This window comes from Alicyclobacillus acidocaldarius subsp. acidocaldarius Tc-4-1 (genome assembly GCF_000219875.1).
Lineage (GTDB): Bacteria > Bacillota > Bacilli > Alicyclobacillales > Alicyclobacillaceae > Alicyclobacillus > Alicyclobacillus acidocaldarius_A.
The window spans coordinates 2,635,575-2,693,245 of record NC_017167.1; the positions used below are offsets into that span (position 1 = coordinate 2,635,575).

A 57,671-nucleotide genomic window follows, 5' to 3' on the forward strand; every position below is an offset into this window, starting at 1 on the left:
TGCGCGCGCGGAACCAGGGAATACCGCGCCCGGTTCCCGCTACATTCAGTTGACGCTGCCGCTTTAGGCATCACATGCCGATGTACTGCGCGTAAAGCGAACGGGCGCGGGCGGGATCGTCCGTGCCGTGCACCAGCGCCCGGCCGTTGGGAAACACGGTGAGCGCGATGCCTTCTGTCTCAAATCGGAGCAGAGCGTCATTCGCGCGCACAGTGCCAAGCGGCCGCAGGCGCTCGGCGAGCGCTGACAGCGAAAGCGCCACGTTCTCCTGAGGCCGCACCTGAATCGTCTGGCGGCCGCAGAAGGTGATGGAAAGCGCCCGGCGGCCAGCGCGGAGGGCCACAAAGTCGCGTCGCCCGCAACACGGGCAGTCTCGCTTCGGCCCGCCCATGCGGATGAGGCGCACGTCGGTATGCCAGACGTCGGCCTGGAGGATGGCGTTCGACAGGGCGTCCTCGCGGCCCGAAAGGTACTTCAGCACCTCCGCTACCTGGTACGACGCCATCCACTGCACAATGGGCGAGATGACGCCGACCGTGTCGCACGTGTCGTGTCCCACGCGGGCGCCGTAGCCCAGCAGACACACGAGGCACGGCGTCCGGCCGGGGCGCAGAAACGCGCTCGTGCCGTGCGCCTCCACCGCGCCCGCGTAGGCCCACGGGATGTTGTGCTTGACCGCGACTTCGTTCACCAGATACCGGACCTCGAAGTTGTCGCTTCCGTCGATCACGACGTCCACGTCGGCGAGCAGGTGCTCCGCGTTCGAGGCGTCGAGATCGTCCACCACGGCTTCGATGGCGATGCCGCTGTTGGCGGCCGCAAGCGCGTTGCGCGCCGCAATGGCCTTCGGCGTGGCGTTCCGGGCGTCCTCCTCGGTGTACAGCAACTGGCGCTGCAGATTCGACGGCTCGACGACGTCCCGGTCGATGAGGCGCAGATAGCCCACGCCGGCGCGCGCGAGCTGCGCGGCACTCGCGGTCCCGAGTGCGCCGAGCCCCACCACGGCCACGCGAGCTTGCGAGATGCGCGCCTGTCCCGCCTCGCCGATGGGCCGAAAGCGAATCTGGCGCGAATATCGGTCCTTGAAGTCGAAATCCGTCATGGCGCGGCCTTCCTTTCAACTCCGGCCAACGACGCCCGCCTCTGGGCTCGAAGGCGATGGCACGCTCGATTTCGGGATCCGACCGGCGCGCCGCGCGAGATAGCCAGCCTCGACCGCCAGCCGCATCGCCCGTGCCATCGCGACCGGATCGCCCGCCCGGGCGATGGCGGTGTTGACGAGCACGGCGTCCGCACCGGTCTCCATCGCGAGCGCGGCGTCGGACGGCGCGCCGATGCCCGCGTCCACCACCACGGGCACGCGCCCGCGGATCTCGTCGACGATGCGCGCAATCCGCTCCACCGCTTCGAGACCGCGCCCCGTGCCGATGGCGGACCCGTACGGCATCACGGCCGCGCAGCCGACCTCCAAAAGCCTCCGGGCCACGACGTGATCGTCCGTGGTGTAGGGAAGCACAACGAATCCCTCTTTGACGAGGGTCTCGGCGGCCTCCACGGTCGCAATGGGATCCGGAAGCAGCGTGCCGTCGTCCGGGATGACCTCGAGCTTCACCCAATTCGACAACCCCGCGGCGCGCGCCAACCGCGCCGTGCGAACGGCCTCTTCCGCCGTGTGGCACCCCGCCGTGTTCGGCAACAGGGTGTAGCGCTCGAGATCGATGTAGGACAGGATGGAGGTTTCGCGCGCGTCGAGATTCACCCGGCGGACCGCGACCGTGACGATCTCGGCGCCCGAAGCGTCCAGCGCCTCGCGCATGACCTCGAGAGATTCGTACTTGCCCGTGCCCACCATGAGCCGGGAATGGAACGAGCGACCTGCAATCACCAAAGGTTCCACGGGAAACACGCTCCTCCCATCGTATGGATGTCCGCGATAGGGCGACCTGCCGGCCCGGCGGCCCAAATCCTCTCAACCGCCGCCGACAAATCGCACCATCTCGATCACGTCGCCCTCCTGAATCACTTCGGCTTCGAACGCCTGCCGGTCCACAATCTGCCCGTTCCGCTCGATGGCAACCGGCTCGCCGTCGAGATCGTAGTGGCGGACGAGATCGAGCACCGTCATGCCATCCGGAAGGGAGACGTCCTTACCGTTCAAGCGTATCCGCACGCACCTCACCTCCCCAGGCCGAGAAGCGCGTTGGCGGCCAAAACGGCAACCACAGATCCTCGGGCGCACGGCCGAGCGCAGCGCTCGCCACGATGCGGCCCGTGATGGGCGCGAGCAACACGCCGTTGCGAAAGTGGCCCACGGCGAGAATGAGCCCCTCCGCGCCGGGCCACGGCCCGATGACCGGATCGGCCGATTCCCCCGCGAGGCGCGGGCGAAGCCCGCTCCAGGCGCGCAGCCACTCGCCGCCGCGAAGGCCGGGCACCGCGTCGAGCGCCCTTGCCGCGAGTGTAGCGAGGCCATCCACGGTGTTGCGCTTGTCGTAACCGGCGTCCGGCTCTTCCGTCGCGCCGATCACGACTGTGCCATCCCGTTTGGGCACCAGGTACGTTCCGGCGTCGTAGACGGTGCGGCGCAGCCCAGCGCCGCGCGGAGGGCGGACGGCGAGCATCTGCCCCTTCACCGGGCGCACCTCGAGCGGAACCCCGAGCGCGCGAAGCAGAGGAGAGGCCCACGCGCCCGCCGCAACGACGACACAATCCGCCGCGTACACCTCTCGCGCGCCCCGGACGCGCCAGCGCTCACCATCGCGCTCGACGCGCAGCACCTCCTCGCCCTCGTAGACGTCGCACACACTCGCCACACACGCCCGCAGCGCCGCGCTGAGCCTCGGCGCGTGCACGTTCCCGTCGCGCGGCAGGTAGAGGGCGCCGAGCACATCGCCCGCCACGCCTCGCTCGAGCTCGCGCACCTCCCCGGGGTCCAGCCAAACGGCCTCATCGCCAGCCGCGCGTTGCCAGTTCATCCGCTCCTTCAGTTGCGTGGCCGCACCCTCGGAACGCGCGAGCTGCACAATTCCATTCTCCACCCACTCGACGTCAATGCCGGCCTCCTCAAGGAGCGCCGCTCTAAACTCCGGGTACATCGCGCGGCTCTCGCGGCACAGCGCGTAAAACGCGTCTGGCGCGTGCGCCTCGAGCTGCGCGCCGAGCATCCCCGCCGCCGCGCTCGAGGCCTCGCCCCCCAGCCGGCCGCGATCGACCACGGCCACGGACAGCCCCTCGCGCGCCAGCGCCCGCGCCGACGCCATGCCAATCGCGCCGCCGCCCACCACCACGGCGTCATACGCGCGCACGCCGCATCCCCCCTTCCAGCGTTGGAAACGGGACCTTGGGCGTCACGGGCGATCTCGCCATGGCCTCTTTGAGCCTCGCCGCGGCCGCGCGCGGATCCGCGGCCTCCACCACCGCGCCGATCACGGCCACGCCGCTCGCGCCGGTCGCCAACACCTCGCCCACGTTTCCCGCGTCAATGCCGCCAATCGCCACCACCGGGATGGACAGCACCTCGACCACCCGAGCGAGCTCACGCACGCCCTTTGGCGGCAGTCCCGGGTGAGACGCGGTCGGGAAGATGTGGCCGAACGTGACGTAGTCTGCGCCCGCGGCCTCGGCGGCCTTCGCTTCCTCGATCGAATGCACGGAACAGCCGACGACAAGCCCGCCGCCCGCCCGCTTGACCACCTCGCGCGCGACCGCCACCGGCAGCGACTTGGCCGCCAGATGCACGCCGTCCGCGCCTGCCGCCATTGCCACGTCCAGGCGGTCGTTCACCAACACGCGCGCGCTCGCTCCCGCCTCGCGGATCCGCGCCAAAAGCGCACACGCGAATTCGAACACGGCGAGAGCCGGCGCCTTCTTCTCCCGGACCTGAATCACGTCGGCCCCGCCTAACGCCGCAAGCCACAGCGCGTCTTCGAGCGGAACCTTTGCGCCGCGGGCGCGATCACTCAACACATGGAGCACATGGGTCATGCTGTCATCTCCAAAAGAAAAGCCGCACCCCATCGGGCACGGCAGGTTTCCAGTCTGAACCTCGCAAACGCGCCGCCGCATCGGCAGCTATCCGTTTTTTCGGACTTACTTCGAGAGCGCCTCCGTCAGCACCGGCACAATCTGCTTCTTGCGCGAGACGACGCCCTTCAACAAGGCCTGATGCTCCTCGAGCTTCACGCCGTACGCCTCTTCGACTGCGTGCGCCGCGCTTCCAAGCGCCAGGCCGACCGAGTCGTTGTTCAAGATGTCCGTCACGACGAAGAAGAACAGATCCAGGCCCTTTTCGGCGATCTTCTTCTCGATGGCCTGCAGGATCTCGGCCTTCTTGGCGAGCACGTCGTTCACGTCGACCGCGTTGACCTGCGCGATCTCGACCTTGTGGTTCCCCATCTGGAACTCCTTTGCGTCGAGCGTCAGCAATTCGTCGACCGTCTTCTGGCTGAGGTCCGCGCCCGCCTTGAGCATCTGAAGGCCGTACTCCTCGAGCTTCACGCCAGCCAGCTCGGCGAGCTCGCGCGCGGCCTTCACGTCCTCCTCCGTGCACGTGGGCGATTTGAGGAGCAGCGTGTCCGAGATGATGGCCGAGAGCATGATGCCGGCCACATGGCGCGGGATCGACACGTTCTTCTCTTTGTACAGCTTGTTGAGAATGGTGGCCGTGCACCCGACCGGCTCCGCGCGGTAGTAGAGCGGATCCGCCGTCTCGAAGTTCGCGATGCGGTGGTGATCGATGACCTCCACCACCTTCACCTGGTCGACGTCCGGCGCGCTCTGCTGCCGCTCGTTGTGATCCACCAGGATGACCTCGTCCACTTCTCCCGCCACGCTTTCGACCACGCGCGGCGCGGCCACGCCGAAATGGCTCAGGACGAACTGCGTCTCAGGGTTGGGCTCGCCGAGCGCAACGGGCTCCACGTCCTCCCCCAGTTCGCGCTTCAGGTGAGCGTATGCGATCGCGGACGTGATCGCGTCGGTATCCGGATTTCGATGGCCGAAAATCAAGCGCTTCGCCATGCAGCCGACTCCTCCAAGCGATTTTGTAAACATTCGAATCCAGTATATCAGGTCGGAGGGCCTGTTTGCACCAATCGCGGGGCATCATGCGTTCGAAGCCACATCTGCCGAGGGACCACCGGCGGTGCCTTTCGGCGCGACGCGCCACCAGCCTATGGTGAGCGCGGCGCAGGCGGCGGAACAGAGCCACATCCACGCCGCGACGGGGACCACGTGCAACGAAGCGCCGGCGAGCGCGGACGCAAGCGGGACGGCCACGCCCGCGAACGAGTAGATCAGGCCGAACGCGCGGCCCCGCACCTCCCCGGGAATCGCGCGCTGCATCAAGGCAAAGCCGATGGCGTTGATGATGGCGACCGACACGCCCAGCACAACATTCATCGCGAGCGAGAGCCACACGGAACGAGAGAAGCTGAAGATGAGCATTGCAAAGGACGTCAGGGCGCCGAAGGTGAGAAGTCCGGTGCGCGCGCTCATCCGCGCGGCGAGTCCCGCGAACAGGCTCCCGAGCAACTGTCCGAGCGACAGCGCCGCGTTGATGGCGCCGAATTGGAGGGCGCCTCCGTGGAGCACGCGGTGCGTCCACACCGACAACAGCACGTCCACGCCTGCAAAGAAGAAGTTCAGGAGCACGATGAGGGGCAGGACGGCAACGAACCAGCGAATTCGCGCGACGGCGCGCCAACCTTCCACCATCTGCGAGACCACAGAAGCCTTCGGCCTCGGTTCCGCCGCGCCATCCCGCCAGATCCGGCCCTCGCGCCGCCACAGGCGAATGACGTTCGCCACGGCGGCGGCACTCGCGAGAAAGCTCAGGCCGTCGATGGCCGCGATCCAAGGGATGCCGATGGCGGCGAGCGATGCGCCGCCGATGGCCGAGCCGACGGTCAGTGCCAATCGCGACGTCGTCATGACCAGACCATTGGCCGCCGTCAGATCCTCGTCGGGCACCAGGCGCGGAAGAATGACGCTCTCCGCCGGCCCAAACAGACTCCCTCCGAGGCCGTGCGCGGCCAGGATGACAAGCGTGACCACCACAAACGCGTGGGGCCAAAGGGCGTACACGAGAGCGCCGAACAGCGAGACCGAGGCGCGAGCGAGATCAGTCCAAAGCATCACGTAGCGGGCGTCCCAGCGATCAACGAAGCTGCCGCCCACCGCAGACAGGAGGTTGGGAAGTGTCAGGGCCAGGCCCGCGGCGGACAACAGATACGGCGAGCGGAGCTGAACTTCCCAGTACGCCATGATGAAAAACAGCTGCGTGCCGAGCTGTGACAAGACCTGCCCCAGCCAGACCGAGGTGAACGCCGGCCATCGGAATACCCGTAACATCGCGCTCTCTCCTCACTGGGTTTGACGTCACTCCACCGTCTCGCCGCTCGGAGCGTTGGACCAGGCCGGCGCCCGAAAGCGAGATGTCCCAAACATCCACACCGCCACCACGGTCAGCACACATGGAACGAGATCCCAAAGGAACGCAGAGTGAATGGACTGATTCAGCGCGTCTGTGAGCTTCTGCAGCACAAAGCCGGGCATGTGCTCGCGCGTCTCAGGCGACATGATGGCGCGAGGATCCATGTGGCTGAACGCGCTCGCCTGAGGAACGCCTTGAAACGCCTCGGCCACTTGATGGGCGAACGCGTGCTTCTGAATCGCGCCGTAGATCACAATCCCGACCGTCATACCGAGTTCGCGGACGAAGCTGTTCGTGGAACTGCCCGCGCCGCGGTTTTGCGCGTCGAGATCGCCCATCGCGGCCATGCCGGTGACGGAGAAGAATGGCCCGATGCCAAGCCCCACCACGGCCATGTCGAGGATCACGCGCCACGTCGGCGTATCGGCCCGGAGCCCGAGAAGCAGCGCGATGCCGGCGCAGAAGACGATGGCGAACGGCAAGAGCACGGTGCGATAAGGCGCGCGGCTCGCGAAGCGCCCCGCCATCGGCGCGGTCACGGACGATCCGACCATCATCGGCAGGAGAAACAGCCCCGCATCGATGGGCGATCCGCCGCGCACGCCCTGCACGTAAATCGGCACCCACACCACCGCGACGATGTACGCGCTGCCGCTCAAGATCCCTGCCACGTTCGAGACAGCGAAGGATCGCTTTCGAAAGAGGTGAAGCGAGACCACGGGCTCCTTGGCGCGCAGCTCCACGGCGAAAAAGAGCGCGAGGAGCGCCGCGGAAACGGCGAAACCGGCCAGGATGGGCGCGGAGTTCCACGGATACGTCTGTCCGCCGAATTCCAGCGCGAACGTGAGCGCCGTCACGCCGGGCACCAGCGTGAAGATGCCGAGCCAGTCAATGGCCTGCCGGCCGTGCCGCGCCGACTCGCGGTACGCGCACAGGATGAGCAGAAACGCGACAACACCAATCGGCACGTTGATGTAGAAGACGATCCGCCACGACCAGTGCTGGGTGATGTACGCGCCGAGAAGCGGGCCGAAGATGCTCGCCATGCCGAAGACCGCGCCAAAGAGCCCCGAGAACTTGCCCTGCTCCTTCGGCGGCACTACGTCAAAGATGATCGTGAACGCAATGGGCATCAGCGCACCGCCGCCAATCCCCTGAATCGCGCGGTAGATGGCGAGTTCAGTCATGTTCTGCGCCGTCCCACACAGGATGGAGCCGATGAGAAACGCCGCGATGCCAAACATGAAAAACCGCTTGCGCCCGTACATGTCGGACAACTTGCCGAAGATGGGCATGCCGGCCATCTCCGTCAGCATGTACGCCGCCGTGATCCACACAATCTGCTCGAGGCCGCCCAGGTGCGCCACGATGTTGCCCGTCGCGGTGGCCACAATCGTGTTGTCCATGGCCGCGACAAAGATGCCCAAGAGCAGGGCCAGCACCACGAGCCCTTGGTTCGAAGTCCGATCTACCTGCACACAAACCCTCCTCGCGTTATTCAGGCCTACCCGCGTCGATGACCCGCCCCACCTTGGCGTCCGGGTGCGCCTCGTACGACTGACCATATTCCACGCGTTCAATCTCGCATCCTGGGCCAAGCCGCACCACCTGCGCCCGCACCACGCGGGCGCGGGTGTGAACGAGGTGGACCTCGTCCGCCTCAATGACGTCCGCCTCGAGCGTCCCGTGCCTGCGCATCGACGATTTCCAGAGATACCGCGGCAGCTCGACGGTGAGCCGACCCATCCCCATCTCGCGCACCCGGCACGGGCCGTGCAGCCGAAACCGGGCCTCGTCCGCGGAGAACAGCCCCTCAACGGTCAGCGCACCGCGAATGAGGGCGCGATCGGCGCCGCAGTTTCCACGGACGACGACCTCGCCCGCCGTCTTGAATACTCCCGCAGACAAGTGCCCGTCGCATTCGAGCGCCCCCATCACCTGCAGCTTGGCGGCGGTCACATCACCGCGACAGCTCGCCTGTCCCATAATGGTCGCCGCCTCCGCCGACACGTCCGCTCTCGCTTCCAGCTCGCCCATCACGCGGAGGCGCTCACAGGTGAGTGGCCCCTTGACGACCGCCTGCCCCATGATCCGCACGCGCCCGAAGTCGCCACCCGCCGCGGTGGACTGGCCCATGACCGTCAGCTTCGGCTTCGCCCCGTCTCCCATCTCCGTCGCCCCCTCAGATCTGCACCGCTTCGCCAATCACGGCCGAACCACGCCGCTCGAACGACGTGCGGTATTCGACGCGATCGACCCGGCAATCGTCGCCGATGACCACCACGTCTCCCCGGATCCGGCGCGCCAGCACCGCCTCCACCTCGATACGGTCCCCTTCAATCATCTCCACCTCGAGCCTCGGCTTCGAGAACCATCCCCCGCTTCCAACCGCAGCTGTGAGCGACGAGCAGCCAATCTCCCGCACTTTGGACTTGCCCATCAACTCAAACTCGATCACGTCCGCGTTCATCAGCGCCCCGCATTGCACATTGCCCGTCACGCGGACGCGCTCCGCCTCGATGGGCCCCTCCACCTTGACACGCCCGCCAATCTTCAGGACGCCCGCGCGCAGGGCACCCTGGATGCGCGCCATGCCTGAGACTTCGGCCTGCTCCGCCACCTCGCAGTTGCCGTCCACGTCGCACAGCCCGTTGATCTCGAATGCCCCCGCCCAAATGGCGCCGTCCACGGACATGCGGCCGTTTACCTCGAGTCGGCCCTCGACCCGCAGGCTGCCATCCACCTGCGCGCTCCCATTCACTTCACACGTCTCGCAAGCGATATCTCCCTGCATCTTCGCCATACCGTTGACCTCGACCCGCCCGTACGTCCCGCCGCCCATCGACGTGCGGCCGGACACCTCTAGATCCTCAGGCATACGCGATCTCCTCCCCGATTTGACCATGGTTACCTTCACATCAGCTTCAGCTTCAGCTGTTCCACAGCGCTCGCCACATCGACGGAGAACGCGACGTTGGCCTGCGGGTCAAGCGCGATCTCGGCGTTTGGCGCGCGCGCCAGCCAGGTCCCGACGCCGAGCTTGCGGACGAGATCGACACGCATCTGCATGTCACGAAACACTGTTACGAAACGAGGGTACGCGGCGGTGAGCTGCCGCGCCTCGTCCACGCTGACCTGGCCGCTCTCCAGCGCCTCGTGCACGAGGTATACGCAGACGATGTCCGGAAATGCCAAGATGCGGGCGTTCGGAACCGCGTCGGCGTAGAGGCGCCAGGCGAGATCGCCCACAATCCCGAGGCGCACGAGGTCATCTCCTGCGCGCTCAATCTCGACGCCCGCCGGCGAGAGGCGCTTCGCCAGTTCATCGAGCGGAACGTCTTCCTTCCACTGTTTAATCTGCTCGATGCGACTGAGAATCTTGTCGCGGGGAAAGAAGGTCTCCTGGCCGGTGAACGTAGCCTTGCGGATGAACCACTCCTCCGGGATGAGCTTCTTTCGCTTCCAGCGGTACAATTGGCCGTAGGAAATCCCGGCGAGATCGAGTAACTCCTTTTTCGAGATCAGTTCCTCGTCCATTGAACATCATCTCCGACGACGCCATCGTAACATAACAATGTTACATTTCGCAAGTGCCACTTCACCGGGGCCTGAGAAGTGAGTCGCCGGCCGCGCCAACGCGCGCCGCTGATTCAAAAAGCGCCTGCCACGAGGGCAGGCGCCTTGCATTCTTCGTTCACTTCGTCACATACCAGTACTGCATCTCGGGCAGGCCGTCTGCCGCGTTCAGGTGCTGCAACACGCCCTGCACGTGCGGAGCCACCACGACGAGCGTGGCCGGATTGACCGTCCACAAAAACGGCAGAACCTTTGCCGTGTACATCTCGTACTCGTCGAACACCTTCATGGTCTGCGCTTCGGTCGGATACGGCTGGTGCGTGGCGTTGATCAGCTGGTCTTCCTTCGGATCGCTGAAGCCCGTGCCGCTCGACGCGCCGGTGTTGAACAGTCCCTCGCCGGTCGGGTAGTAACCAGGACCGTTGTACACCCAGCCGGAGCCAAGTGCGAGATCCCAGGAGTGGTTGCTCGAGTCCGACGTGATGGAGATGAACTGCGAGAACGGCTCGCCCTTGAGCTGCACCTTCACGCCGATCTGCGCCAGGTCCTGCTGAACGAGCTCCGCCTCCTGCTGCGTCGACTCGCTGCCGGTGACGTACATCATCGTGAACTCCATCTTCTTGCCTTGCGCGTTGGTCATGACACCGTTCTTCAGGTGCCAGCCGGCGTTCTCCAGTGTCTGCTTCGCCTTCGCGAGGTTGAAGCTGTAGAGGCCGTTCACGGCCGGATCATAGAACTTCGTCGCAGGCTGCGGCGGAATCGGCCCGTACAGGGGCACCGCGAAGCCCTTGTAGATGTCCTTCACGATGGTCTGGCGGTCAATCGCCATCTGCAGCGCCTGGCGAACCGGCAGCTGATCAAAGATGCTGGCATTCGGCGAGCCCTTGTACATGTTCATCTCAATCCAGAAGATGCCGAATGCATATTCCGGTGTCACCGTGTCGCCCATCGAGGTGAGCGCGGACTCGGAGCCGAGCTGCGACTGATCCAGGTAACCCACATTGATCTGACCGCTGCGCAGCGCGGCGAATTCTGCCTCGTTCGAGCCCTCGTACTGGAAGACAATCTTGCTCACCTGAGGCTTGTGGCCCGCGTAGCTCGGGTTCGGGACAATCACCCACTCCTGCTTATCCTTGGCTAAGAGCGGCTTGAACGGGCCGTCGACGACCTTGTCGAACATCATGTTGGTCGCATTGGCACCCAGGTACTTGATCTCGTCGACGATGTTCGACTTCACGTCCATGTAGGAAGCAGGAAGCGGCGTGAGCTGGATGATGCCGTTGTAGATGAACCACTGCTGGTTCGCCGGCTGCTTCAGGGTGATGGTGACCTCGTACGGGCCATTCGCCACCACGCTCTTCACGCCGTTCGGAATGTCGCCGGTGCCCACACCCACAAACGGCCACGGGCTCGGCGCGTTCGGCGCAGACGCCGCCTTAATCACGTTCCACGTGAAAAGCACGTCCTTGGAAGTCACCGGTTGGCCGTTGGACCACTTCCACTTTGGATTCAAGAAAATGTGATAGACCGTACCTTGCTTGTTGTAGGTGATGTTCTTCGCGATGGAATCCTGCCAGTTGATGCTGTAATCGTTGTTCAGCACCAGCATCGGGATGTACATCTGATCCACAATCTGAGCGTTATAAAGCGAATCGTTCGCCGCGTTAAAGATGGGAAGGAACCAGTTGAGGTCCGTCTGCGGAGGCAGCGCGTAATCAATGACGCCCGCGGGATTGACACTGGCCGCGCCAGCCGATGCACTGGTCGCACTCCCTACATTCGAAGGAGATGTGCTGTACGAAGTGTTATTGGCGGCCGTGCCGCACCCTGTGACCCCCAGCACAATGGCTGCTGCAGCTGCGCCAGAAACAAGCGCTCGTTTTCTCATTTTTCGCACCATTTGTACCTCCCTATGAACGCCTAGAGAATGCCCGCATCGAACGGTGTCGATCGATGCGGGCCAGTAGCAGGTGTAGAACCAAGGACACCCCTAGTATAGCAAGTCCAATTGCGCATTGCACGCATTTTTTAAAGAGATCTTCAATACAACTCCACACTTGCGTGCACAGCCTCACTGACCCGACACTGTCCAGTACTGCATCTCCGGAATCCCCACCGCGCCGTTGTAGTACGGCAGCACGTTGTGGACGTTCGGCGCGATGACCGCGACCGTCGCGTTGTTCACATTCCAGAGCATCGGCAACTGCTCTGCCGTGTAGAACTCGTATTGATAGAAGTGCTTCATCGTCTCGGCTGTGGAGCTGTACGGTTCGTGCGTCGCATTGATGAGCGCGTCCTCGGTCGGATTGCTGTAGCCCGTACCACTCGGCGCACCCGTGTTAAACAGGCCATCGCCGGACGGATAATAGCCGGGGCCGCTGTAGATCCACCCGGAGCCGAGCGCGAGATCCCAGTTGGTGTCCTTCGGATTGCTCGTCAGCGAAATTAACTGATCAAACGGCATCCCCTTTAGCGACACCTTGACACCAATCTGGGCAAGCTCCTGCTGAATCAGTTCGGCCTCTTGCACCGTCGTCTCGACGCCCGTGGCATAGATCATGGTGAAATTCATCTTCTCGTTGCCTTTGGTCATGACGCCGTTTTTCAGCTGCCATCCGTGGGCCTCAAGCAACTTCTTCGCGGCGGAAGGATTGTAAGGATACAGCTTGGCCACGGCCGGATCGTAGAACTGCGTCTTGGGTTCGGGCGGAATGGGCCCGTGAAGCGGTACCGCGTACCCCTTATAAATGTCCTGCGCAATTTCGTCGTTGTTGATGGCCTGCATCAGGGCCTGGCGGACGTAGAGCTGATTGAAGATCTTCGAGTTGGGCGAGGCCGGGTACATGTTCATCTCCGTCCAAAAGACCGCAAACATGTATTCGGGCGCGACCGTGAAGCCGGATGACTTTAACTGCGGGATGGCTGCGGATTCGGACGGATCGATGTATCCGACATTGACCTGGCCACTGCGCAGCGCTGCGAGCTCCGATTCGTTGGAACCCTCGTACAAGAAAATCAACTTCGACACTGTGCTCTTGTGGCCGGCGTACATCGGGTTCGGCTTGAGCACCCACTCCTGGCGATCCTTCGCATACACCGGTTCAAACGGCCCGTCGACGACCTTGTCAAACATCATGTTCGGCCCATTCGCCCCGAGATACTTCAGCTCGTCCGTCATGTTCTTCTTGACATCCATGTACTTCGCCGGCATCGGCGTCATCTGCATGAGACCGTTGTAAATGAACCACTGTTGGTTGGTCGGCTGTTTCAGCGTGACCGTCACTTCGTACGGGCCATTCGCCACGACGCTCTTGATCCCGTTCGGAATGTCTCCCGTGCCCACGCCGACGTAAGGCCATGGGGAGGGCGCGTTTGGAGCGCAGGCCGCTTTCATGACGTTCCACGTGAAGAGCAAATCCGAGGACGTCACTGGTTGACCGTTGGACCATTTCCACTTCGGGTTCAGGTAGATGTGGTAGACCGTTCCGGAGGAATTGTAGGTGACCTTTTCGGCAATGGAATTCTTCCAGTCAATTTGATAGTTGTTGTTCAGTTGGAGCAGCGGCACGAACATCTGGTACACGAGCTGCGCATTGGCCAGCGTGTCCGTGGGCCCGGTGAAGAGCGGCAGGAACCAGTTCAGGTCTGTGGCCGGCTGGACGGCGTACTCAATCACGCCCCCGTTTGCACTGGCGGACGCTGCACCCGCGTTTCCGCCGACCGCGTGAGAAGAGCTCTGCACCCGGGAAGAGGCACCACACCCCGTGGCCCCCAGCACGATGGCTGCCGCCATTCCTGCAGCGGCGATTCCTTTTCCGCGACGTTTCACAGTCTCTCGAACCCCCTCAATGTTCTGGAAATCTCTCATTTGAACCGAGATTTCAGAGAAACGAACTCATTGTACGACTCGCAGATGCCCGTGTAAAGGGGAAGATGTGTAACAACTGGACATCTTGCGTCCGAAAATGTTTTCCGCAAGTCAAGAAAATGGACACACCGGCCGTTCGCCGATGTGCCCGCGCATCTCTCCGTCAAATGCCTAGCAGCTTCTTCACGAGCGGAATCTGCCCGCGGTGGTGCGCCGTGTGCGCGATGGCGTAAGCGGCGAGTTGCCGCTTGTTCACCTCGCCGACACCGAGCTTGGCGCCCGGCTGATCCAACTCCTCAGCCGTGAGGTGATCAAACGCCTCCTTGGCCAGCCGCTCGTTTTCCGACCACATCGCCTTGATCTTCGCGACATCCCAACTCGTCGCCAAAAACGGCGCCCGCGCGTCGATGTCTGTCGGTTCTCCCTTCAACTGCGCGAAGAAGCGGCGTTCCACGAGCAGCGTGTGTTCCAAAATGGACGCGATGTTGTTGAAGTTGTCCGCCGGCTTCTTGACCCACTGATCGTCCGTCAGCCCATCGACCATCTGATGAATCGTCGCGTGGACCTTCACGTACAAATCGTGGAGATCCTGCATCTCTTTCAACATGAGCTCATCCCTCCCTCAGATTCGCCGAAACGTTGCGCGTTCCATCGGCGCGCCCTCCTCCATTGTAGCGCGATCCCGTCCGCCAGAACGATTTGCTACAATTCAAAATAGACCTTCCATGTACAGGGGGATATTCTCGTGCGCATCTACCTGCTAGGCGGATCCGGGTTCATCGGCCACCACCTCGCGCAACAACTCGAGCGCCAGGGCCACGTCCTGGACGTCGTGCGACGGCCTTACACCTCGCACGCCCTTCGCGAGCACTTCGCCAGGAGCATCCAGGGCGGCGAGCCGTACGCCATCTGCAACCTTGCCGGCGCCTCGCTCAACCAAAAACGATGGAGTGCGGCCTATCGGCGCGAGATCGTCCAGTCGCGCGTCGACACGGTCCGGGCCGTGATCGCAGCGGTTGAAGGTTTGCCTGCGGCACCGACCGCGTACGTGCAGGCGTCCGCCGTCGGCTACTACGGCCCGTCCCTCACGGAGACGTTCACCGAGGCGTCTCCGCCTGGAAACGACTTTCTGGCGCGCGTCTGCGTAAGCTGGGAGCAAGCCGCCGAGCCCCTCCGCGCCCTCACGCGCGTGGCCTTTGTTCGATTTGGCATGGTGCTGGGGCAAGACGGAGGCGCGCTGCCGCTCATGTGGCCGGTGTTTCAACTGGGGCTCGGAGGAACACTCGGGCGAGGAAATCAGTGGATTTCCTGGATCCACGTCGACGACGCCGCCCGACTCGCCGCATGGATTGTCGCAGACAACCGCCTCGACGGCGCGTTCAACGCCACCGCGCCTCACCCTGTCCGGATGCGCGACTTCACGCGCGCGCTCGCTGAGGTGCTCCACCGCCCGCACCTCGCCCATGTCCCTGGTCCTGTGCTGCGACTTGCACTAGGACGGCGCGCCACGCTCGTCCTTGACGGCCAGCGCGTCCTACCTCAGCGCGCGCTTGATCTCGGCTTTTCCTTCGCCTTCCCCACGCTCGAGGAGGCCCTCCGGGACTTCCTGTAAGCGAGACTTGTGCCCCACCCCGTCCTGCCCTTAGAATGAAATCGATTTCCCCATCAATCTTTTGCAGGGAAAGACAAGAAAGGAGGCTGTCGAGCCATGGCCACGCGCTTTCGCTGGGTCATCATAGGTCTTTTGTTTTTCATCACAGTGGTCAACTACATCGACCGATCCGCCATTTCGTACGCCATCGGCGACATCGCGCAGGTTCTGCACCTGAACGACAGCCAGGTGGGCATGATCCTCGGCGCCTTTGGCATCGGCTACATGATCACCACGTTCTTCGGCGGCATCTGGGTTGATCACGTCGGCGCCCGATGGGCCCTGTTCTTTGCTTCGCTCTTGTGGAGCCTGTCCATCGGACTGACGGGCGTCGCTGCGTCGTTCACCGTCATCTACCTCATGCGCATCCTTCTCGGTGTGGCGGAAGGGCCGAACTTTCCAGCCGTCAACCGGGCGGTCGGCGACTGGCTGTCGCCTCGCGAACGAGCTATCGCGCTGTCCAACTCGCTCGTGGCCGTCCCACTCGCGCTCGCCATCGGCGCCCCGATTGTGACGTCCTTGATTCTCGGTGTCGGCTGGCGAGGGATGTTTATCATTCTCGGCATTGTGGGGCTTCTCTGGGTGCCCGTCTGGTTCTTCTTGTTCCGCGACTTTCCGGAGCATAGCCGCCACGTCAATGACGAGGAGTTGCGCCACATTCGCGCGTCCGAACACGTGGATCGCACGCGACCGGCGAAGGAAATGCGCTTTCGCCAGGCGCATCACGTGTCATCAGGGCGGCTGTGGAAGTACCTTTTGGTCAACCGCACCTTAATGGCGAACAACTGGTCGTTCTTCGTCTTCGGCTATTATCTCTTCTTCTTCATGACGTGGTTGCCATCCTATCTGAAGAGCGAATACCACCTAAACCTGAAGTCGGTCGGTGCTTTCTCCATCTTGCCGTGGGCGCTTGCCACCGTGCTGTTGTGGCTCGTGGGTTACCTCTCGGACTGGATCTTGCGCCGGACTGGCAGCCTGCGGCTGGCGAGATCGTATCCCATCTGGATCTCGCAACTGCTTTCCGCGCTGTGTGTCGTGCCGCTCACCTTTACGCACGACCTCACGACGGCCATCGTGTTCATCACGCTCGCAGTGGGTTTTGGAATGAGCGCCAACTCGACCTTCTACGCCATGAATGTGGATCTCATGCGAGAGCGAACGGGCACCGCGCTTGGCGTGATGGACACGTTCTTCGCAGCCGCTGGCTTCCTTGCGCCAGTCATTACCGGATGGATTGTGAACGCGACGGGAAGCTTCAAGAGCGCCTTCTGGCTCATGGCCGTGCTCGCCGCGACCTCTGTCCTCGCCGTGCTCATCTTCCATCAGCCGGATAAACAGCGGCGGATTGATACCTCTGCCAACTCTTCTCCGACGCTGACGCAATGACGCCTGAGGCCCCGCGGATCGTTCCCCGCGGGGCCCTTTATTGCGTTCGTCGTCAACGCGGCCTGACTCTACGCCGCTACTCCGCAAAGCTAGATTGGATCGCGCGAAAGGTTCGAAAGGCGCAAGGCGGAGAGGCGAAACTATGGGTTTTTAAGCACTCGGTAGAGTTTCCACATGCCGAACCTCTTCTGCAGGCGTACCCACGGCGCCCCATGGGTGTAGAGGGTCGGGTATGTCCGATTTACGACGTCAAATTGATATCCATTTACCGGATCTGGAACAAGTATATATTGGACGTGATGCGTCCACGGGTAGCGCAGCGCACTGGCAAAGTCGTAGTCGCTCGTAATCACGAGATGTCGCGGTTGTCGCACATGGAGAATGGCATCGAAGGCAGAGTACGAATCCATAAGGACAGTCGCGCTGGGAAGATCCTGATTGATATACTGCGCAACTTGCTGTTGAATTCGGAGCTGTTGAATCACCTCATTTTGTCCATGTGAATGAGACTGTATTCCTCCGGCGCGACCGTGGCATTTCGTTCCATGATTCGACCCGTGAACCCGCCAGAGATCACAATCGACAGGGCCATCGCGACTTGCGCGAGCCCTCGCCACCATCGCCCCAATTGTATGGCATCCAAGCGCATTTCGTACGTCCACCAGGCAACCGCAATCGGAAGCGGATAGAAGAAGAATCGCAACCAGCCATATGATGCTCCATGAAGGAGCAAAAAGAACTGTAGCGATGGAATGGATGCAGCGAGCACGAGCAGTTGTAACGTTTCCCACCGAACCAGTCGACCGCGAGTGAGCCGGTAGACAAGCACCATACCCACAGGAATCACAAATATCCAGATTCGTTGCCACATGAACAGGAGAACGCGAACCGGATGATGCTCAATTGAGCGATACTTGGAGGCGGAGGAGAGCATGCTCGTCAGCGACAAGTTGGAATACGCGGAGTGGAGGAAGTAGAACGGATCGTGCATGATCTCGGCGTTGAGCACCATCCACACAATACCTGAATATACGGCAGGCAAGAGCAATACGATCGCTGTGGCGGCGGCGTACCACAAACGCTCCTGGCTGCGGAACCGACGGTATGCTCGGCGAGACATGAGCAAGCGCACCTGTGCATCTGCCGGGGCACGGCGCAGCGCGTCCGACAGCACGACTGCAAACAGCCCCACTCCGAACGCAACCGCCTCATAGCGAGCCCAAAACGCCATGGCAAGCGCACACCCTGCAATGACCAGCCTTGAAACGGCATAGTCATCCTTCCATGACAGGTAGTTTAATAGACAGATCACCAGAAAGCAGGCAAAGATCATCTCACTCATGCCGTTGGCGCCGTAGAGGAACATGAAGGGGTGCAGCGCAAGACACAAAACGACCACAAAGGAAGTGACCTTCGAAACCTCAGCCCAAAGGAGAGCCCGGTGCAGTGCGAACGCCATCGCCGCAGATGCAACGGATGTTACGAACACGCCAGCCAACGCGTCTGAAGCGATGGGCGGAAACCAACGCCACAATGCGACTGGCGGCAACTCAAACATGCTCGGCAGTGGATTCCACACAAAGCCAATCGCACCCAGATGCGGATCCCGGCTAAACAACACGTAAAATGCATTGGCCACGCGGCTGAGGGCATCCTCCTGTAAGTCACCCTGGACTGCGTACAGATAGCAACCGAAGACGAACTCAGCCGCAAACACGATAGCAGACAGAACCCAGCCACTCCGGTGTTTTCTCGGAACGGATGCGTTCGTCATTGAAAGTTCAACCCATTTTGTCACTCAGGAACGCTCCTTGTGATGGGAGATGCACCTTGCCGGTCGTCAAACCATGCGGCGTCTTGTTCCAATGAAACGGCCTGCGAATGAGTTCCCACAACGCACGATACGTGGCAACAGACATAAGGAGCCAATACAGCGGCGATAAAATCGCCGAAAGGACCAATCTGAAAGACAACAACGCAGATCCACGCCGCTGACTCTTCTCAACCTCGAGGTACATTCCGACCATGTTGCTGTATACAAACACAAAATTGCCGATGAACAATAAAACAGAGGCTAAGTAGTAAATGAAGCCCGGGAATAGTGTCGGAATCCATGACGCATGACACATGAACCAGAGTATCAACAGCAGCCAAAAGAACGGATTCACAAGAGGTAAAAACGGTGTTCCGAGGATCATAGCCTGAAACCCCAAGAAGCCTTTCGCGCCGAGATCGCGCCACAGTTGCACCGGGTGCCTCATGTTCACCAGCCATGTGATGAGATAGCCCTTCACCCATCGGGCTCGCTGCCGAATCCAGGAACGAACCCGACTATTGGCTTCTTCCCACGTGGTGGAGTCCACCAAGGCCGTCTGGTATCCATGTTTGTACAGCCGCACGCCGAGGTCGGCATCCTCCGTCACATTGAACGGGTCCCACGCACCAACTTTCCTCAAGACCTCAGTTCGAAAGTGATTGGAGGTGCCACCAAGCGGAATGGGGACATTCATAGCCATGACACCAGGGAGCAAGATGCCGAACCAGTTGCTGTATTCCTGAGAAAACCCCTGAATCCGTGACGAGTAGGTGCGAAAATTGCTGAAGCGCTCGTGGTTGGTCCTGTAGAATTGAGATAGTTCGGATATCGGCTGTATTCAATCCCTCTTCACCATCGGGGTGAACCACTTGCGTTTCATCATTGAAGAATCCGATGAAGTCATCGTCACGCATTCGGGAATGACCCTTGTCGGCGTGTTGCTTGATAAAACCAGAATCGGCGAGCGGTTGAATCAGACCCGCCTGCCTGGTATGGGCAAACCGGATATTTCAAACCGGGACGTGGCATACTCATACATCGGGCTGCTTTGCCAAGGCAAGACCGACTTCGACCACATCGAAGCGTTTCGAGATGACGAGTTTTTCATGATCGCACTGCAAGTAGACAACGTGCCTTCGAGCCCGACGCTGCGCCAGCGTTTGGACATGGTTGCCGGAAAATCCGGCTGGGAGTCCATTCTCCGGGAAGAGTCCGCAAGGCTCCTGAGAGCCCTCGATGTAACTCTGCATCCGATTGAACTGGGCGTGCCTGCAGAGCGTCGAACTTACATCCCGCTGGATATCGACGTCAGTCCCTTTGATAATTCCGGCACGAAGAAGGAAGGCGTGTCCCGTACATACAAGGGGCACGACGGATATGCTCCCATCTTTGCTTACCTTGGCCAAGAGGGCTACGTGGTCAATGTCCAGTTGCGTGAAGGCAGTACCCACGTACAAAAGGGCACGTCGACTTTCCTGCGGGAGAGTATTCAGTATGCAAGGCAGGTGACGGACCTCCCGCTTCTGGTTCGTCTGGATGCCGGCAATGACAGTGCAGAAAACATCGCCGTGTGTCGCTCCCAGGACAGCAGGGCCGAGTTCATCATCAAGCGCAACTTGCGAAAGGAGAGCCCCGAGGCCTGGCTTGTGATTGCCCAGCGACACGGGACATGTCATGAACCTCGTCCCGGCAAGAAGGTATATCATGGTTCGCTGATGTGTCCCGTCAAGGGTGTATCCGAACCAGTTCGCATGGTGTTCGAAGTTATCGAACGGACCATGACGGCCGACGGCCAAATCTTATTGGTACCGGACATTGAGGTCAGCGCCTACTGGACCTCACTGCCGGATGACCCGGCTGTGATCATTCGCCTGTATCACGACCACGCCGTGATGGAACAGTTCCACAGCGAAATCAAGACGGATCTGGACGCCGAGCGGCTGCCCTCGGGTAAATTCGCCACGAACAACTTGGTATTGCACTTTGTATGCGTGGCGTACAATCTGCTGCGAGTGATCGGCCAGGAGAGTCTGAAGCGAAATGATGCGCCGCTACGAAAAAAGGCAGAACGTCGCCGGATCCGGACTGTGATTCAGAACCTGATGACACTGGCTGCGAAGATGGTGCGACACGCCAGACAGACCAAGCTGAAATTGGGGTACGGGAATCGATGGCTCCCGGCATTTCGGCGATTGTACTTGGCCTTTGCGTAACGTGAACTGTGTCGAGCAAAGACACTGCATATGACCTGACATGGAAACCGAACCCAACCATTCACGAGTCCAGGGGGGACATCTGCCTTTTCGCCGCACTGGCTCCAACCGATATTCACAATCCCTAAGAAAATTGAATGTACATCCGTGAAATCGCAGTGAAGGGGCTTGCGAGAACACACATCAGCCTCTTTCCATCGGCCCTGTCACGGATTCAGGAAAACCATCTGGTAAGCAAGTTCTGGCTCGCATTGTAATAGTTCAGTTTCGCCTGCACGCACGCATACTCGGCGGGGAGCTTGCGGAATGCTGCGATGACCTTCTTCAATTGGTCGAGTTCTGGACGATCTTCGGCATCATAAATCACCACAAACTCTCCGCGCGCATGGATCAAGCCGAAATTACACGCTTTGGGCTTCGTCTGAGGGTAAGATTTGGGGACAACGACAAATGAGACGTAGTACGGCGGCGACAGGGCTCGTGCTGCTTGCAACGTCTCGAGATCATCCTCCTCGAACAAAAGGCGGATATCCAATTTGTGTTTCGGATAATCAAGCTGCATCAGATGTTCCAGAAGACCAGGCAACACGTTCGCCTCGCGATAGAGCGGCACGAGAATGGTGTACGTCGGCAACTCGCGTTCAGACAGGGAGGCCAGATCCTCGTCGGTAACGGAGACAAAGCCCTCCCCTTGTGCACCACGATAGAGCATCACGACCTTCATCAACGCGAACAAAACATAGCAAAGCTGCAGCACCAAATTGATGGCGAGAGCTGTGCTCCGAGGCACCAAGGTAATGCCTGTGCCCAAGGCGATCAGCACCAAAATACCCACCACGATTTGTGCTCGCGTCAGTAGAAAAGACGCCGAATTCTGAGGCTGTTCTTCGGCGAGCCGCTCCACACTTTCAAACCGCATCTCGTCTGCGTAAATCAGGTTCCAAAGTTGGTCAAGTTCGTACCGGGTGGCAAGTTGTTGACGAATCGGCTTATCGAGATACATTGTGAGTTCGCGCATGCGCGCTTCGTCCAGGACATCGTGAACAGCGACCCAAATCTGCGATGCATCTTCATCGATCACGACCGCCCCCAGCCTTCGCGCCACGTCTTCTGGGAGTTTACGGAGGGTTTGAAGTCGAGGTGGCCAGACCACCCTCTCATGCTTGAGCTGTTCCGCCAGAAGGCGGTAGACGTCCACCGGCTTCGCGTAGCCGCGCGCCACGACGATGTCACCCAAGCGCCCGCCGGTGACAGCTTGTTCGAGAAGAGCGGCTTCGAGTTGTTCAGACGTAAGAATACCTTGTTCGACCATAAGCATGCCCAAGGGTATTTGTTCATTTGAAAACCCACGCGCATTTCCCATAAATATCTCCGTCTCCCAGGTATCTTTGACCACGCCATTCGAGTCCAATGCGACTCGTCACTCATTCTAGTAGAAATACGCGTGATATGCGCCATTCGGATGACCGTCAACACAGGAAAATCACAAACGGTGAATCCGCGTGTTCGGAACACACCCGAGCCGTATTGAGACAAACCACCTCAGGCATACGCTGTCACATGGGTGCGGAGTCCTCGCCCATGGAAGGAGACAGTCCATGCCTTCTCTCATCGTCATCGGCACGGCCGCGGCAGATGCCGCCGTTCAGAATGCGGGCATTTTTCTCGGCGAGGGCAACGTCGGCGGATGGGACGCCAACCGCAAGATGTCCAACGCCTACAGCGGCACGTATGGGGCCTTTAACTTCCTGCCCGCCATGGTGAATGTCAATGTGGACAACTTCGAAGTGGTGGATGGCGCCATCAACGACACGGACTTCAAGCTCACCGTGGGCGCCAATGGATAACAGCACTCGAGTCGAGCGGAACGAAGGCGGAGGGTTGACATGCCAAGCGTCATCTTGCTCGGTTCGCTCCTCATGAACACGCCCCAGCAGAACGCGGGTGCCTTCGTAGGCGAATACAATTTTGCCGGCTGGGACGCCAACCGCAAAATGAGTCAGGCGCACGGCGGAGAATTCGGCTTCTTCAATTGGAGCCCCGGATTCTACAACCTGAACCTGGATAGCTTTGAAGTCGTGGATGGCGCCATCAACGACGCGGACGCCAAGCCCGTCATCGGCAATAATCTGTGAACACGGTGTGTCGTGACGCACAACAGGGGAGGGGATGGCCATTCCTGCACTCGTCTTTATCGGAGCCAACAACTCCATGACACCGCAGCAGAACGCGGGCACGTTCATCGGCCAGGTCAACAACGGAGCCTGGGACGCGAACATGAAGTTTCAGGCGGGAAAAAGCGGCAACTATGACGTGATGAGCTACAATCTGCAGATCTGGAGCCTGCTGTTCGACAGCTTCGAATTCATCGACGGTCAGGTGAACACCCTCGGCCTGAAGCCGGACGTCGAAGGCAACGTCTAAACGCGCCCTTGATGCGAAGGAGGCGATTCCCATTCCAGTGCTGATTCTGAGCGGCGTGCTGAACGCCATGACGCCGCAACAGAACGCGGGCGTATTTCTTGGGCAAATCAATATCGGCGGCTGGGACGCCAACCAAAAGTACGGCGCCGGCAAGGCGCTCGACGCAGGGGTCTTCAACGTCCTCATCAGCGCCAACACGCTGTTCGACAGCTTCGAAATGATGGACGGCGTGATCCACGATCAAGACCTAAAATTAAGCTACGAGTGGAACTTCTGAATGCGGAACGCTGTAGAGGAGGCTGCCATCCAGGCCAGGACTGGAGGTTGACGCGTGCCAACGGTCATTGCCTTTCAAGCCATTTTGAGCAACACGCCGCAACAGAACTCGGGAATTTTCATCGGCGAGATCAACATCGGCGGCTGGGACGCGCACGTCAAATCGAACGCCGCGCAAGCCGCTGTACTGGGCTCTCGCAATGTCCACCTGCTCACGCGCAACCTGAATGTGGATAGCTACGAACTCTTGGACGGCCTCATCTTCGACCAGGATTTCAAACCGACGTGGGGCATCCAATGTTGAATTCATGGATCGAGAGAAGGCCGCCCGGCCGGGCGGCCTTGTTTCATCGGGCGTTCAGCAGTTTCAGAAATTCGCGCATGAAGCCAGGCAGATCTGGCCACGCGTGTCCGGACACGAGGTTTCCCTCCACATACAGCGTCTCTGAGGCGTACTTTGCGCCCATGCCCTCGACGCTCGGCTTGCAGGCGATGTACGCCGTCATGGTGCGCCCCTGCAGCTTGTCGCGCACCACCTCAAGAACCTGCGCCGCATGACAAATCGCCCCAACGGGCTTATTGGCATCGAAGAAATGACCCACGATGCGCGGCACATGCTCGTTCAGCCGGATGTACTCTGGCGCCCGGCCACCAGGCAGGATGAGGCCGTCGAATTCCTCCGGCCGAATGTCGGCAAAAGCCGCGTGCGCCTGAATGAGGTATCCCGGTTTCTCCGTATAGGTCTCCCAGCCCGTGAAATCGTGGACGACGGTGTTCAGTGTCTTCTTGGTCGGCGCTGCGATGACGGCGTCGATCCCTTCCTCGAGGAGCCGATAGTAAGGATAGTAGATTTCCAGGGCTTCGACCGCGTCTCCCGCTAAGATGAGCACCTTCTTGGCCATCTGAACATCCCTCTCCTCGTTCCGATTGAACGCCTCGCAGGGCGTCCATCTCCATTGTATGGGACTTCAGCCATCTCGTCCACGCCAGCCTTTCGACAGTCCGTGTCAAGTTGTCGTAGGGGAGGACCTCACCGCTTAGGTTGAGTCAGGCAACCGTGGCTGAAACTCTGGCGAGCTCACGAAGCACGTACTTCACCCATGGTCGGTCCGCATGCGGACCGACCAATGCTGGCATGTGTTTTTCCAGCCAAGTCGCCGCTTCTTCGACCCGTCTCGCGATTTCCGCCTCGTTCACTGGCTTTGTCTTCACCGGCACTTCCGCCTGCATTTCCGAACGAGAAGGCGTGTTGGCCCGCAGAGGCTCGTGATTGGCGCGCGTTGCAATCAGCCGCACTAACGCATCCGCCCCTGGCTTGCTCCAACGTGCCCCATGGCGCTTCATCCGTCGCGCCACGTGGTGGAACACCTGGCCCTCAATTGCACCCAGACTCACCACATCATCATCGCCCACAATGCCTTGCCAATTCTTCTCCATGTATGATTTCAGCTTCGAGATACGCTGCTTCTTCGCCCCTTCGCTTTGCTTCTCCATCTTCGTCAGCACCTTTTTCTACCCGCGACCACTCCTCGGTTCTCACCGCATCCCATACCTTCCGGTAGCCTGCGTCTCCCGTCCCAAGGCCGCAACCATCGCCTGCCGCAGGTGAAAGGGATCCAATCGATATCGAGCCCCAGGGAGCATTCCGACGCCCTTCTTCGCCCATTCCGCCCCGTCCGCGCCGAGCCAACATCGTTTCACGCTGGCCCAATCCCACACGCGCCCAAAAGAGGACACCGCTTCCTCCCAGAAGCGTTCAGCTTCCTCAGTCCCCGCGACCACCTGTCGATTCATCAGGGCGCGCCGTTCCCGCCCTTGTTCCTGCTTGCCTTCATACGCCACGGCCACCTTCAATTCGAAGTGTGACTGGCCATCTTCCTCCCTGCGCCCTCGGACATACACGCCATCCGCTTCCACGAAGAGTGTCTCGGCTTTGCGTCTCCCTCCCGGAGCGTCTCCTTGTTCGAACACCTTCTCCCGCTCCAGCTCCGCTCGGACGCGCTTCTCCCCTCCGAGCCTTTGCACTTCTTGCCAAATCGCCATCGCGCTGATGTCCGGCACCCAAGTCTGTAGAATCTCTGCCGCGCGCCGGTACGACACATCTAAAGCCAACGCCACAGCTTGGTCTCTTAACTTCCCGCTCAATCGACGACGGGGTTCGAACCCTGCTACCTCATCCAACAGGAAGCGACGTTCGCCCGTCTTTCGATTGCGGTAGTAACGCCGACGATACGTGATCTCTCCCAGGGTGGACACGACCGTCCGTGGTTTACGCTGAATAAGTTCCCACTCATTTCGGTCACGCTCCGCCGCCAGCTTCTCGTCCCACGCTTCGAGCAAGCGCGGAACCATTCCCTCATGAATTCGCCGAAGGACCTCATGAGCCTCTCTTCAAGAATCGCGAAGTCGCACGGATGCTCAGACAACCACAACAGATTCATCCACAGCGGCAGGAAACCCGCCGCGCCATCACGAATATCCAACATGAGAGACCTCACCTCTTCATCCGCGCTCCGAACGCGGGTTGTTTTTGTGCTCAGTGAGGTCTCTTCTCTTTGTCCCCGGAAAATCCTCCCGAGAACAACCCCTACTCAAACTTTATACGCTCCTTTCGGACACGGTTCGACTGCCTGAGTTACCCGCCGGCGCCCGCCCGAGCCGTCTGCTCGGCGAACGCGACGAGATCGACCGCAACCTGGCTGACCTCCTGCATGGCCGACGCCAAGGCTTCCATGGCGGACCGCTGCGCTTCCGCTTCCCGGTCCACCCGCTCGATGGCCTCGTTCAGGGCCTCGAGCATCTCCACCATGCGGCGCGTGTTCTGCGCAATCACGTCTGTCTGTTCCCTGGCCCCTTCCGCCAACCGCCGAATTTCGCGGGCGATCACGGCAAACCCGCGCCCGCTCTCCCCTGCGCGCGACGCCTCAATCGAGGCGTTCAGCCCGAGAATGCGGCTCGTGTCGGCAATCTCCCGGACCTCGTCCGAGATGGACCGCACGTCGCGAACCGCGGTCAGCACGGAACGGGACTCGCGCGCGATGTCGCCGAGGCTCGTGGCCAGAACCTGCATGGACGCGGCCATCTCCTGCAGCGTCGCGCTCGTCTGCTGCACGGACGACGAGAGCGTCGTCGCCAGGCCGACGAGCCGCTCCTTCGCGTCCACGCGGGTACACGCGCAGAAGGCGCCGACGGGTTCACCGCCCTCCGCGGCGATAGGCACCGCCTTGATGACCACCGGCAGGCCCAACACGGAGGCATCCAGGCGAACTTCGCGCACCCGCCCTTCGCGCACGGCCTCATACAGCCCGTCGCCCGGCCGAAGCTCATAGCCTTCCGTTACCGTGAGCGCGAACGTCCGCGCGGGGACCACCGCCCAAATTCGCGTCCGATCCGCCACAAGGATGGCTACATCATCCAAAAACGCTCGTTGGGCCAACCTTGCAAAACGAAGCGCATCGTTGAGCGCCGGATGCATGGCCTGATGTTGCTCCAACGGGACAGTCGATCCGACTTCCACACACATCCTCCTCCACGGCCAGCCATCCTTCCCTTCGATACTCGGTTCCACACGCGCCAGGCATCCTCCTGCTCAAGGAACGAAGTCAAATCGAAGGGGCGCCAGCAACCTGGCGCCCCTTCTGGAATCCGGTTTTTTATTCGGCGTCCACGAGCTGCGGGTTTTCCCCCTCGGGGAAGTTGGGCTTGGGGAATCCGCTGCGCACGCCCCAAAGGTAGAAGACAAGCGCGGACACGGCGACTACCACCATATCCCACCCGTAGGGCAGGACGCCGATGCCGCCGAACTTGCCGCTGCCAAGGAACGAGACGAGCGCCATCCACAACAGATACACGATGAGCCAAAGCCCGCGGCGGAAGTGCTCCGAAAATCCGCGCCAGCCCGCCTTCTCGGTATAGTAGAAGTAAATCGGCAACCCGATGATGATGACGATGATGACCTCGCCCGTCAGCGGCCACTGCGCCCAGTACAGGATGAGCGACGCGAAGATGAACGCGATAGGAGCAATGACGGCCATCCCCGGGACTCGCACCGGGCGCTCGACGTTTTCGCCCATCTTGCGGAACGCCATGACGGCGATGGGTCCGGTGACGTACGAGATGAGCGTCGCGACCGAAATCACCCCGGAAAGCTCGCCCCAGCCCCGGAACATCAGCATGAAGATGTACGCGATGACGAGGTTCAGCCACATCGCCGCGCGTGGCACGCCGTAGCGCGGGTGAATCCGGCCGAACACCTTCGGAAAGTAGCCGTTCGCCTCCAGGCCGTGGACCATGCGCGCGGTCGTCGCCGTGTACGTGATGCCCGTGCCGGACGGCGACACGAACGCGTCCAGAAAGAGAATGATGGCGAGCCAGTTCACGTTCAGGGCGAGGGCGAGATCGGCAAACGGCGATTTCAGGTTGATGCTCGCCCAGCCGTGGCTCAGCAGGTTCCCCGGCATCGAGCCGATGAACGCGGCCTGCAAGCAGAGGTAAATCACGCCGGCGAGTAGAACGGAGCCGATCACGGCGAGCGGCACGTTCCGGCTCGGGTTGCGGGCCTCGCCCGCCAGGTTGATGGGGCTCTGGAAGCCGTTAAACGCAAAGATGACGCCAGACGTCGCGATGGCCGTCAGGACGCTCGCCCATCCGTTGGGCGCAAACCCGCCGTACTGCGTGAAGTTGTGCGTGTCAAAGTGAGCGGCGATGAGGCCAATCACAGTGAGCGCAGGAATGATGAACTTGAACACAGTGATGAGCGTGTTGGCACGGGCGAACAGCTTCACCGTCCAGTAGTTCAGCAAAAAGTAAATGAAGACGAGGATGGCTGCCAGAAGCAAGCCGGGCGGCGTGAGCGTCTTGTTGACGTACAGGTGGTGCGTCCACTGAGCCCAGTGCCAGGGCCACGAGCTCATATACTGAATCGATGCCTCTGCCTCAATCGGGATGACGGACGCAATGGCAATCCAGTTCGCCCAACCGGACAAAAACCCGACGAACGACCCATGCGAATAATGCGCGTAGCGCACCATGCCGCCGGATCGCGGGAACATGGGGCCAAGTTCCGCATAGGTCAGGCCGATGAGTAAAATGACAGCCATACCCAGGATCCAGGCGACGATTGCGGCCGGACCTGCGACCTTGGCGGCCTTCCACGCGCCGAACAGCCAACCCGAGCCGATGATGGATCCGAGCCCGGTCATGGTCAGCGCGACGAGATGAATCTCTCGGCGCATGCCCTTGTCCATGAAATTCCTCCCCTGTGTGTGCGGATTCCGTGATGTGCCCTCCCGCGGCGTCGGAGCACCCGCAGTGTCTCTGCGTGATCGCTTTCATGCGCATGTATGAGGGCACAAACTGTCCACCATACGCCCCATGATGCCGCAAGGAGCTCAGCTCTGTCAACCGAGATACTTATTGGAATTGATGGACGATTTCGATCCTCCCGAGATGGACGATCAGTTCTCAACTTTTCCATTTGCGAAACGGCGCATGTCCGAATCGTTGAACGCGCAAGAACCTTCCCGGCATGAACGGACATCCTCGTTCATATCATCGGATTGGGTCAAGAAATTGAAAGACCTACGAACCCGATTTCTAGGGTTGAATCTTCGCAAGTCTCTTAATATGATGGAGTTGAAAGCGGTTTTCAACCGTTTTCTGACTCAAGTAAGGAGGGGACATGGGTGGCAGTTCAAGAAGTGAACGCGAGCGCTCTGCATCCGGATGTCGTCGAGTTTCTCACGGGTCCCAAGGGCTTGTTTATTGACGGCGAATTCGTTCCCTCACTCTCCGGTAAAACCTTCAAGTCTATCAATCCCGCGACGGAAGAAGTCCTGGTAGAAGTCGCCGAGGCGGAAGCCCCCGATATCGACCGCGCGGTCAAAGCTGCTCGTCGCGCCTTTGAGTCCGGTCCGTGGTCGCGCATGAGCGCCGCAGAACGGTCTCGGTTGCTCTACAGACTGGCAGATCTGATGGAAGAACATAAGCTGCAGCTCGCTCAGCTGGAGACACTCGATAACGGCAAACCCATTCGCGAGTCCCTGAACGCAGACCTTCCCCTTGCGATTGAACACATTCGCTACTACGCCGGCTGGCCCACCAAAGTCGTGGGACAGACCATCCCAGTAGCAGGAAAATACTTCAATTACACGCGCCACGAGCCCGTTGGCGTAGTGGGCCAGATCATCCCGTGGAACTTCCCGCTCCTCATGGCGTGCTGGAAAATCGGCGCTGCGTTGGCCATGGGCTGCACGGTGGTACTCAAGCCGGCCGAGCAGACGCCGCTCTCCGCACTCTACCTGGCCAAACTGATTCAGGAAGCCGGCTTCCCACCGGGTGTCGTTAACGTCGTGCCGGGCTTTGGCGAGACCGCTGGACAGGCGCTCGTGGAGCATCCGGACGTCAACAAGATTGCGTTCACCGGATCGACGGAAGTCGGCAAGCTCATCATGCGCAACGCTGCGGCTACGCTGAAGCGCGTCACGCTTGAACTCGGCGGCAAGTCCCCGAACATCATTCTCCCCGATGCCGACATGAGCCGAGCCATCCCAGGCGCGTTCATGGGGATCATGTTCAACCAGGGCCAGGTGTGCTGCGCCGGATCGCGCCTGTTCGTGCAGAAGAAAGCGTACGACAACGTGGTGGCCGATCTCGTCTCCCTCGCGAAGAAGATCCGCCAGGGCCCGGGTCTGGACCAAAGCACGGAGATGGGACCGCTCGTGTCCGATGAACAGGAAAAGCGCGTGCTCGGCTACATCGAGAAGGGCGTGGAAGAGGGCGCCGAGGTCCTCGTGGGCGGCGGCAAGGCCACGGATCGCGGATACTTCGTGCAGCCGACCATCTTTGCCAACGTCCGGGACGACATGACCATCGCGCGCGAAGAGATCTTCGGACCGGTGGTCGCGGCGATGCCGTTTGAAGACCTGGACGAAGTCATTGCGCGCGCGAACGACACGGAGTACGGCCTGGCGGCCGGTGTGTGGACGGAGAATATCCGCAACGCCCACTATATCGCCAGCAAGCTGAAGGCCGGCACTGTTTGGGTCAACTGCTACAACGTGTTTGACGCGGCGGCTCCGTTTGGTGGATACAAGCAGTCTGGTATCGGGCGCGAAATGGGCTCGTATGCGTTGAACAACTACACGGAAGTCAAGGACGTCTGGATCAGCTTGAGCTGAATCTCGCATGCAAGTGAGGCCCGGCGAAGCGCCGGGCCTATTTTTGTCACCCAAATTGGCAGATGTGGACGTTTGTAGACACCGGCGCTCCCATGCTCGCCTATTGTGTGCAGAAAGAGATTCTCTTGGCGAGGAGGACGCCCAGTGTCACAGCCTAACATTCCGAATATCAACCCATCCATCACGCTCACTCGGGATGACGCGGTCAACCTGCTTCTCTCGTCCATCGCGCTCGAGGAACTCGGACTTGGCCACCTCACGAACGCGGAGGCGGAAAAGATCCAATACGTCCTCGGTACGTTGACGGGCGCCACCGGAACCCAACCGTCGCTGGATGACCTACTCACGCTCAATCAATCGGTGAACGCCACGCTGGACAACATCATCCGCAAAGAGCTCATCTTGGACAGCAAGCTCAGCAACGTGATGTCGCTAGCGAATGTCGGCCCTACCGGTCCCACAGGACCTACAGGGCCTACCGGACCGACGGGACCCACAGGGCCAACTGGACCCACAGGACCCACAGGACCCACAGGACCCACAGGACCCACAGGACCCACAGGACCCACAGGACCCACAGGACCCACAGGACCCACAGGACCCACAGGACCCACAGGACCCACAGGACCGACTGGACCGACTGGACCCGCGGGTTCGAGCGCCATCATTCCGTACGCATCTGGGCTGCCCGTCGCGTTGACGACCGTGGCCGGCGGTCTGGTGGGCACCACGAGCCTTGTCGGGTTCGGCAGCTCAGTGACGGGCGTCACGCTGCTCGGCTCCGGCCAGATCGATCTCACGGGCGCCGGGGGGACGCTCCTCAACTTCGCGTTCTCCATGCCGCGCGCTGGGACCATCACGTCCATCGTCGCGTACTTCAGCGCCACCGCCGCCCTGAATCTGCTTGGCACGACGGTGACCATCACCGCACAGCTGTATGAGTCGACGACGCCAAACAACACGTTCTCGCCCATCCCGGGGGCGTCTGTCATGTTGACACCTCTCACCGGCACCATCGCCGTGGGGCAAATCGCTACCGGCAGCGCCACGGGGCTTTCCATCCCGGTCAGCGCTGGCACGCGGCTTCTGCTCGTCTTCTCAGCGACGGCAAGCGGCCTGTCCCTCGTGCAGACCGTCGCGGGTTACGCCTCGGCGGGCGTTGCCATCAGTTGACCAAGGCTCGGAGACGGTCGAACTCCCTCTCAAGGATTCGGCCGTCTCCTGCGCGCGCTGCGCCGAAGGCTTTGAGCCCCCTTCCGCCCGAGCGGTGTCCACAGCTGGTGGGCCGGATCGCGCTCGATGCGAGAAACGCGCGACGCCGGGCCTCGCAGGAAGGGCAAGGAATGCAAGGTCTCCGCGTTCCTCGCGGACTTGCCAAGATGGCCACACGCCTCCTCAATTCGTTCAAGAAACCCTTGTCTCGCACGTCGCCAGGCGCCGCTCAACTCCGCGATTCCCGCGTCATCCACCCGCTGATCCACGAGGTGAACCAGCCGGAGCAGCACCACGACGCCCTCCCACACGCCCTGCGAACCGCGGTCCCGTCGCGCGCCTGCCGCGTGGCCGAGAGCGGCCTCGAGTGCCTCGCATTCCCAGCGAAACGCCTCCCAATGTCCCGCGTACATGGCAAGCCGCGCGTGCGCCTCCTCCTCGGCGCACGGCCAGCTGTTCTCCATTTGTCGACACAAACGCACAAGGAGCTCGCGAAGGCACTTTAGCGACTCATGATGCACGAGCGCCATGAGCCCTGTCGATCCGGCATTCGCGCGCACCGCGGCGGCCAACAGGCGCGCGGACGCCGCCTCCAACTGAGCGAGCCGCTCCAAAACCAGAACAGCCGATGGAGCCCCTGAACGCGAAGCGATGTCCCCTATTCCCCGCAACATTCCGGAGCACCCTCGCAGGGCAGCATTCTCATCACCGCGTCGAGCTTCATCTGAAGCAGCAATTCCTTGCGAATGAGTGTGCGAAGCGTTCGCTCCACAGCCTCGTTGACACACAGGAGTTCTTCCATCGACAGTTGCGGATCCGCCACCGCCTTCTGCAACTTCTCGCCCTCGGCGTTCAGAATGTGGGCCAGCCCCAGCTCCTCCATCGCGATAGAGGCGAGCAAGAGATGAACCACCTGTTCCCTCGTCAGCTCGATGTCCGGCCGAATGTCCGGAATATTGGGCATGGACACAGCGCATTCCTCCCTCCCTCCACCTGTATGCAGGCCATCGCCCAAGCGCGCCAGGCGGACGCGCGCCTTCGCGCGACGGTCGTCCGCCGCATAAGGTAAAGGTGCAACCTGGGAGGAATGCGCATGGCCACCTGGTCCCTTTGCATGATTGTCCGAAATGAGGAGGACACGCTTCCGCGCTGCCTCGCGTCCGTCGGCGATCTCGCCGACGAGATCATCGTCGTCGACACGGGTTCGACGGATCGCACATCTGAAGTGGCCCGATCTTTCGGCGCACACGTGCACCCTTTCACGTGGCGCGACGACTTCAGCGCGGCGCGTAACTACGCGTTCAGCCTCGCGACAGCCGACTACATTTTCTGGCTCGACGCGGACGACGTCATCCGCGCAGAGGATTTCTCCACATGGAAAGACCTGAAGACCTCGCTGGATCCCGGTGTCGACGCCGTCACCGCCTGGTACCATCTCGCGTTTTACGGCGATACACCATCGTACAGTTCCCGACTGGTTCGCGTGGTGCGGCGAGCTGCCGGCTTTCTCTGGCGTGGCCAGGTGCACGAATACCTGGAGGTCCGGGGCAACGTGCTCCACTCCGACGCGGCCGTCTGTCACCGCCCCGTGCGACACGACGCGGACCGCAACCTGCGCATCTACGAGGCGCGCATCCGCGCCGGGGAGTTGCTCGGCGCGCGCGACACGCTCTACTACGCGAACGAGCTTGTCGATCACGGCCGGATTGTCGAAGCGATGACCCAATACGAGGCGTTCCTCAAGATGCCTGACATTTGGAAGGAAGATGCCATCTTCGCCTGTTATCGGCTCTCGGATTGCCACCTCCGGCTCGGTCAGCAGGAGGAGGCGCGCATGGCCGTGCTGCGATCGTTCCTGTACGACGCACCCCGTTCCGAGGCGTGTTGCCGGCTCGGACACGCGGCGCTTGAACAGGGCGATCTCGACGCGGCGCTGTCGTGGTATCGGCTGGCCATCCTCTGCCGCCGCCCTCCTGGATTCGTGGGCTTTCTCAACCGCGCCTGCGAGACCTGGCTGCCCCATATCCAACTCTGCGTGATTCTCGCGCGGCTCGGGCGCATCGGGGAGGCTTACGAACACAACGAGTGGGCAGCGAAGTTTCTCGGCAGCGAAGATCCGATGATTCTCCACAACCGCGCACAACTCGCCGCGATGCTTCAAGCGTCAGAGGGCGCGTGACGGGCAGGCCCGCCGCGCGCCCAAGCCTTACTTCTGCACGGGCTGCAGGTGTTGCATGACGATGGCCGCCGACTGCGTGTTGGCCGGCCCGGGCGTGATCCACAGGTTCTGTTTCGTGGGCCAGCCCGTGTAGTTGCTGTCGTTGTACTCGTACCAGTACGCGCCTACGAGAAGGGGAATGACCGGCATCTTCTCGGCGGCGATGCGTTCAATCTGGTACATGATCTTTTTCTGCTCCGCGAGATCGGTCGTCTGCGCGAACGCGTTCAGCAGTTTGTCGACCTGGGGATTGTGGAACCCTTCGACGTTGAACGATCCGTTCGAGTCAAGCAGATCGTAGTACTGGAGATAGGGCGTCGGGCCTTCGTTCGTCCAAGAGATGGCGAGATCGTACTTGCCGGGAATCACGCCGTGCGCACTCGCGGTCGGCGCGATGTTGCTGTAATACGTGCCGAACGTGACTTGCTCGATGTTGACCTTGATCCCGATCTTCGCGAGGTCCTGCTGGATCAGGAGGCAGTCTTCGTCCCAGTCGCTCCAACCCGATACGACCTCGAGGTTAAACGACAACTCCTTCCCGTCCTTGGCGTAGATTCCGTTCTTGTCCTTCTTGAATCCAGCCGCCTGAAGCAACTGTTCAGCTTTTGCGTCGTTCACAGGCGGGAAGTGCAGGTACGAGGACGGCAACGTCGGATCGAGCCAGGACTTGTAGTTTGGCAGCGGCAGGCTGATGGGGTTGGCCACGCCTTCGTAACCCGTCTCGCCGATCACGGAGAGCTTCTGGCGGTCAATGGCCAGGCTAATGGCTTCCCGCACGTTCGGGATGGCGAGCAGCGGATTCGAGAGGTTGGGATACAGCTCGACGATGTTGTCAGGCGGGAAGTAGTAGTGGTTGTGCGGGTTCACGTCGACGTAGGTCTTTTGCACGTTCGGAATGTCCAGATTGCCATACTGCACCTGGCCTTCCGCGAGGGCGAGATCCGCGCTCTGATTGCTCGTGAAAGCCGGGTAATCGCTTGCAAATGGAATCGCTTCTTGCTCGCCTCGCTCACCCCACTCCAAAGAAATCGCTTTCAAAGAAAACATACAACGCGTCCGTCAACTGCGCAAGCCCTATTCTCACAACTTTCACGCGAGGTCCGTTCCGCGGAACACCGCGGTTGACAGAAGGCCTGAGCTCATGTGTCATGGTAGCAAACGCATCGGGGAAATTCGGCGGATCGGGAGGATGCGCATGGAACTTATCCAACTCGAGTACTTTTTGGCGGTCGCAGAGCACCAGAGCTTTCGCCGCGCTGCGGACGCCATCCGCGTCTCGCAACCCGCGCTGTCGCGCGCCATCCAGAAGCTCGAGGGCGATCTCGGCGCGCCGCTCTTCGTGCGCACCGCGCAGGGCGTGCGCCTCACGCCGTGCGGCGAGGCGTTTCTGCCTCACGCCCGCCAGGCGCTCGCCGAGGTGGCTGCGGGCGTTCGCAAGGTCGCCGAGCTCACGGGCCAGGCCCGGGGCGTGCTCCACGTCGGCCTCATCTACTCGCTCGGCACGCGCTTCCTCCCCGACGTCATTCGCACGTTCACCCGCACGCACCCCGGGGTGACCGTCCGGCTGTCCGAAGCGCCGACCCAGAAGCTCTTGCAACAGCTTGATGCTGGCGAGATCGACATCGCGTTCTGCACGCCGCAACACGCGCCGCACCTGACGCTCGTCGAAATCCTGCAGGAGGAACTCGTGGCCATCGTCCCCCCGGATCACCCGCTCGCGGCGAAGGACCAGTGTCATCTGTCCGATCTCGCCGACGAGCCATTCGTGGCGTACGCGCGTGAAAGCGGTATCCGCCACGTGATTGAACGCTACTGCGCGGAGGCGGGATTCACGCCGCGCGTGGCCATGGAAGGCGTCGAGGATCTGACCGTGGCAGGGCTCGTGGCTGCGGGCGTCGGCGTCGCCGTGGTGCCCCTGCACGCCCAGATCGCTCAGCTGCCCGTCCACCTTCTCCGGCTGTGCGAGCCGTGCAAGCGGTCCGTCTACATGGCCTGGCACAGCCACACGCCTCTGTCACCCGTCGCCCGCGCATTCATCGCATTTGTGAAGCGCATGTGCGCACCGTAACGGCCCGGGAGGCATCCGTTTCAGACCGCGCATGGCGTCCAGCGCGCGCACGAATCCCCGCATTTCTACCCGAGCCCGGCAACCTGCTACACTTGAGGGTGGACGTTTTCAACGACGGGAAGGGGACTTCACGTGGAAATTCGCCGCTTCGTCATCTCGCCCATCCAGTCCAACTGCTACGTGCTTGCCGAGTCGTGGGAGCGCGGCGCGAACGCCGTCGTCATTGACCCGGGCGATCTCGCCCTGGATCCCGTGTTTTCATTCATCGACGAGGTGGGTCTCAAGCTCGTCGCCAACTGGAACACGCACGGCCACTTTGATCACGTCATCGGCGCGGACCGCCTGCGCCAGCGGTACAGCGTGCCGTCGTACCTCCACCGGGACGATCTCGTCACGTGGAACCGCGCCCCGCACTGGTACCGGGCGTACCTCGCGGACGATGCGCCGGATTTGCGCCAACCGGACGCTTGGCTGCAGGACGGCGATGAACTTACGCTCGGCGACGAAACGTTCACCGTATGGCACACGCCAGGCCATTCGCCGGGAAGCGTCTGTTTCGTCGGCAAGCACGTGGTGTTCTCCGGGGACACGTTGTTTGCAGGCACTATCGGACGTGTGGATCTGGAGGGATCAGATCCGGGAGCCATGCAGGCGTCGCTCAAGCGCATCCTCCAATGGCCGGATGATCTCGAGATCTACCCAGGTCACGGGCCTGCGACGCGCATGGGACACGAACGAAGACACAACCGATTTCTGCTGGAGGTCATGCAGGGTTGAAAGGCATCGAGGCGGAGCGCATGCTCCGCCTCGCCGCGGTCATGGAATAGGCATTTTGGCCGCCGAAGACGCGCCCGCCTGGGCATTCCGGGACGGGATGCGGTCGAGATCGGTCAACAGGAACGCGTAGCTCAACACGCCAATGAAGAGAATCACGGCCGCGCAGAGGAACGCATCCATGAACGATCCCGTCGCCTGCACAATGAAACCGGTTACAATTGGAGCAAGTATGCCCATGGCGTTGTTGCCAAACGTAAGAAACCCCGTGAGGACGCCCACCGTGCCCTTGGGCGCGATGAACGTCGGAATGCTCATCGCGATGGACGAGGTGCAGACCAAGGCGCCGAGCGCGATGGAGATGAAGAACACGGCCCAGCCTGGCGAACGCGTGTACGCAGCGCCGATGACCGTGAGCCCGAGGAGCAAGCACACCACGAGCACGGTTTTGCGCACCCGAAGCGGATCCCTGCCTCGCCGAACGAGCCAGTCGATGAGAAAGCCCGCGACAAACAGCTCGGACGCGAACCCGACGAGCCAAGGAATGGCTGCGAACCAGCCTGTCTTCAGGACCGACATGTGCATCTGGCCCTCCAGATAGCCCGGAAGCCAGGACAAGAACAGCCAGAACGAGTAGGCGTACGCCGCAAATCCGATGAACACGCCCCACACCTTGCGGTAGCGCAACAGATGGCCCAAGTTGCGCCACAGCCCGCCTTCCGCTTGACCTTCCTCCTGCGATCCGCCCTCCTCGATGTACGCCAACTCTTCCCGCGACAGCCACTTGTCTTCGCGCGGATCGCGATACATGGCCCAGTAGATGAACACGTAAACGACGCTCAGAATGCCCGTTGCGATGAAGCCGCCGCGCCATCCCCACTCCGTGATGGCAAACGCCAGGAGCGGCGCGCCAATCGCGCTCGCGAGCTTGGACTCCGAGTCATACAGGGACACCGCCCGCGCGCGCTCCGCGACGGGGAACCAGTAGCCCACGGACTTCACCGCCGCCGGGAAATACGGCGCCTCGCCGATGCCAAGCAGCACGCGCCCCAGCAGGAGCAACCCCTGCCCCGTGGCCGCCGCCGTGACGAAGCAGGCGATGGACCACAGCACCATCCCCAGGCGAATGACCCATTTGACGCCAATTTTGTCGAGCAAGGCACCCACCGGAATTTGCAACAGCGCATACGACCAACTGAAGGCCGAGAGCACGATGCCCATCTGGCCAGCCGTCAGGTGAAACGTGCCCTCAATCGGCTTCGTGGCCATCGAAGTGGCCGACCGGTCCAAGTAGTTGACAATCACGCCCACGGCGATCAACACGCCGATCCACCAACGCCGGTGTTTCACGCCATCTCCTCCTTGTCTCACGGATTACGCCGACCGCCATCTCGCCTCTTCAAGCGATTGCAGAAGCGCCGGAAAGCCTCGCCGGCCGAAGTACTCGAGCGATACGAATCCCTGATATCCGCGTGCGGCAAGTTCCCGCAGCACGCGGTCGTTGTCCACGTCCCCCGACGGATCGAACGCCGAGACGGGGACGCTCTGGTACCACGCCTCATGATTCCAATGATAGTTTTTGCAGTGCACGTGCCGAACGGCTGGATACACCTCCCGAAGCACTTCGAGCGGGTCGAGGTGATCCGGGTTGAAGTTGGCAGCATCGAAAATCAGGCCGAGATCGCCACCCGGAACCGAGTGAAGCAGGCTTCGCAGGCTGTCGAGGGAGTCCGCAAACGTCTGGTAATGGGTCTCCACCAGGAGGTCCGATCCCATGCTTTGCGCGATGAGGCGCGCTTCGACCAGTGCGGCCAGCGACTCGTCCCACAGCTCGGGGCTCGCCGCGCGCGAAGGCAGGTGCCCGAAGAACGTCCGAATGGCGGCTCCGCCAAGCGCGGAGGCCATCTCGGCGTAGCGGCGCACGTCCTGGAGGTCCGAGTCGCGATCGCGCGGGCTGCGGGAGAAGTAGGTGTAGCCGCTGATGACCGGCACGCTGAGACCCTCGTCGGTGAGCCTCGACGCGAGCTCCTCGAGCGCCGACCGACCGGCCGCGGCATAGGGCTCCACATGGCCGACCCAGAGTTCCAGACCGTCCACGGGGACGCCGGACCTCCGCCAGCTGCGGACGAGCAGTAGGATGTCGTCGAGCGACCGCTCCTTCATCCCGGTGGTGCACACGCTCCACTTCACCGCGATGCACCTCCTTCGAAGGCGATGAGCGCCTTGCCTGGCTTGCCGGAAAGCGCGTGACGGTACGCCTCGGCGTATGCCTCGAGCGGCCATATGCCCGCACACAGGTTGTCGAAGGCGTGGCGCAGGTCGGGATCGCCCTTCAGTCGCGCGAGCGCGTCCTCGAAGTCCTGTCGGACGTAGATGATGGACCCGAGAAGGGACGCCTCCTTGCGGACGAACACCTGCATCGGGAGACGCGCCTCCTCCGCCAGACCCAGCGCGACGATGCAACCCCCTGGTTGCACGCACGCCACGGCCGTGGCGATGGCGTCCGGCGCACCCGCGGCCTCGATGACCACCGCGTAGCTGTCGAGCGCGAGCTCCGAGGCGAGCGCCGTCCGCACCCCGGGCACAATCCCTCGAACGAACGCCAAGCGATCCTCACGTACGTCCGCCGCCGTCACTCGGGCGCCGAGCGACTGCGCCAGCATCGCGCAGAGCGCGCCCTCCGTGCCGCTGCCCAGGACAAGCACCTCATCGCCCACGTTAATCCGTGCCCGGTGGACAGCGTGCCACGCCACGGCGAACGGTTCCACCATCGCGGCCTCCACGTCGCTCACCTCGTCGGGCACCGGCACCGCGTACTTGGCCTCCATCAGCCAGTCTTCCGCGAATCCCCCCGGCGCGTTGATGCCAATGGACGCCTTGTGGACGCACACGTTGGTCTGCCCGCGGCGGCAAGGCGCGCATTCGCCGCAATAGGTGTTGGGGATGATCACGACGCGATCGCCCGGCGCAAGGTCCACGCCTTCCCCCACTTCGACGACGCGGGCCACGAGTTCATGTCCTGGGCGGACGGGATAGTTCGCGTGGCGCAGGTGGCCGTGATACACCTTGGTATCCGAGCCGCAGATGCCGCCCATGATGGTGTGAAGCCGCACCTGACCGGTTCCCGGCGATCCCGCCGCCTCTGCTTCGCACAGGTGCAAGCGCGAAGGCGCTTCCATCACCAGTTGTCGCATAGGGTGTTCACCTCGAATCTCGCTCGCACTTCCCCGGCCGGGTTGATTTGAATGTACCATCCGCAGGCGCAATGGCGCCAATACCGTTCTTGCGCCCGGGCGATGCACAACGGTTATCGGCACTGCCGCGGGGATGCAAAAAAGCCCCCTGCGGCGGGGCGTGCGGAGCCGCAGGGGGAAGTGGGAACTGGATGGGACGGTTGCGAGCATCAGTGACGAATCAGGTAGTCAAACGCGCCGAGCGCGGCGGTCGCGCCGGAGCCCATGGAGATGATAATCTGCTTGTACGGCACATTGGTGCAGTCGCCCGCCGCAAACACGCCCTCGACGCTCGTCTGGCCACGGCTATCGACGACAATCTCACCGAACCTCGTCTTCTCGACGAAATCGCCGAGCCACTCCGTGTTCGGCACGAGGCCAATCTGCACGAACACGCCTTCGAGCTCCAACTGGTGCTCCTCGCCCGTGGCGCGATCGGCGTAGCGAATGCCCGTCACGCGCTCCGTGCCGAGGATCTCCTTCGTCTCCACGTTCGTAAGCACCGTGACGTTGGGCAGACTGAAGAGCCGCTTTTGCAAGATCTCGTCTGCCTTTAGCTGCGGCAAAAACTCGAGCACGGTGACGTGCGACGCGAGCCCGGCGAGATCGATGGCCGCCTCGACGCCAGAGTTGCCGCCGCCGATCACGGCCACGCGCTTGCCCTGGAAGAGCGGGCCGTCGCAGTGCGGGCAGTAGGCCACGCCCTTGGTCTGCAACTCCTTCTCGCCAGGGACGCCCAGGTTGCGCCAGCGCGCACCTGTCGCGATGATGACCGTCTTCGACCTGAGCGTCGCACCGCTTTCGAGATCGACCTCGATGAGATCGCCTTTTCGCAATTGTTTCGCGCGTTGAGATTTGATAATGTCGATATTGTAATGGCGGACATGTTCCTCAAGCTGGGCGGCGAACGTCGGCCCTTCGGTGTATTTCACGCTGATGAAGTTCTCGATGCCGAGCGTGTCGTTCACCTGGCCGCCGAACCGGTCCACCACGATGCCGGTTCGAATGCCCTTGCGGGCCGCGTAAATGGCCGCACTCGCGCCCGCGGGGCCGCCGCCAATCACCAGGACGTCGTACGGATCGCGCGCATTCAGGTCGGAGACGTCCGCTTGGCTGCCGAGCTTCGCGAGAATGTCCTCCACCGACATCCGACCGCTCTCGAAGAACTCCCCGTTGAGATACACCGTCGGCACCGCCATCACGTTCTTCTCTTCGACTTCCGATTTGAACACGGCGCCGTCAATCATGGTGTGCCGAATGTTCGGATTCAGGACACTCATCAGGTTGAGAGCCTGCACGACATCCGGGCAGTTGTGGCAACTTAGGCTGACGTACGTCTCGAATTCGTACGTGCCCTCGAGGCTCTGAATTTGTCGAATGACCGACTCTTCCACCTTGGGCGGCCGACCACTCACGTGGAGCAGCGCCAAAACCAGCGAGGTGAACTCGTGTCCAAGCGGTGCGCCGGCAAACACGATGCCCGTGTCCTCGCCTGGGCGGTTCACGCTGAAGCTCGGGCGCCGCGGAAGATCAGCCTCTTCCACGTGAATCTTGGACGACATCGATTTCAATTCGTTCACGAGCTCCATCATATCGCGGGAGGCGTCGTCGGACCCGGGCGCAACCCGGATCACGACGTCGCCTTCCATGAGCTCGAGGTACTGCTTCAGTTGCTCTCGAATGTCATCGTCGAGCACCATGGTTAGGCCAACACCTCCTCAGATCTTGCCGACGAGATCGAGGCTCGGCTTGAGCGTCTTCTCGCCTTCCTTCCACTTCGCCGGGCAGACCTCACCAGGGTGATTGCGGACGTACTGAGCGGCCTTCACCTTTGGAATCAGCGTCGAGGCGTCGCGGCCAATCCCGTCCGCCGTAATCTCGATAGCCTGGATGACGCCGTCCGGATCGATGAGGAACGTGGCGCGCTCCGCGACTCCCTGATCCTCGATGAGCACGTCGAAGTTGCGGCAAATCTCGTGCGTCGCGTCGCTGATCATCGTGTAGGTGATCTTCTGGATGGACGGCGACACGTCATGCCAAGCCTTGTGCACGAAGTGCGTGTCCGTCGAAACGGAATACACTTCGACGCCGAGCTTCTTCAGCTCGTCATAGTGCTCCTGCAGATCCTCCAACTCCGTCGGGCACACGAACGAAAAGTCCGCCGGGTAGAAGCACAGGATACTCCACTTGCCCAACAGATCTTGATCCGTCACCTCAATAAACTCGCCGTTGCGGAATGCCATGGCCTTGAAAGGTTGAATTTTCTTTCCCACGAGCGACATGGACAATCCTCCTCCTTCGTAAACTAGATGGATAGATGTATGTCCTCCGCCGAAGCGGGATGGACCGAAGTGGGCTCGTCTCGCACGCGTGAGCGCTTTGCAGAATGAGAACGTTGAACTATAATCAACTCGTAACGAGTTGTACTTTAGAATCATTCTCATCTAGGTCGCATTATAAAAAAGCGATGACGGTTGTCAAAGGGGATAGAATCGAGTAAAACCACGGATGAAAGGAGGGGGTGACATGCAGGCGCAGAAGGACGCTGTGCAGCTGTTGAAACATGCCGGCCTGCGCGTGACCCCGCAGCGAGAAGCCATTCTCCAGTTTTTGCTGAACTATAACGGTCATGCGACCGTGGACGATATTTACACGTCGCTCCAGGACCGCTTTCCTAGCATGAGCGTATCCACCGTCTACAATACAGTGAAGCAACTGTCGCAGGTGGGCCTTGTGAAGGAGATTGGCGTTGGCGACGGCGCGAGCCGGTTCGACATCAACGTCGAACCCCACCATCACCTCGTCTGCACGCGCTGCGGCGCGCTGTTCGACTTTTACCTCGAGGAGCCGATTCGCTTGTCCGTTCCGCCAGAGGCCGAGGGATTCGAAGTGGAAGACTACCACGTCGAGGTGCGCGGCGTCTGCCCGCGGTGCAAGAAGCAGCAGGTGTCGTGACAAGTTCATCTCGAGGTTTCTTTCGACACGAAGGGACCAGCTGTCACCTGCCTGGTCCCTTCTCCGTGCCCTTCTGAACCTTCGTCAGTGAACCCGTTTCTCCATGCCAGCCCACAGCATTTCGCGAAGCTTAAACTTCTGAAGCTTGCCCGTCGCTGTTCGAGGCAACTGATCCACGAAGTAGAATGCCTTCGGCACCTTGAAGTGAGCAAGTCGCGCCCGGCAAAACGCCCTTAGCTCCTCTTCCGTCAATACCTCCCCCAGCTTCTTCACGACGAATGCAACGGGAACCTCGCCCCACTGATCGTCCGGCCTCGATACAACCCCAGCCTCAATGACGTCGGGATGCTCATAGAGCACGCCCTCGACCTCCACAGACGACACGTTCTCGCCACCCGAAATGATGATATCCTTCAGCCGATCGACAATTTCGATGTGCCCATCCGGGTGGACAACCGCCAGATCGCCCGTGTGAAACCATCCATCGCGAATGACCTTGGCCGTTTCGTCCGGATTTTTGTAGTAACCATCCATGACGACGTTGCCGCGCGCCACAATTTCGCCTACCTCCTGACCATTCCACGCTACTTCCTGACCGTCCTCGCGCACCACCTTCACTTCTCCGGCAAAGACCATTTCCACTCCTTTCCTCGCCTTGGCCCGCGCGCGAGCGTCACCTTGGAGCCGCTCATGGGCCTGCGTCCACTCGCAATAGGTAATGAACGGAGAGGTTTCCGTCAGACCATAAACGTGCAAAATTTCCATTTGAAGAAATTTTTCCGCCTTCTCGATCACGGCCGCAGGCGGCGGGGAACCCGCCGTGGCCATGCGAGTGCGGCGATTCAGTCGCACGTGCTCCACATCAGGGTGTTGAAGGATCATGTTGAGAACCGTTGGCGCTGCGCACGCGAGGGTCACCCCCTCGTTCACATACAGGCGAAGGATGACCGCCGGATCCACCTTGCGCAGACAGATGTGCGTGCCGCCCACCGCCGTGATGGCCCACACCCCTCCCCAGCCGTTCACATGAAACAGAGGCAGGGTATGCAAGTACACATCATCATGCGCGACGCGAAGATGGAACAAAAAGTCGGCCGCGTTGAGGTAACTGTTGCGGTGCGTGAGGACCACGCCCTTGGGCCGTGAGGTCGTCCCACTCGTGTAATTGATACTGATCGGCTGATCTTCATCAATGTGGGTCTCAATGGGGTCATCCGAAGCGCGCTCAAGCAATGCCTCGTAGTCGCAAGCATCGAGGGGCGAATCGTGGCTTGCAATCTGAATGACGTGGCGCAGTCCTGATCGTCCGCGTAGGATGGGTTCCACCACATGACCCCACTCACTATCGACAATGAGCACCTCGCTCTCGCTGTGATCGAGAATGTAAGCGATTTCTTCCGGCTGGAGGCGAATGTTGATGGGCACAATGATGGCACCCAACTGGCAGATGCCAAAGAAAGCTTCAAGCATGGGATGGGTGTTGGGACACAGCACCGCGACCTTGGAACCTTGGGCCACACCAAGCTCCAGCAGGGCATGGGAGAGCCGGCCGACGCGGCTCGAGAATTCACTGTACGTAAATCTTTTCTCACCATCCACCACAGCGATCTTGTGTGGATAAAGCTTGCGCGCCCGGCGCAGCCAATCGACAGGCGTGAGCGGAACTCTCATAAGCATCCTCCTGGCACGATAGAATACATGATACTCTGACATATGGACTTGAGTGCTCGCAAGGGTGTCGGTAGGACGTCTTCACGAATTCCGGTAAGCACAGATCAATAGTCACGTCACTACACTTGAGCGGGCGGCGACTTCCTTCACCGCCCGTAGCAGCCCACCACGTTACGACCGGATTGCATCTCCCCCGCGCCTGCCGCGCCCTGTATACCACCGCTTGACCGCATACACCACCATGAGCACCGCCACGCTCACCAAGCTCAGCACCAACTGCGAAAGGTCGCCTGGCTGGAACGCCATGGCCACAATCACAGCGGTCATGGCCGCGATGCAGAGGTACGTCAGGAACGGGTACAGCCACATGCGCACTTTGAGTTGCTCGCCCTCCCGCTCCATGCGCCGGCGCATGACGAGCTCCGAACAGGCGATGAGCAGATAGATGAAGAGTCCCACGGCGCCGGACGAGTTCAACAGGAACAGGAACACGTGCTGCGGCGACACGTAATCCATGATGATGGACAGATAACCGACGATGGTGCAGAACAAAATCGCCCGAGCCGGCACGCCACGCCGGTTGGTCCGGAGCAGCGCCTTCGGCGCATTCCCCTGATACGCCAGCGCAAACAGCATGCGCGAAGCGGTGTACAGCCCGGAATTCAAGCAGGACAGAACGGCCGTGATCACGACGACGTTCATCGCGGCCGCCACGCCCGGGATGTGCAGCATGCTGAGCGCGCTGACGTACGGGCTCGCGAGCGCTTTGCTGTCGTTCCAAGGGATCATGGTGACAATCAGGAAGATGGACAGGACGTAGAACACGAGCACGCGCCAGATGACGGAGTTCGTCGCCCGCGCCACCGCCTTGGCAGGCTCCTTCGACTCGGCCGCCGCGATGGTCACAATCTCCGAACCGAAGAACGAAAAGATGAGCGTCGTGACGTCGGCGAACAGCGCTCCTACGCCCTTCGGCGCGAAACCGCCGTGCGAGACAAGGTTGGAGAAGTTCAGGCGAGATCCCGGCCACAAGCCGAGCACAAACAGCCCCGCCAACACGATGAAGACGACGATGGCGGCCACCTTGATAAACGCGAACCAGTACTCGAATTCGCCGTAGGACCGAACGGACAACAGATTCGATAGCGTCAATAGCAGGAGCAGAATGAGAGATAAGACCCAAAGCGGCACGCCTGGAAACAGCCAGTTATGGAGCGTCAGCGCACCCGCTGTCGCCTCCACTGCCACGACAATGACCCAGAAGTACCAGTATAGCCAACCCATGAGAAAACCAGCCCACTCGCCGAGCGCCATCCGGCCGTACTCCGCGAACGACCCGACCGCGGGTCGCGCCGTCGCCATCTCGCCCAGCATGCGCATGATGAGGATGACGAGGAATCCCGCGAGCGCGTACGACACCACCGCCGCCGGTCCGGTGGTCTGGATGACCGCACCGCTGCCGACAAATAGCCCTGCGCCAATCACGCCGCCGAGCGAGATCATCGTCATATGGCGCATGCGAAGCGCCTGGCGAAGAGAGGCGCGCTCAAGGCCCGCCTTGACTTCTCCCTTCGTTGCCATGTGCAATTCCTCCTTACGCCTTGACGAGCGACTTGAGGACGAAACCGACGTTCGCCGGGCGCTCCGCGAGACGGCGCATGAAGTAGCCGTACCAGTCCTCGCCGAACGGCACATAGATGCGGACCTTGTAGCCCTCGCGGGCGAGCGACTCCTGAAGCTGCGGGCGAATCCCGTACAGCATCTGAAACTCCCACTGTTCATCCGGAATCCGAAGTTCCCGCACGCGCTCCTTGGCCCATGCGATGATGTCCTCGTCGTGCGTCGCGATGGCGGTCTTGCCGCCGGATTGCAACTGAAGATCAATGATTCGCTTGTAATTCTCGTCTACATCCCGCTTCTCCGGATAGGCGACGGAGGGCGGTTCCTTGTACGCTCCCTTGACCAGGCGGAGATTCGGCTTGAGCGGCGCAAGCGCGCGGATATCCTCGGCGCTCTTGTACAAATACGCCTGGATCACAGTCCCGATGTGCTTCGTCCCGAACTCCGCGTGCAGTTTGCGATAGATGGCAAGCGTCACCTCGTTGTGCGCATAGTCCTCCATGTCGATTCGGACAAAGCGCCCCGTATCGCGCGCCCGCGCGACGATCTTATACATGTTCTCCATGCACAGGTCTTCATCGATGTCGAGTCCCAGTTGCGTGAGTTTGACCGACAGATAGACGTCGTACGGCAGATCGGCGAATCGCTCGAGCGTGTGCACGCAGAAGTCCGCAGCCTGGCGAGCCTCCTCGGCGCGATCCACAAATTCCCCGAGATGGTCGAGCGTCGCGGCGAGCCCCCGCCGATGCAGTTGCTCCACGGCTCGCACGGCATCCTCCAGGGACTCACCCGGAACAAAGCGTCCCGCCCCGAGCCGGAAGCCGAAGCGGCGCGCCCACCGCTCCGCATGGCGGTTTCGAGACAACCAGAGCAGTGTATCGCGCATGAGTTGTTCCATGCGTATCCCCCTCCTTCATGTTGCAAGCGCTCGCTGTCTGGGCACATGCACAAAGTGTCTAAAAACTTGACAATGAGTTCGTGATGTGTCTCTATTGTAGACACACGAGCTATGAAAGCGCAATATGTTCCAATTGCCACCTCTGGGGGAGATGTGAATGCCGGGCGAGATCGCGCGGACATCCGGACTTCCATCCCATCTTATCCTGCGCGCGCTGCTCGATATCGTGGACGACGCGGTGACCGTGGTGGATCGCGCGGGAACCGTCGTCGCTTGGAACCGAGCGGCCGAGGCGCTGTATGGCGTCCCCGCGGAGGACATCCTCGGGCGACCCATCACCGACTTCTTCTCCATCGAATCCCTCGCCGTGCACAGCGTCCTCGCGACTGGCGCGCACATCGACCATGCGTATCACCGCCCGCGCCCGGACGTGCACGTGCTCATCTCCGCGGCGCCCGTCCGGGACGAAAACGGCGAGATTGCCGGGGCCATCGCGGTCGAGCGAGATATGACTGTCCTCGTCCGCATGGGAGAGGAGAACGCCCGCTATCTGGTCCAGACGCAATGCGACCTGCTGCAGACGCAGACGGTCGAGCGCGCCCTTGAAGCCCTGACCGCCCCAGGCGGGCCGCGGCACGCGCTCGTGGTCGGCGAACTCGGCACGGGAAAACGCACGCTTGCCGAAGCATCTCATCGCCTGCTTCGGCTCGAGGGCCCGTTCCTCGCCGTGCGCGCCGAGCCTCGCGCCGCGGCCTTGATGGACGTGGCGCTCTTTGGGGCGGACGGATCGCTCGTCTTATCGCCTGACGCCCGCCGGGAGGGATGGCTCGAACGCGCTGCCGGCGGCACGCTCCTGCTTCAGGACGTGCACCTCATGCCAAGTGCGGTGCAGGCGAAACTCGCCCGGGCCATCGAGGAGGAGCGATTCCGGCCGCTCGGCGGCCAGCGGGACCTTCCCTTGCGATGCCGGATCCTCGCCACCGCGCCCACAGCGGACGCGATCGATCCGGCCCTTGTGCGCGCGCTCCCGAGGGTCGAACTGCCGCCCATGGCCGAGCGACGAAACGAAAGCCTGCTTTTCTTCCACTTCTGGCTCAAGCGGTGGGCCAAGGAGCGCGGGGTATTGCCGCCGCGCCTGTCGGAGGAGGCGGCTGGATTGATCCAGGCGTATCCGTGGCCTGGCAACCTTGCGGAGATGGCGCAGGCGGCGCGGAGGGCGGTGTCGCTGGCGGAAGGCGAAGTGCGGCCCGAGCACCTGCCGGAAGCGGTGCGGGCCGTGCACCTTAGGCCGGCCCGGCGCCGCGTGCCACTCGCCCATCAATCGAAGGAGCTGGAACGCGCGCGCATCCGCGAGGCGCTCGAGGAGTCCGGGGGAAACAAATCGCGCGCCGCCCAAATCCTCGGCATCTCCCGGGCGGCGCTCTACTACAAGCTGAAGCAACACGGCATGGACGAGATCACGCGATCCCGTCGACCAGCTTCCCGGGGTTGAGCATGTCGGCCGGATCGAGCAGGCGCTTCACGGCCTGCATCAGGGCGAGGGCGTCGCCGTGCTCCTGCTTCTGGTATTTCATCTTGCCGAGCCCGACGCCATGCTCGCCGGTGCACGTGCCACCGACGGACAGGGCGTACTCCACCAGGTGGTGCGAGAGCTCGTAGGCGCGGCCGAGATCGTCCGGGTCGGTCGGGTTGACCATGAGGCTCACGTGGAAGTTGCCGTCGCCGACATGCCCGACGATGCCCCCGCGGATGCCGAGCCGCTCTATCCATGTCTCCGCCACGTCGACCGCCTCGGGCAGCTTCGACATGGGCACGCACACGTCGGTCGAGAGGTGCGCGAGCCCTGGGTACGTGCGCATGAGCGCGTACGCCGCGTTGTGCCGCGCGTGCCAGAGCTTTTGGCGATCCCGCTCGTCCATGACGACGGAGACGCGGGCTGCGCCAGCGTCGCGCAGGATCTCGTCGACCGTCCCCATGTCGGCCTGCACGGCAGCCTGTGAGCCCGACAGCTCAAGGAACAGGGTCGGTGCAGGCGTGTACGACGTGTCGAACTGGCGGTTGATGATCTCGATGTACGGCTTCGTCACGAGCTCGCACCGCGTGAGCTGGAGCCCGCTGCCGATGAGCATGCACACGGCGTCCACGGCGTCGCGAACGGTCGCAAACTCCGCGGAGGCGGCGAGCGTCGCCTCGGGTACGCCGTAGACGCGGAGCCATAGCTTCGTGAACAAGCCTAGTGTGCCTTCCGATCCCACGAAGAGTTCCACGAGGTTGTAACCCGAGCTGGACTTGGCGGCGAGTGTGCCTATCTCCATCACGCGCCCGTCCGCGAGCACCACCTCGAGCTTCCGCACGTTCGCCTTCATGGGACCGTATCGGACCGCCGTCGTGCCGCTCGCGTTGGTCGCCGCCATGCCGCCGAGGGACGCGTTGGCGCCGGGATCGACCGGAAACATGAGGCCGTATGGGCGCAGGGCGTCGTTCAGCTGCTGGCGCGTCACGCCGGGCTGGACACAGACGAGGAAGTCGTCCGGCCGGATCTCGAGGATGCGGTTCATGCGCGAAAAATCGACCGAGATGCCGCCGCGCACCGGAATGGCCTGGCCCTCGAGGCCCGATCCGGCCCCGTACGCGACGAGCGGCACGCCGTGCGCGTGCGAGAACCGCGCCAGGGCAACGACATCCGATGTCTCCTCGGGAAAGGCAACGGCATCCGGCAGGTGTTCCGGGTGATACGATTCGTCCTTCGCGTGCGCTCGGCGAACACTTTCGCCAAAGCTGAGCTTGTCACCGAGTTCTTCTTTCAGCGTGTCCCACGGGATGGTCATGGTCCCGGCCTCCATTTCTGTCGCAGGCCTGCGCGCACGGCGCCTGTCCCAGGGGCTTACGCGCCGCGCAAATGTCGTATAGGATGAAAAGGGATACATGTCGGCCTGTTCTGATTCTAAAGCGAGGTGACCCCGTATGTCGACCGCGTACGCGCCTTCGCCCGACGCGGCAAAGCCGAAGGCCCCGCTCCGAGCGCTTGTCTCCATCGCCCTCGCGTGGGCCTTTGACGCCATGGACTTTTCCCTGCTCACGTTCGTCATTCTGGACATCATGAAGGACTACCACGTCGCGCTCACGCTCGCAGCTTCCGTCTCGTCAGCGACCACATTCGCTCGGCTCGGCGGCGGATTTCTGGGAGGACTCCTGAGCGATGCGAAAGGGCGCAAGACCAGCCTGATCTTCTCCATCTTCTGGTTCAGCGTGTTCGAGTGTCTAACGGGCTTCTCGCTCGGCTTCACGCTGCTCATGATTGTGCGGATCCTCTACGGCCTCGGGATGGGATCCATGTATGCGAGCGGCACGCCGATGCTGATGGAGATGATCCCGTCTCGCTGGCGCGGCTTCGCCTCGGGCCTTCTGCAGTCCGGTTTTTCGTTTGGCTACATTTTCGCGGCCATCATCTATCGCCTCGGATACGGCCATCTCGGCTGGCACGCGCTCTTTTTCATCGCGTGCATTCCCGCCGTGATCGTCGGCATCTTCATCGCGGTGGCCTTGCCGGAGTCGGACCGCTGGCGCGAGGCGCGGACGAACGAACGGCGGGGCATCCCGGTGGGCGAGTTGTTTGTCCGCGGCCGCGCATGGAACACCGTGCACGCGGCCATTGTGGCCATCATCGCGTTCAGCGTCACGTATCCCATCAACACGTTTTACGCAACGCTCCTCAAGCAGACCGGGCATTTTTCACCCACCGTCGTGGCGAATACCATCATCATCCTGAACGTCGCAGGGATTTTGGGCAACATCCTCGGGGGCCTGGTGTCGGATTGGATAGGGCGCAAGTGGACGCTGATTCTGTCCGCCATCGGCACGGCGCTGACGTCCGTCGTGTTTTTGCACATCCAGAGCGCGGGCTACCGGGACGTCTTCACGTTCCTCATCGGCCTGTTCTCCATCGGCGGCGTGTGGTCGGTCATCCCGGCCTATTTGGCTGAACACTTCCCCACCGCGGTGCGGTCCACGGGGCAGGGCACGACGTACCACATCGGCGCAGCGCTTGGCGGCGCGGTGGTGCCGCTCATCGTGTCGTCCATCGCGCCTTCCGTCGGTGGTCTCGCGCACGCCATGACGGACTCGGTGGCCATTGCATCGATCCTGGTGATTGTGGTGGCGCTCCTGTGGCGAGAGTCGAAAGGAGAGGCGCTGGAATAAGCGAGGGCCGCGTCGGCGGCCCTCACCGTTTCCACGCCCGCAAATGGCGCTCCAACCAATGCCACACGTCCTGATACACCTCGGCGCGATTCGTCTCGTTGAGGACCTCATGCCGCGCGCCGGGATACAGTTTGACCGTCACGTCGCGCACCCCGGCTGCCGTGAGCGCCTTTGCGAGCCGCTCGACGCCCTTGCCCATCTTCCCCACCGGATCGCGCGAGCCGGCGACGATGAGCACCGGCAGGTCGCTCGGGATGCGGCGGAGATTCTCGACGCGCTGCAACTCCCGCACGCCGCCGAAATAATCGATAAAGAAGCCGCAGGTGTGCATCTGTCCACAGCGCGGGTCCGCGATGTAGGCGTCGACCACCGCCTCGTCGCGCGACAGCCAGTCGAGCGGCGTGCGGTTGGGCTGAAACGGCTTGTTGAAGTTGCCAAACGTCATCTTGTACAGCCGCTCGCTCGGCGATCTTGTCCCCAGCCGCGCCGCCTCCCGCCGCGCGAGATACAGCCCCACAGCCAGTTCCACGCGGCTGACGAAGCCGGCGCCTGACAGCACGGCACCTCGGAGCCTCGCGCCGTGCTGCTCCATGTAGGCGAGTGAAAGCCAGGAGCCCATGCTGTGGCCCAACAGGACAATGGGCACGTGCGGATGCTCCGCCTCGATGCGCGACGTGACCCGCGCCATGTCGTCCATGACGCGCTGAAACCCGTCGTGATCGCCAAAATGGCCGAGCAGCCCCATGGCCTGGCCCGTCTGCCCATGCCCGCGGTGATCGTGCCCGTAGACGGCGCACCCCCGCGAGGCCAGAAATTGCGCGAAGTCGCTGTATCGCTCGATGTGTTCGGCCATGCCATGCGCGATTTGCACGCAGGCGCGCGGTGATCCTCGATGTTCAGGCGCCCACGTGCGGCCGTAAATCTGCACGCCGTCTGGCGCATCGAGCGTCCATGCCTCCACCATCGCCGCACCCCCTCGTTGCCGTCTTGGTTCGACGCGGAGGTTGCGTTTCCTGCCATTTCGTCCACGCGACGGCGGCGCCAGCCCGGAAGCTGACGCCGCCCATCCATGCGCGCCGCGTCACGGCTAAAGTTTGGGCACCATGCCGCTCCACGCGTGCGCCTGGAGCACCACGAGGACGCCAAGGATGACCGTGAGTACGATGCTGTGCCAGAACGTGCGGCGGATGACGAGTCCCTCCTTGCCGCGCAGCTCGCCAGTCGATACGCCCGTCGTGACGTTTTGCGGCGAGATCATCTTGCTCATCACGGCGCCCGAGGAGTTGGTCGCCGCCATCAGGATGGGATTCAGGTGCAGGCGATTCGCCGCCACCACCTGCAGATTGCCGAAGAGCGCGTTGGACGACGTGTCCGAGCCGGACAAGAAGCATGCAATCCAGCCGAGGAACCCGGAGAAGAACGGGAACCAGCTCCCGAGCGCCGCCACGGCCACGCCGAGCGTGTACGCCATGCCCGAGTAGTTGTACAGGTAGGCGAGCCCGAGGATGAACATGACCGTCAGGATGGGAAACGTGAGCTGCTTCCACGTGTCGGCCGCCGCGAGCCAGAACGTCTTCCAGCCGGCGCGCAAAAAGATGGCTGTGAGAATGACCGCCACCAGGATGGCCGTGCCCGTGGCCAGTGGCTGGAAGGTCCACTCCGCCTCGTACGGCTTGTTGTAGAGCGTGAGGAATACCTGCTTGTCGAGCCCCGGCCAGTGCACCTTTGTCGCGCCGATGTCCGCGATTTTCAAAAACGTCCAGACGATCACGACGCCCGTCACCGTGAGCCACGGCACCCAGCCGCGCCACAGCCCTCCAACCGGCGCCTCAGACGTCGCAGCCATCTCGCGGTGCGCCCCCGTGTGGGCGAATGACCGAAATTGGTCCGTGTCCTTCGGGCGCCACACCCTCGTGAACAGCACGATGCAGATGAGCGAGACGAGCGCGGCCAAACCATCTGGCAGCGCCGGGCCGATGAAGTTCGCCACAGCGAACTGCGTCAACGCGTACGACAGTCCGCCCACGAGGGCGACAGGCCAGGCGCCGCGGAGCGCCTTCCATCCTCCCATGATCCCAATCACGTAAAACGGCAAAATGAAGGCGAAGATGGGCAGCTGCCGCCCGACCATTGAAGATAAAGCGCTTACATTGAGGTTCGTGACGGATCCAAGCGTCACGATGGGAACGCCGAGCGCGCCGAACGCGACGGGCGCGGTGTCGAAGATGAGGGCGTACGTGACCGCGTCGAGCACCGGAAAGCCGAGCCCAACCAAGAGCGCAGACGCAATGGCGACCGGCGTGCCAAAGCCCGAGATGCCTTCCATCAGCGCGCCGAAGCTGAACGCGATGATGAGCATCTGGATGCGGCGGTCCTCCGTCGCGTATCGGTACATCCAATCCCGGAACTGCGCGAACGCGCCCGTCCGCTGACTCAAGTTGTAGAGCCACATCGCATTCCACACAATCCACATGATGGGCCATAGTGCAAACACCATGCCTTCGGCCACCGAGTCGAACGCCAAATGAGCAGGCATGTGCCAACCCGCCACGGCCTCGATGAGCCCCACCACGAGGCCCGACAGCGCCGCAATCCAAGCGGGTGCACGCACGACGCCGAGCAACACGAGCACGATGACAATGGGAATGATGCCGACCAAAAACGAGAGGCCCGTCGAATGCCCGATGGGCGTCAGCAGTTGATGAAACACAGGCTTCCCTCCATCCACGGCCTTCAGGCTTCAAGCGAGTTGTTCACGTTGTAGCGCTGCTTCACTCGAGATGAGCGTCCCTCCCTCGCCCCAGGGGAGCCAATTCCCCGCTTTTGAGGTCATTGTAGTCCCGGGCTTGCGCGCCTGAGAACGGGGCATGCGCGTCCTTTCAAAAGATTCTGCATCCCAGAATTCGCCCACCAAGAGTTGGATGGCAAACCATCGCCCGCAGCGCAGCCCCTCTTTCGCAGCGCCGGTCACCAACACACTGCGCCACGCTGTTCTGTAATTCAGAACAGTGTTTCTTCTTGCACAACGACATGCTATCATGAAAGCGTACCCAGGGTTGCGAAGTTGCGAGGGAGGAGAGATTTCGGATGTCGGGATCGTACGCTTGCCCACAGGGCGTGGAAATTATCGGCGAGTACAAGCCAGAATTTGCCGAGATTTTGACGACAGACGCGCTGCAATTCATCGCGGAGCTTGAGCGCCGCTTTGGGCCGCGGCGGGACGAACTGCTGCGCCTGCGCAAGGAGCGAGACGAGCGGTTGCTCGCGGGCGAGTGGCCAGACTTCTTGCCGGAGACCAAGGAGATCCGCGAGAGCGAATGGACTGTTGGGCCCATTCCTGCGGATCTGCAGGATCGGCGGGTCGAGATCACGGGGCCCAGTTCGGACCGGAAGATGGTCATCAACGCCCTGAACTCTGGCGCCAAGTGCTTCATGGCGGACTTTGAAGACGCCTGCGCACCGTCCTGGGAGAACGTCGTGCAAGGCCAGATCAACATGCGGGACGCGGTTCGCCGCACCATCGAGTACACGAGCCCCGAGGGGAAGCATTACAAGCTGAATGACGAGGTGGCCGTGCTCATCGTGCGCCCTCGCGGCTGGCACCTGCCCGAAAAGCACATCCGGGTGGACGGCCGGGTAGCCACGGGCGCGCTCGTCGACTTCGGGCTTTACTTCTACCACAATGCCAAGGAGCTTTTGGCGCGCGGCACCGGTCCCTACTTCTACCTGCCGAAGATGGAGAGCCACCTCGAGGCGCGGCTGTGGAACGACGTGTTCAACTACGCCCAGGACGCGCTCGGCATCCCGCGCGGCACCATTAAGGCCACCGTGCTCATCGAGACCATCCTCGCGACGTTCGAGATGGACGAGATCCTGTACGAGCTGCGCGATCACGCCGCGGGGCTCAACTGCGGCCGCTGGGATTACATCTTCAGCTACATCAAGAAGTTCCGCAATCACCCGGAAGTCATCCTGCCCGACCGGGCGCAGGTGACGATGACGGTGCCGTTCATGCGCGCGTACACCCTGCTCACCATCCGCACGTGCCACCGGCGCAAGGCGTTCGCGATGGGCGGCATGGCGGCGCAGATTCCCATCAAGAACGACCCCAAGGCGAACGAGGAGGCGCTCGCCAAGGTGCGCGCGGACAAGGAGCGCGAGGCGCAGGACGGCCACGACGGCACCTGGGTGGCGCACCCCGGTCTCGTGCCTGTGGCGATGGAGGTGTTCAACCGCCTCATGCCCACACCGAACCAGTTGCACCGCCTGCGCGAGGACGTCCAGGTCACCGCGGCCGATCTCGTCGCGGTCCCAGAGGGCACCATCACCGAAGGCGGCCTGCGCACCAACGTGGCCGTGGCGCTTCGCTACATCGAGGCCTGGCTGCGCGGTTCCGGTGCGGTGCCCATCTTCAACCTGATGGAAGACGCGGCGACGGCGGAGATCTCCCGCGCGCAGATCTGGCAGTGGATCCATCACCCGAAAGGCGTCCTCGACGACGGCCGCAAGGTGACGGTGGAGCTGTTCCGCCAGATTCTCGACGAGGAGTTGCGCAAGCTGAAGGACGAGATCGGCGAGGAGGCGTATGCAAAGAGCAAGTTCCCGCTCGCGGCCGAACTGCTCGACGACATCTCGACGAGGGACGACTTCGTCGACTTCTTGACGCTGCCGGGGTACGAGCACCTCACTTGACGCACATCTCGCCTCCGGGCGCGCGGCGCCTGAACCATCCCCATGTGAAAACCCCGCCCTACTGGCGGGGTTCTTCTTGACGCTCGTTGGATGACGCGGCTTAAGGCGCGACGCGCTCCCGTCGATAGCCGAGGCGCTCCGAGATGCGCTCTCCCGCCCGCTTCACGAGCGGCACCAGCTCGACCATCCGCTCGCGCGTCATGCGCAGCGCAGGCCCCGAGACGCTCACCGCCGCCATCACGCGCCCGTCGTGCGAAAAGATGGGCGCGGCCACGCAGCACACCCCTTCCTGGTGCTCTTCCACGTCAAACGCGAAGCCGGTCGATCTCGTCTCCTCGAGGGACGCAAAGAAGGCGCCCGGGTCCGTGATGGTGTGGGGCGTGAGGCGCGGCAGTCCGTATCGCCTGACGATGTCCTGCACCTCGCGCTTCGGCAGAAACGCGAGGATGGCCTTGCCGAGCCCCGTGGCATGGACCGGCACGCGCGTGCCGACGCGCGAGTGCATGCGGATGGTGTTGGGGCTTTCCACCTTCTCGATGTAGACCACCGATCCCCTGTCCAGGAGCGCCAAGTGCACCACCTCGCCCGAGGCGAGCGCGAGCTCCTGCAGCGCGGGCATCGCCTCGCGGCGCAGGTCGATGGACGAGAGCAGCTTCATGCCGAGATCGAGCACCGTGTAGCCAAGCTTATAACGCCCGCTCACAGGATCTTGCTCGATGTAACCGCGCCGCATCATGGTGCCGAGCAGGCGGTGCACGGTGCTTTTGTACATGCCCACCGACTGCGCCAGCTCCGTGATGGCGATACCGTCGGGGTGTTCGCTCACCACCTCGAGCAACAGCAGCGCCTTGTCGACCGACTTGACCGTGTAGTCCTCCAAACGATTCACCTCATCCTTGCGCGCTCGTCGACGCTTCTCTGCCAGGCTCCTGCGCAAAGGCGCCACGGACCTGCACGGACGCCTGATCCGGGAACGAGTTGAGGATCTGCCAATTCTCTTCGATGATCTCGCGCGCCCGCTTCACCTCGACGCACCGGCCGGGCAGCGGGATGAGCTTGCCGGCGTTCACGATGCCCTTCGGATCGAAGCAAGACTTGACCGCGCGTTGCGCGTCGATCTCGTCCTCGGAAAACATATAGGTCATTTCGCCGATCTTCTCAATGCCGACGCCGTGCTCGCCGGTGATGCTCCCGCCCGCGTCGACGCATGCCCGAAGCACCTCGGATCCGGCCCTGACCGCGCGCTCGGCCTCGCCCGGCACCCGGCTGTCGTACAGGATGAGCGGATGCAGATTGCCGTCGCCCGCGT

General features: G+C 61.9%; 54 protein-coding genes and 1 pseudogene (2 of these 55 cut by a window edge). 18 read left to right on the forward strand and 37 right to left on the reverse strand.

Annotated features, from left to right (window positions below):
* Nucleotides 1-67, forward strand: the 3' end of a protein-coding gene (locus TC41_RS12780; RefSeq protein WP_237699949.1) for an SPL family radical SAM protein. The gene continues 926 nt to the left of window position 1, outside the view; the window shows 67 of its 993 coding nt (coding positions 927-993); its start codon lies off the left edge, out of view; the stop codon is at nucleotides 65-67.
* Between the two features lie 3 nt (nucleotides 68-70).
* On the opposite strand, the gene TC41_RS12785 is transcribed toward TC41_RS12780, so the two are convergent.
* From TC41_RS12785 to TC41_RS12850, 14 genes are all read right to left on the reverse strand, one after another.
* Nucleotides 71-1,102, reverse strand: coding sequence for a ThiF family adenylyltransferase (locus tag TC41_RS12785; RefSeq protein ID WP_014465492.1), 1,032 nt, complete (start codon nucleotides 1,100-1,102; stop codon nucleotides 71-73).
* Between the two features lie 15 nt (nucleotides 1,103-1,117).
* A complete protein-coding gene (locus TC41_RS12790) occupies nucleotides 1,118-1,897 on the reverse strand; it encodes a thiazole synthase (RefSeq protein WP_012811728.1) in 780 nt (259 codons plus the stop codon).
* Nucleotides 1,898-1,969: 72 nt separating this feature from the next.
* Nucleotides 1,970-2,170 carry a sulfur carrier protein ThiS gene (gene thiS, locus TC41_RS12795; protein ID WP_041695454.1) on the reverse strand — a complete coding sequence of 67 codons (201 nt, stop codon included), beginning with the start codon at nucleotides 2,168-2,170 and terminating at the stop codon, nucleotides 1,970-1,972.
* On the reverse strand, nucleotides 2,148-3,305 hold the full coding sequence (gene thiO, locus TC41_RS12800; protein WP_014465495.1) for a glycine oxidase ThiO: 1,158 nt from the start codon (nucleotides 3,303-3,305) through the stop codon (nucleotides 2,148-2,150). The genes thiS and thiO overlap by 23 nt, the downstream gene beginning before the upstream one ends.
* Nucleotides 3,292-3,984: a thiamine phosphate synthase gene (thiE, locus tag TC41_RS12805; RefSeq protein ID WP_041695455.1), complete on the reverse strand. Its 693-nt coding sequence runs from the start codon at nucleotides 3,982-3,984 to the stop codon at nucleotides 3,292-3,294. The genes thiO and thiE overlap by 14 nt, the downstream gene beginning before the upstream one ends.
* Nucleotides 3,985-4,089: 105 nt before the next feature.
* On the reverse strand, nucleotides 4,090-5,019 hold the full coding sequence (locus tag TC41_RS12810; RefSeq protein WP_014465497.1) for a manganese-dependent inorganic pyrophosphatase: 930 nt from the start codon (nucleotides 5,017-5,019) through the stop codon (nucleotides 4,090-4,092).
* An 84-nt stretch (nucleotides 5,020-5,103) separates the two neighbouring features.
* Nucleotides 5,104-6,351 carry an MFS transporter gene (locus TC41_RS12815; protein ID WP_041695456.1) on the reverse strand — a complete coding sequence of 416 codons (1,248 nt, stop codon included), beginning with the start codon at nucleotides 6,349-6,351 and terminating at the stop codon, nucleotides 5,104-5,106.
* A gap of 27 nt (nucleotides 6,352-6,378) precedes the next feature.
* A complete protein-coding gene (locus tag TC41_RS12820; RefSeq protein ID WP_014465499.1) occupies nucleotides 6,379-7,911 on the reverse strand; it encodes an MDR family MFS transporter in 1,533 nt (510 codons plus the stop codon).
* 16 nt (nucleotides 7,912-7,927) lie between these two features.
* A complete protein-coding gene (locus tag TC41_RS12825; protein ID WP_014465500.1) occupies nucleotides 7,928-8,602 on the reverse strand; it encodes a polymer-forming cytoskeletal protein in 675 nt (224 codons plus the stop codon).
* Nucleotides 8,603-8,615: 13 nt separating this feature from the next.
* Complete coding sequence (locus TC41_RS12830; protein WP_014465501.1) at nucleotides 8,616-9,311, reverse strand: polymer-forming cytoskeletal protein; 696 nt, start codon at nucleotides 9,309-9,311, stop codon at nucleotides 8,616-8,618.
* Between the two features lie 35 nt (nucleotides 9,312-9,346).
* A complete protein-coding gene (locus TC41_RS12835) occupies nucleotides 9,347-9,970 on the reverse strand; it encodes a YhbD family protein (protein WP_014465502.1) in 624 nt (207 codons plus the stop codon).
* Nucleotides 9,971-10,127: 157 nt separating this feature from the next.
* On the reverse strand, nucleotides 10,128-11,909 hold the full coding sequence (locus TC41_RS12840) for a peptide ABC transporter substrate-binding protein (protein ID WP_014465503.1): 1,782 nt from the start codon (nucleotides 11,907-11,909) through the stop codon (nucleotides 10,128-10,130).
* A 171-nt stretch (nucleotides 11,910-12,080) separates the two neighbouring features.
* Complete coding sequence (locus tag TC41_RS12845; RefSeq protein WP_041695457.1) at nucleotides 12,081-13,838, reverse strand: peptide ABC transporter substrate-binding protein; 1,758 nt, start codon at nucleotides 13,836-13,838, stop codon at nucleotides 12,081-12,083.
* Nucleotides 13,839-14,040: 202 nt separating this feature from the next.
* Entirely contained in the window at nucleotides 14,041-14,484 is a 444-nt protein-coding gene (locus TC41_RS12850) for a DinB family protein (protein WP_014465505.1), read from the reverse strand.
* Between the two features lie 138 nt (nucleotides 14,485-14,622).
* On the opposite strand from TC41_RS12850, the gene TC41_RS12855 reads away from it, so the two are divergent.
* Nucleotides 14,623-15,489, forward strand: a complete 867-nt coding sequence (locus TC41_RS12855; RefSeq protein WP_014465506.1) for a TIGR01777 family oxidoreductase — start codon at nucleotides 14,623-14,625, stop codon at nucleotides 15,487-15,489.
* A 96-nt stretch (nucleotides 15,490-15,585) separates the two neighbouring features.
* Entirely contained in the window at nucleotides 15,586-16,914 is a 1,329-nt protein-coding gene (locus tag TC41_RS12860) for an MFS transporter (protein ID WP_014465507.1), read from the forward strand.
* Nucleotides 16,915-17,395: 481 nt separating this feature from the next.
* Here TC41_RS12860 and TC41_RS12865 read toward each other — a convergent pair whose 3' ends face one another.
* Both TC41_RS12865 and TC41_RS12870 read right to left on the reverse strand, forming a co-directional pair.
* Nucleotides 17,396-18,712, reverse strand: a complete 1,317-nt coding sequence (locus TC41_RS12865; protein WP_014465509.1) for a hypothetical protein — start codon at nucleotides 18,710-18,712, stop codon at nucleotides 17,396-17,398.
* A complete protein-coding gene (locus TC41_RS12870; RefSeq protein WP_081462290.1) occupies nucleotides 18,696-19,568 on the reverse strand; it encodes a glycosyltransferase family 2 protein in 873 nt (290 codons plus the stop codon). Before TC41_RS12870 ends, TC41_RS12865 begins: the two co-directional genes overlap by 17 nt.
* A 22-nt stretch (nucleotides 19,569-19,590) precedes the next feature.
* Between TC41_RS12870 and TC41_RS12875 the strand changes: the two genes are divergently transcribed.
* Nucleotides 19,591-20,943, forward strand: coding sequence for an IS1380 family transposase (locus tag TC41_RS12875; RefSeq protein WP_014463112.1), 1,353 nt, complete (start codon nucleotides 19,591-19,593; stop codon nucleotides 20,941-20,943).
* A gap of 214 nt (nucleotides 20,944-21,157) precedes the next feature.
* Here TC41_RS12875 and TC41_RS12880 read toward each other — a convergent pair whose 3' ends face one another.
* Entirely contained in the window at nucleotides 21,158-22,339 is a 1,182-nt protein-coding gene (locus tag TC41_RS12880; RefSeq protein WP_148260215.1) for a GspE/PulE/PilB domain-containing protein, read from the reverse strand.
* A gap of 202 nt (nucleotides 22,340-22,541) precedes the next feature.
* On the opposite strand from TC41_RS12880, the gene TC41_RS12885 reads away from it, so the two are divergent.
* From TC41_RS12885 to TC41_RS12905, 5 genes are read left to right on the forward strand one after another with little or no spacing between them, the layout of a single operon-like run.
* On the forward strand, nucleotides 22,542-22,790 hold the full coding sequence (locus TC41_RS12885) for a hypothetical protein (RefSeq protein ID WP_014465513.1): 249 nt from the start codon (nucleotides 22,542-22,544) through the stop codon (nucleotides 22,788-22,790).
* A 39-nt stretch (nucleotides 22,791-22,829) separates the two neighbouring features.
* Nucleotides 22,830-23,078, forward strand: a complete 249-nt coding sequence (locus TC41_RS12890; protein WP_014465514.1) for a hypothetical protein — start codon at nucleotides 22,830-22,832, stop codon at nucleotides 23,076-23,078.
* A gap of 34 nt (nucleotides 23,079-23,112) precedes the next feature.
* The gene (locus TC41_RS12895) at nucleotides 23,113-23,367 is read left to right on the forward strand and encodes a hypothetical protein (protein WP_014465515.1); all 255 of its coding nucleotides are present in this window, start codon (nucleotides 23,113-23,115) and stop codon (nucleotides 23,365-23,367) included.
* 37 nt (nucleotides 23,368-23,404) lie between these two features.
* Entirely contained in the window at nucleotides 23,405-23,644 is a 240-nt protein-coding gene (locus tag TC41_RS12900) for a hypothetical protein (RefSeq protein ID WP_014465516.1), read from the forward strand.
* Nucleotides 23,645-23,698: 54 nt separating this feature from the next.
* The gene (locus tag TC41_RS12905) at nucleotides 23,699-23,947 is read left to right on the forward strand and encodes a hypothetical protein (protein WP_014465517.1); all 249 of its coding nucleotides are present in this window, start codon (nucleotides 23,699-23,701) and stop codon (nucleotides 23,945-23,947) included.
* Between the two features lie 43 nt (nucleotides 23,948-23,990).
* Here TC41_RS12905 and TC41_RS12910 read toward each other — a convergent pair whose 3' ends face one another.
* The 4 genes and pseudogenes from TC41_RS12910 to TC41_RS12925 all read right to left on the reverse strand — a co-directional run bounded on the left by TC41_RS12910 (nucleotide 23,991) and on the right by TC41_RS12925 (nucleotide 28,889).
* On the reverse strand, nucleotides 23,991-24,545 hold the full coding sequence (locus TC41_RS12910) for a DJ-1/PfpI family protein (RefSeq protein WP_014465518.1): 555 nt from the start codon (nucleotides 24,543-24,545) through the stop codon (nucleotides 23,991-23,993).
* Between the two features lie 145 nt (nucleotides 24,546-24,690).
* Nucleotides 24,691-26,129, reverse strand: a pseudogene (locus TC41_RS16025) (ISLre2-like element ISAlac1 family transposase).
* 149 nt (nucleotides 26,130-26,278) lie between these two features.
* On the reverse strand, nucleotides 26,279-27,166 hold the full coding sequence (locus tag TC41_RS12920; protein ID WP_014465521.1) for a methyl-accepting chemotaxis protein: 888 nt from the start codon (nucleotides 27,164-27,166) through the stop codon (nucleotides 26,279-26,281).
* Nucleotides 27,167-27,296: 130 nt separating this feature from the next.
* Nucleotides 27,297-28,889, reverse strand: coding sequence for an APC family permease (locus TC41_RS12925; RefSeq protein WP_014465522.1), 1,593 nt, complete (start codon nucleotides 28,887-28,889; stop codon nucleotides 27,297-27,299).
* A gap of 438 nt (nucleotides 28,890-29,327) precedes the next feature.
* Here TC41_RS12925 and TC41_RS12935 point away from each other — a divergent pair, with 438 nt between their 5' ends.
* Nucleotides 29,328-30,821 carry an aldehyde dehydrogenase family protein gene (locus TC41_RS12935; RefSeq protein WP_014465523.1) on the forward strand — a complete coding sequence of 498 codons (1,494 nt, stop codon included), beginning with the start codon at nucleotides 29,328-29,330 and terminating at the stop codon, nucleotides 30,819-30,821.
* A 144-nt stretch (nucleotides 30,822-30,965) separates the two neighbouring features.
* Complete coding sequence (locus TC41_RS12940; protein ID WP_014465524.1) at nucleotides 30,966-31,994, forward strand: exosporium glycoprotein BclB-related protein; 1,029 nt, start codon at nucleotides 30,966-30,968, stop codon at nucleotides 31,992-31,994.
* Nucleotides 31,995-32,023: 29 nt separating this feature from the next.
* On the opposite strand, the gene TC41_RS12945 is transcribed toward TC41_RS12940, so the two are convergent.
* Together TC41_RS12945 and TC41_RS12950 are read right to left on the reverse strand one after the other, a co-directional pair.
* Nucleotides 32,024-32,707: a hypothetical protein gene (locus TC41_RS12945; RefSeq protein ID WP_014465525.1), complete on the reverse strand. Its 684-nt coding sequence runs from the start codon at nucleotides 32,705-32,707 to the stop codon at nucleotides 32,024-32,026.
* Entirely contained in the window at nucleotides 32,692-32,997 is a 306-nt protein-coding gene (locus TC41_RS12950; RefSeq protein ID WP_237700123.1) for a hypothetical protein, read from the reverse strand. Before TC41_RS12950 ends, TC41_RS12945 begins: the two co-directional genes overlap by 16 nt.
* 123 nt (nucleotides 32,998-33,120) lie before the next feature.
* Between TC41_RS12950 and TC41_RS12955 the strand changes: the two genes are divergently transcribed.
* Nucleotides 33,121-34,212 carry a glycosyltransferase gene (locus TC41_RS12955; RefSeq protein ID WP_014465527.1) on the forward strand — a complete coding sequence of 364 codons (1,092 nt, stop codon included), beginning with the start codon at nucleotides 33,121-33,123 and terminating at the stop codon, nucleotides 34,210-34,212.
* A 27-nt stretch (nucleotides 34,213-34,239) separates the two neighbouring features.
* On the opposite strand, the gene TC41_RS12960 is transcribed toward TC41_RS12955, so the two are convergent.
* Nucleotides 34,240-35,274, reverse strand: coding sequence for an ABC transporter substrate-binding protein (locus TC41_RS12960; protein ID WP_237699953.1), 1,035 nt, complete (start codon nucleotides 35,272-35,274; stop codon nucleotides 34,240-34,242).
* Between the two features lie 172 nt (nucleotides 35,275-35,446).
* Here TC41_RS12960 and TC41_RS12965 point away from each other — a divergent pair, with 172 nt between their 5' ends.
* Together TC41_RS12965 and TC41_RS12970 are read left to right on the forward strand one after the other, a co-directional pair.
* On the forward strand, nucleotides 35,447-36,319 hold the full coding sequence (locus TC41_RS12965; protein ID WP_041695461.1) for a LysR substrate-binding domain-containing protein: 873 nt from the start codon (nucleotides 35,447-35,449) through the stop codon (nucleotides 36,317-36,319).
* A gap of 132 nt (nucleotides 36,320-36,451) precedes the next feature.
* The gene (locus TC41_RS12970) at nucleotides 36,452-37,096 is read left to right on the forward strand and encodes an MBL fold metallo-hydrolase (RefSeq protein ID WP_014465530.1); all 645 of its coding nucleotides are present in this window, start codon (nucleotides 36,452-36,454) and stop codon (nucleotides 37,094-37,096) included.
* Nucleotides 37,097-37,135: 39 nt separating this feature from the next.
* Here the strand turns inward: TC41_RS12970 and TC41_RS12975 are convergent, their stop codons facing one another.
* From TC41_RS12975 to ahpC, 5 genes are all read right to left on the reverse strand, one after another.
* Nucleotides 37,136-38,443 carry an MFS transporter gene (locus TC41_RS12975; protein ID WP_049784380.1) on the reverse strand — a complete coding sequence of 436 codons (1,308 nt, stop codon included), beginning with the start codon at nucleotides 38,441-38,443 and terminating at the stop codon, nucleotides 37,136-37,138.
* A 24-nt stretch (nucleotides 38,444-38,467) separates the two neighbouring features.
* On the reverse strand, nucleotides 38,468-39,283 hold the full coding sequence (locus tag TC41_RS12980) for a sugar phosphate isomerase/epimerase family protein (protein ID WP_014465532.1): 816 nt from the start codon (nucleotides 39,281-39,283) through the stop codon (nucleotides 38,468-38,470).
* Nucleotides 39,280-40,287, reverse strand: coding sequence for a zinc-dependent alcohol dehydrogenase (locus TC41_RS12985; protein WP_014465533.1), 1,008 nt, complete (start codon nucleotides 40,285-40,287; stop codon nucleotides 39,280-39,282). Before TC41_RS12985 ends, TC41_RS12980 begins: the two co-directional genes overlap by 4 nt.
* 209 nt (nucleotides 40,288-40,496) lie before the next feature.
* A complete protein-coding gene (ahpF, locus tag TC41_RS12990; RefSeq protein ID WP_014465534.1) occupies nucleotides 40,497-42,026 on the reverse strand; it encodes an alkyl hydroperoxide reductase subunit F in 1,530 nt (509 codons plus the stop codon).
* Nucleotides 42,027-42,044: 18 nt separating this feature from the next.
* Nucleotides 42,045-42,608: an alkyl hydroperoxide reductase subunit C gene (gene ahpC / locus TC41_RS12995; protein WP_014465535.1), complete on the reverse strand. Its 564-nt coding sequence runs from the start codon at nucleotides 42,606-42,608 to the stop codon at nucleotides 42,045-42,047.
* A 244-nt stretch (nucleotides 42,609-42,852) separates the two neighbouring features.
* On the opposite strand from ahpC, the gene TC41_RS13000 reads away from it, so the two are divergent.
* Nucleotides 42,853-43,281 (forward strand): Fur family transcriptional regulator, encoded by a 429-nt coding sequence (locus TC41_RS13000; protein ID WP_014465536.1) that lies wholly within the window; start codon nucleotides 42,853-42,855, stop codon nucleotides 43,279-43,281.
* A gap of 84 nt (nucleotides 43,282-43,365) precedes the next feature.
* Here TC41_RS13000 and TC41_RS13005 read toward each other — a convergent pair whose 3' ends face one another.
* The 3 genes from TC41_RS13005 to TC41_RS13015 form a co-directional block, all read right to left on the reverse strand.
* Entirely contained in the window at nucleotides 43,366-44,952 is a 1,587-nt protein-coding gene (locus TC41_RS13005) for a long-chain-fatty-acid--CoA ligase (RefSeq protein WP_041695462.1), read from the reverse strand.
* A 171-nt stretch (nucleotides 44,953-45,123) separates the two neighbouring features.
* Entirely contained in the window at nucleotides 45,124-46,533 is a 1,410-nt protein-coding gene (locus tag TC41_RS13010; RefSeq protein ID WP_014465539.1) for an amino acid permease, read from the reverse strand.
* 13 nt (nucleotides 46,534-46,546) lie between these two features.
* Nucleotides 46,547-47,470 carry a proline dehydrogenase family protein gene (locus TC41_RS13015; protein ID WP_014465540.1) on the reverse strand — a complete coding sequence of 308 codons (924 nt, stop codon included), beginning with the start codon at nucleotides 47,468-47,470 and terminating at the stop codon, nucleotides 46,547-46,549.
* A 157-nt stretch (nucleotides 47,471-47,627) separates the two neighbouring features.
* Between TC41_RS13015 and TC41_RS13020 the strand changes: the two genes are divergently transcribed.
* Nucleotides 47,628-48,962, forward strand: coding sequence for a sigma-54-dependent Fis family transcriptional regulator (locus tag TC41_RS13020; RefSeq protein ID WP_014465541.1), 1,335 nt, complete (start codon nucleotides 47,628-47,630; stop codon nucleotides 48,960-48,962).
* Here the strand turns inward: TC41_RS13020 and TC41_RS13025 are convergent.
* The gene (locus tag TC41_RS13025; protein ID WP_041695463.1) at nucleotides 48,928-50,298 is read right to left on the reverse strand and encodes an FAD-binding oxidoreductase; all 1,371 of its coding nucleotides are present in this window, start codon (nucleotides 50,296-50,298) and stop codon (nucleotides 48,928-48,930) included. The two genes, TC41_RS13020 and TC41_RS13025, sit on opposite strands and share 35 nt — an antisense overlap.
* A gap of 136 nt (nucleotides 50,299-50,434) precedes the next feature.
* On the opposite strand from TC41_RS13025, the gene TC41_RS13030 reads away from it, so the two are divergent.
* Nucleotides 50,435-51,670, forward strand: a complete 1,236-nt coding sequence (locus tag TC41_RS13030) for an MFS transporter (RefSeq protein ID WP_014465543.1) — start codon at nucleotides 50,435-50,437, stop codon at nucleotides 51,668-51,670.
* 22 nt (nucleotides 51,671-51,692) lie between these two features.
* Here TC41_RS13030 and TC41_RS13035 read toward each other — a convergent pair whose 3' ends face one another.
* Both TC41_RS13035 and TC41_RS13040 read right to left on the reverse strand, forming a co-directional pair.
* Complete coding sequence (locus TC41_RS13035; protein WP_014465544.1) at nucleotides 51,693-52,634, reverse strand: alpha/beta hydrolase; 942 nt, start codon at nucleotides 52,632-52,634, stop codon at nucleotides 51,693-51,695.
* A gap of 123 nt (nucleotides 52,635-52,757) precedes the next feature.
* Nucleotides 52,758-54,380, reverse strand: a complete 1,623-nt coding sequence (locus TC41_RS13040) for an L-lactate permease (RefSeq protein WP_041695464.1) — start codon at nucleotides 54,378-54,380, stop codon at nucleotides 52,758-52,760.
* A 377-nt stretch (nucleotides 54,381-54,757) separates the two neighbouring features.
* Here TC41_RS13040 and aceB point away from each other — a divergent pair, with 377 nt between their 5' ends.
* A complete protein-coding gene (aceB, locus tag TC41_RS13045; protein ID WP_014465547.1) occupies nucleotides 54,758-56,362 on the forward strand; it encodes a malate synthase A in 1,605 nt (534 codons plus the stop codon).
* Nucleotides 56,363-56,462: 100 nt separating this feature from the next.
* Here aceB and TC41_RS13050 read toward each other — a convergent pair whose 3' ends face one another.
* Complete coding sequence (locus TC41_RS13050; RefSeq protein ID WP_014465548.1) at nucleotides 56,463-57,251, reverse strand: IclR family transcriptional regulator; 789 nt, start codon at nucleotides 57,249-57,251, stop codon at nucleotides 56,463-56,465.
* Between the two features lies 1 nt (nucleotide 57,252).
* A protein-coding gene (locus tag TC41_RS13055) for an FAD-linked oxidase C-terminal domain-containing protein (RefSeq protein WP_014465549.1) crosses the window boundary here: on the reverse strand, nucleotides 57,253-57,671 show its 3' end. 1,111 nt of this gene lie beyond the right edge of the window; only the last 419 of its 1,530 coding nucleotides appear in the window; its start codon lies beyond the right edge, outside the window; its stop codon occupies nucleotides 57,253-57,255.

Coding starts and splice junctions, on each gene's coding strand:
- TC41_RS12890 (WP_014465514.1), top strand. CDS start 22,830: ATGCCAAGCGTCATCTTGCTCGGTTCGCTCCTCATGAACACGCCCCAG.
- TC41_RS12965 (WP_041695461.1), top strand. CDS start 35,447: ATGGAACTTATCCAACTCGAGTACTTTTTGGCGGTCGCAGAGCACCAG.
- TC41_RS13010 (WP_014465539.1), bottom strand. CDS start 46,533: ATGGCAACGAAGGGAGAAGTCAAGGCGGGCCTTGAGCGCGCCTCTCTT.
- TC41_RS12955 (WP_014465527.1), top strand. CDS start 33,121: ATGCGCATGGCCACCTGGTCCCTTTGCATGATTGTCCGAAATGAGGAG.
- TC41_RS13030 (WP_014465543.1), top strand. CDS start 50,435: ATGTCGACCGCGTACGCGCCTTCGCCCGACGCGGCAAAGCCGAAGGCC.
- ahpF (WP_014465534.1), bottom strand. CDS start 42,026: ATGGTGCTCGACGATGACATTCGAGAGCAACTGAAGCAGTACCTCGAG.
- TC41_RS12885 (WP_014465513.1), top strand. CDS start 22,542: ATGCCTTCTCTCATCGTCATCGGCACGGCCGCGGCAGATGCCGCCGTT.
- thiE (WP_041695455.1), bottom strand. CDS start 3,984: ATGACCCATGTGCTCCATGTGTTGAGTGATCGCGCCCGCGGCGCAAAG.
- TC41_RS12945 (WP_014465525.1), bottom strand. CDS start 32,707: ATGTTGCGGGGAATAGGGGACATCGCTTCGCGTTCAGGGGCTCCATCG.
- ahpC (WP_014465535.1), bottom strand. CDS start 42,608: ATGTCGCTCGTGGGAAAGAAAATTCAACCTTTCAAGGCCATGGCATTC.
- aceB (WP_014465547.1), top strand. CDS start 54,758: ATGTCGGGATCGTACGCTTGCCCACAGGGCGTGGAAATTATCGGCGAG.
- TC41_RS12810 (WP_014465497.1), bottom strand. CDS start 5,019: ATGGCGAAGCGCTTGATTTTCGGCCATCGAAATCCGGATACCGACGCG.
- TC41_RS12850 (WP_014465505.1), bottom strand. CDS start 14,484: ATGTTGAAAGAGATGCAGGATCTCCACGATTTGTACGTGAAGGTCCAC.
- TC41_RS13035 (WP_014465544.1), bottom strand. CDS start 52,634: ATGGTGGAGGCATGGACGCTCGATGCGCCAGACGGCGTGCAGATTTAC.
- TC41_RS12785 (WP_014465492.1), bottom strand. CDS start 1,102: ATGACGGATTTCGACTTCAAGGACCGATATTCGCGCCAGATTCGCTTT.
- TC41_RS13020 (WP_014465541.1), top strand. CDS start 47,628: ATGCCGGGCGAGATCGCGCGGACATCCGGACTTCCATCCCATCTTATC.
- TC41_RS12815 (WP_041695456.1), bottom strand. CDS start 6,351: ATGTTACGGGTATTCCGATGGCCGGCGTTCACCTCGGTCTGGCTGGGG.
- TC41_RS13015 (WP_014465540.1), bottom strand. CDS start 47,470: ATGGAACAACTCATGCGCGATACACTGCTCTGGTTGTCTCGAAACCGC.
- TC41_RS12825 (WP_014465500.1), bottom strand. CDS start 8,602: ATGGGAGACGGGGCGAAGCCGAAGCTGACGGTCATGGGCCAGTCCACC.
- TC41_RS12840 (WP_014465503.1), bottom strand. CDS start 11,909: ATGGTGCGAAAAATGAGAAAACGAGCGCTTGTTTCTGGCGCAGCTGCA.
- TC41_RS12910 (WP_014465518.1), bottom strand. CDS start 24,545: ATGGCCAAGAAGGTGCTCATCTTAGCGGGAGACGCGGTCGAAGCCCTG.
- TC41_RS13000 (WP_014465536.1), top strand. CDS start 42,853: ATGCAGGCGCAGAAGGACGCTGTGCAGCTGTTGAAACATGCCGGCCTG.
- TC41_RS12835 (WP_014465502.1), bottom strand. CDS start 9,970: ATGGACGAGGAACTGATCTCGAAAAAGGAGTTACTCGATCTCGCCGGG.
- TC41_RS12925 (WP_014465522.1), bottom strand. CDS start 28,889: ATGGACAAGGGCATGCGCCGAGAGATTCATCTCGTCGCGCTGACCATG.
- TC41_RS12985 (WP_014465533.1), bottom strand. CDS start 40,287: ATGCGACAACTGGTGATGGAAGCGCCTTCGCGCTTGCACCTGTGCGAA.
- TC41_RS12830 (WP_014465501.1), bottom strand. CDS start 9,311: ATGCCTGAGGATCTAGAGGTGTCCGGCCGCACGTCGATGGGCGGCGGG.
- TC41_RS12950 (WP_237700123.1), bottom strand. CDS start 32,997: ATGCCCAATATTCCGGACATTCGGCCGGACATCGAGCTGACGAGGGAA.
- TC41_RS12920 (WP_014465521.1), bottom strand. CDS start 27,166: ATGTGTGTGGAAGTCGGATCGACTGTCCCGTTGGAGCAACATCAGGCC.
- TC41_RS12860 (WP_014465507.1), top strand. CDS start 15,586: ATGGCCACGCGCTTTCGCTGGGTCATCATAGGTCTTTTGTTTTTCATC.
- TC41_RS13005 (WP_041695462.1), bottom strand. CDS start 44,952: ATGAGAGTTCCGCTCACGCCTGTCGATTGGCTGCGCCGGGCGCGCAAG.
- TC41_RS12895 (WP_014465515.1), top strand. CDS start 23,113: ATGGCCATTCCTGCACTCGTCTTTATCGGAGCCAACAACTCCATGACA.
- TC41_RS13025 (WP_041695463.1), bottom strand. CDS start 50,298: ATGACCATCCCGTGGGACACGCTGAAAGAAGAACTCGGTGACAAGCTC.